Consider the following 56,576-nt stretch of genomic DNA (forward strand, 5'->3'; position numbering starts at 1 on the left):
TTCCAGCGCTTTCGCGCTTTCCCTTCCGGCGTTTCCGACTCTATCAGCGTTTTTCCCGGCTCCGGACCACCGGATTCCGCAAGGCATGCGGAAGCGGTCCGAATGTGGCTGACGCTCAAGAGTGGGTTGCCCGCCGACCTGTTGTTCACGTGGTGTTCACGTGCCCGGCCAGGCAGGACTTACGACAGTACAGGCCCCGTGGTGAGCGGGCAAATCGAAACAGGCGTATGGTCTAGTCCACTGGTCCACGGTGCTCGGCCGAGGTGGAAGACATCGGGCGGAACCGGGACTTTTCATGACTTACCCTTCACACGAGTACGCCCTCCCGGGACTTCGGGGAGTGGCGACACCTCGAAGCCCCACCCCCCTGGGAGGCCCTTCATGACCACCGTGACGTCCCCTCTTGCCGGGCGCGCCATCGGACTCGCGGCTGTGCCGGATCCGGTGTTCTCCGGCGCAATGGTGGGTCCCGGTACCGCCATCGACCCCGTGCGCGAGCCTTCCGCGGCGGTCGCTCCCGTCGACGGTGTGGTCGTCTCACTGCACCCGCACGCGTACGTCGTCGTGGACGGCGAGGGCCACGGGGTGCTGACGCACCTCGGGATCGACACCGTTCAGCTCAACGGCGAGGGCTTCGAGCTCCTCGTGAGCAAGGGCGACACCGTGGTGCGCGGTCAGGAGATGATCCGCTGGAACCCGCAGGCCGTGGAGGCCGCCGGGAAGTCCCCCATTTGCCCGGTCGTGGCGCTCGAAGCCACCGCGGAGGCGCTCTCCGGTCTCGTCGAGAGCGACGTGAAGGCCGGCGACGCGCTCTTCAGCTGGGCCTGACGGCCCTCGCCGCGGCGGGGCCGCGGCGGCAGATCCAACATCCACCGCGGCGCCGCGACCGCCGCACGACCGGAGACGGTGAAATGGAGACAACGCTGCGAGGCGTCGGCGTGAGCCACGGGGTGGCGATCGGCGAGGTACGGCACATGGGCACCGCGGTTCTGGAGCCGCCGGCCAAGCAGATCGCCGCCGACGAGGCGGAGCGCGAGCAGGGGCGCGCCCGTCAGGCCGTGAAGGCCGTGGCGGCCGACCTGATCGCGCGTGGCCAGCTGGCGGGTGGGGAGGCCCAGCACGTGCTGGAGGCCCAGGCGATGATCGCCGAGGACCCCGAGCTGATGGCGGACGTGGACCGGCGGATCGTCGTCGGAAGCACGGCCGAGCGCGGTGTGTACGACGCGTTCGCCGCCTACCGGGAGCTGCTGGCCGGGGCGGGTGAGTACATGGCCGGCCGGGTGGCCGACCTGGACGACGTACGGAACCGGATCGTGGCGCGGCTGCTGGGCGTGCCGATGCCGGGTGTGCCGGACAGTGACGAGCCGTACGTGCTGATCGCGCGGGACCTGGCGCCGGCGGACACGGCGCTGCTGGACCCGGCGCTGGTGCTGGGGTTCGTGACCGAGGAGGGCGGGCCGACCAGCCACAGCGCGATCCTGGCGCGGGCGCTGGGCGTGCCGGCCGTGGTGGCGCTGCCCGGTGCGGGCGAGCTGGCCGAGGGCACGGTCGTGGCCGTGGACGGCAGCACGGGTGAGATCTTCGTGGATCCGAGCGAGGAGAAGCGGGCGGAGCTGCAGGCCGCGGCGGCCGAACGGAAGGCGGCGTTGGCGGCGTCGTCAGGTCCGGGCGCCACCTCCGACGGTCACAAGGTGCCGTTGCTGGCGAACGTGGGCGGGCCCGCGGACGTGCCGGCGGCGGTCGAGGCGGGTGCGGAGGGCGTGGGTCTGTTCCGCACCGAGTTCCTGTTCCTGGACGACAGCCGGAAGGCGCCGTCCGAGGAGAAGCAGGTCGAGGCGTACCGGAAGGTGCTGGAGGCGTTCCCGGAGGGCCGGGTCGTGGTGCGGGTGCTGGACGCCGGTGCCGACAAGCCGCTGGACTTCCTGACGCCGGCGGACGAGCCCAACCCGGCGCTCGGTGTCCGTGGTCTGCGGTCGCTGCTGGACCACCCTGAGGTGCTGAGGACGCAGCTGACGGCGCTGGCGAAGGCGGCCGAGGGGCTTCCGGTGTACCTGGAGGTCATGGCGCCGATGGTGGCGGACCGTGCGGACGCGAAGGCGTTCGCCGACGCGTGCCGGGCGGCGGGGCTGGTGGCGAAGTTCGGCGCGATGGTGGAGATCCCGTCGGCGGCACTGCGGGCGCGGTCGATCCTGCAGGAGGTCGAGTTCCTGTCGCTGGGCACGAACGACCTGGCGCAGTACGCGTTCGCCGCGGACCGGCAGGTGGGTGCGGTGTCGCGGCTTCAGGACCCGTGGCAGCCGGCGCTGCTGGACCTGATCTCGATGGCGGCGGAGGCCGCCCGGGCCGAGGGCAAGAGCTGTGGGGTCTGCGGCGAGGCGGCTTCGGACCCGCTGCTGGCGTGTGTCCTGACGGGTCTGGGCGTGACCAGCCTGTCGATGGGCGCCGCTTCGATTCCGTACGTGCGCGCGACGCTGGCGAAGTACACGCTGGCGCAGTGTGAGCGGGCGGCTGCTGCGGCGCGGGCCGCGGACAGTGCCGAGGAGGCCCGGATCGCCGCGCAGGCTGTGCTGTCCGGGGAGTGACGTCGGGCCACCGGCCGGCTGTGGGGCCGGCCGGTGGTCCTGGTCCCGAGGGGCCCTTCGCCTGGGTGGCGGAGGGCCCCTCGGCCGTGTCCGGGCCGGGTCGGCCGGCCCGGATGCCGGGGGCTTCGGTCGTCAGTGATGCGGGTCCGGTTCGTCGACGGGGTAGCCGGGGCAGTACTCGACGCCTGGTTCCGGGGCGAGGAGGTCGCCGGTGTCGGCGTCGGTGCAGTAGGCGTTGAAGACCTCGGCAGCGGAGATGGGGAGCAGGGCGCCGTGGTCGAGGCGCCATCCGTGCAGACGGTCGGGGGCGCCTTCGGTGCTGCGGCGCAGCACCAGTCCCCCGGTGCGCTGGAGGCCGAGCCCGGCGGCGAGCACGGTGACGAACTCAGCGCGGGTCCGGGGCGGGGCGCCGCTGTGCAGGGCGGCGACGAGTTGGTCGGCGTCGGCGGGGACGCTGACGACGAGGTGGTGGTCGCCGGGTCCGGCGCCGTCGAGGAGCCGGTCGAGGATGCGGTCGGCGCGGGTGAAGGCGCTGTGGCCGATGTCGGTGCCGCAGTCGGCGCAGGGTCCGAGTCCGGCGAGGAGCAGGGTGGCGTACTCCCAGGTGGTCTGGCGGACCGACTCGTCGACGAGGAGCGGGACGAGGGTGTCGAGGGGCTGGCCTTCGAAGGGGACGGCGGTGCCGGTGGCGGCGAGGCCGGCGGTGAAGCGGGTGCGGGCTTCGGGTGTGTCGGGGTCGAGGGTGTGGTGGGTGCAGAAGTCGAGGTAGTCCTCCGGGTCGAAGAGGGCGACGTCGGTGTGCCGGCCGCGGGCGGTGCGGGCGTGCAGCAGGCCGTGGACTGCGTGCAGGTACGCGTCGTGGTCGGCGGGGTCGTGGAAGGGGAAGGTGTCGTAGGCCGTCATGGCGGCGAAGTCGGCGGGGTCGGTGAGGAGGCCGACGGTGCCGGGTACTTCGCGGTCGAGCGTGCGTCGCAGGCGGGCGGTGGTGTGGACGGGTCGTGCGGTGTGCGCCATGGTTCCCCCCGGTGGCGTGGTGTACGGCGTGCGATCAGTTGTTACGCACTGTAATCGGGGGGACCGACAGTGCGGGTCCGGGGAGTGCGGTGCGGACCAGGCGGTCCTGGCCGAGGCAGGTGAGGGCGAGGGCGGCGCCGAGGGCGGCCCAGGCGAGTGGGCCGGCGGCGACGGCGGCGGTGGCGGCGAGCGGGCCGAGGCTGCGCTGTCCGGCGGCGGCGAGGCCGTGGACGCCGAGGTAGGCGCCCTGGGCTTCGTCGGGGGCGAGGGCGAGGGAGAGTTCCCACGAGGCGACGGCGTGGACCATCTCGGCGAAGGTGAGGGCCGCGGCGGCGACGACGAGGGCGGCGGTGGCGGTCCAGGGGCCGCCGAGTGCGGCGGCCGCGAGGGCCGCGCAGCCGAGGCCGAAGGAGGCGGCGAGCGGGCGCAGCAGCCGGCGGGCGGCGTCGGTGCTGGTGCCGTAGCGGGCGAGGGGGACCTGGCAGAGGACGACCAGGACGTTGTTGAGGACCATCAGCAGCGGTGCGAGGCCGTGCGGGGCTTCGGTGGCGTGGATGATCCAGAGCGGGATGCCCACCTTGAAGATCGCGTCGTCGAAGAAGAGGGCGGTCTCGGTGAGGGTGTAGAGGAGGTAGGTGCGGTCGCGCCACGGGCTCGCGGGCCGGGCGGCGGGCGGTCCTGCGGGGTCGCCGGAGCCGGTGACGACCTTGCCGGGGGCGGCGGTTTCGGTGCATCGCAGGGTGAGCGCGGCCATGGCGAGGTAGGAGAGGGCGTCGCCGAGGAGCAGGGCGCGGTAGGCGCCGGTGGTGCCGAGGGCGAGGGCGCCGGCTGCGGCGAGGCCGCCGATGCCGAAGCCGATGTTCATGACGGTGCGGTTGAGGGCCTGGAAGCGGACCCGGTCGGGGCCGGCGATGCGGGCGGCGTAGAGCTTGGTGGTGACGTTGGCTCCGCGGTCCCCGAGGCTGCCGACGGCGGAGTAGGCGAGCAGGAGCCAGAAGTCGTGGGTGGTGAGGAGGGCCAGGGCGGCGGCGGCGCGGACGAGGTGCAGGCAGGCGCTCAGGCGGGTGACCGGGATGCTGTCGGCGGCGCGGCCGGCGAGTGGTGCGCCGGCGATGCCGATGCCTCCGGAGACGGCGATGAGGAGGCCGACCTGGGCGAGGCCGAGGCCGGCGACGGTGGAGAAGTAGAGGACGGCGGTGCCGGCCCAGAGGCCGGTGCCGATCTTGTCGACGAGCGAGATGACGAGGACGCGGCGGCCGTCGGGGCCGCCGGGTATCCGGGCGCGGAGTGCGGCGGCACGGGTGCTGGTGGTGCTCACGGTTTCCCCCGTTGACGTGAGTTTTGTATCGATACATAATCATGTACGTGACAACACAATATTCGTTCACCGGTACGACCGCCAGGGAGATCGCGGCGTCCGTCGAGCGCGGCGTGTCCGAGGGTTCGCTGGCGCCGGGCACCGCGCTGCCTCCGGTGCGCCGCCTCGCGGACGGGCTCGGGGTCAGCCCGGGCACCGTCGCGACGGCGTACAAGGAGCTGCGCTCGCGCGGGATCGTCGTGACGCGCGGGCGCGGCGGGACGGTCGTGGCTCATGCGCCGGCCGTGGGTTCGCGGCGGCCGCCGCGGGTGCCGGCGGGGGTGCGCGACCTCGCGGGCGGGCACCCCGATCCGGCGCTGCTGCCGGCGCTCGCGCCCCCGACGGAGGTCTCGCCCGTACACGGCTCGCACCGGGCCAGTCCGCGGCTGCCGCAGCTGGAGGAGGCGGCCCGGGCGTGGCTGGGCCGGGACGGGGTGCCGGCGGACGGAGTGACGTTCGCGCACGGTGCGCTCGACTGCATCGCGCGGCTGCTGTCCGCGGAGCTGAAGCCGGGTGATGCGGTGGCGGTGGAGGACCCGGGGTTCCACCACCTGCTCGACCTGGTGCCCGCGCTCGGGCTGCGGATGCTGCCGGTGGCGGTGGACGACGAGGGGGTGCGGCCGGCGGAGCTGGCCAGGGCGCTGCGGGGCGGGGCGCGGGCGCTGGTGTGCAGTCCGCGGGCGCAGTGTCCGACCGGGGGCCGGTTCACGGCGGGCCGGCGGGACGAACTGCTGGCGGTGCTGGCGGAGTTCCCGGAGGTGCTGGTGATCGAGGACGACCACAACGCGGACATCTCCGGGGTGCCGCTGAATTCGCTGACGGCCGGCGGGCTGCCGCGCTGGGCGCACGTCCGGACGGTGTCCAAGCACCTGGGGATCGACCTGCGGTGGGCGGTGCTGGCCGGAGATCCGACCACACTGGCACGGCACGACGGGCGGCTGCTGCTGACGTCGGGCTGGGTGAGCCACATCCTGCAGGCGACGGTGGCGCGGGCGATGGCCGATCCGGTGGCCCGGCTGCTCGTGGCGCGGGCGGAGGAGGCGTACACGGAGCGCCGGGAGGGGCTGATCAGGGCACTCGGGCGGCACGGGATCGCGGCGGCCGGGGTGAGCGGGCTGAACGTGTGGGTGCCGGTGCGCGACGAGTCGGCGGTGGTCAACGGGCTGCGGACGCACGGCTGGTGGGTGGCGGCGGGGCAGCGGTTCCGGATCGGGGCGCCGCCGGCGGTGCGGATCACGAGTGCCGGGCTGGAGGGGGCCGATGCGCTGCGGCTGGCCTCGGACTTCGCGGCCGTGCTGGGCGAGTCCGAGGCCACGTACGGGGGGTGAGGCCGGAGCGGTGCGGCTCCGGCCCCCGGCCCGTCCTCCGGGCTACTTGCGGGTGCGGGCCAGTTCCTCGTAGAAGCGGAGGAGTTCGGCGTTGTCCACCGAGCCCGGGTTGACGGCCTTCTCCAGGGCGGTGCCCTGGAGAAGGCGCTTGACGGGGACTTCGAGGCGCTTGCCGGTGAGGGTGTGCGGGATGGCGGGGACCTCGACGACCTCGTCCGGGACGTGCCGCGGGGAGAGCTCCTCCCGGATGGTCCGGCGGATCCGGTCGATCAGGTCCTCATCGAGGGCGGCGCCGGGGGCGAGGTGGACGAACAGCGGCATCCAGTAGCCTCCGTTCGGCTCCTCCAGGCCGATGACGAGGGATTCCTTGATCTCGGGGAGGCGTTCGACGGCCTCGTAGATGTCGGCGGAGCCCATCCGGACGCCCTGCCGGTTCAGGGTGGAGTCGGAGCGGCCGTGGATGACCACCGAGCCGTGGTCGGTGATCGTGATCCAGTCGCCGTGCCGCCAGGTGCCGGGGAACATCTCGAAGTAGCTGTCGCGGTAGCGGCTGCCGTCGGGGTCGTTCCAGAACCGGATCGGCATCGAGGGCATCGGGTTGGTGACGACGAGTTCGCCGACCTCCCCGGTGAGCGGCTTGCCGGCCGGGTCCCAGGACTGGAGGTCGGTGCCGAGGCAGGCGGCCTGGAGTTCGCCGATGTGCACGGGGAGGGTGGGGACGGCGCCGGCGAAGCAGCTGCACACGTCCGTGCCGCCGCTGACGGAGGCGATCCACAGGTCCTCGGCGACCTCGTCGTGCAGCCAGCGGAAGCCGTCGGGCGGCAGCGGGGAGCCGGTCGTCGCCACGCACTTGACGGCGGACAGGTCGAAGTCGCGGCCGGGGTGGACCTCGGCCTTGCGGCAGGCCATCACGTACGCGGCGGAGGTGCCGTACAGGGTGGCGCCGGTGCGCTCGGCGATCCGCCACTGGGCGCCGGTGTCCGGGAAGCCGGGGCTGCCGTCGTACAGGACCACGGTGGTGCCGGTGAGCAGGCCGGAGACGAGGAAGTTCCACATCATCCAGCCGGTGGAGGTGTACCAGAAGAACCGGTCCCCGGGGCCCAGGTCGCAGTGCAGGCCGAGCTGCTTGAGGTGTTCGAGGAGGATGCCGCCCTGGGACTGGACGATCGCCTTGGGCAGGCCGGTGGTGCCGGAGGAGTACAGGACCCACAGCGGGTGGTCGAAGGGGACGTCCTCGAAGACGGGCTCGGTGTCGGCGGAGGTGAGCGCGGACCAGTCGAGGGTGCCCTCGGGGGCGGCGGTGCCAAGCAGCGGGATGTGCACGACGGCGCGCAGGGTGGGCAGTTCGCGGCGGAGTTCGGCGACGGTGTCGGTGCGGTCGTGCTGCTTGCCGCCGTAGCGGTAGCCGTCGACCGTGAACAGGACGACGGGCTCGACCTGCTGGAAGCGGTCCAGCACGCTGCGGGCGCCGAAGTCGGGGGCGCAGGAGGTCCAGACGCCGCCGACGGCCGCGGTGGCGAGGAGGGCGACGACGGCCTCGGGGATGTTGGGCAGGTAGCCGCTGACCCGGTCGCCGGGGCGGACGCCGAGGGCGCGCAGTTCGGCGGCGAGCGAGCCGACCTGGCGGCGCAGGTCCGCCCAGGTCACCGGGACCGGCTCGTGGGTCTCGTCGACGCACAGCAGGGCGGGCTCGCCGGCCCGGGCCGGGTCCTCGGCGGCGCGCAGGGCGTGCTCGGCGTAGTTGAGGGTGGCGCCGGGGAACCAGTGGGCGCCGGGCATGCTGCGGTTGCCGAGCACTTCCTCGTACGGCGTGGTGAAGCGGACGTCGAACCAGGTGGCGACGGCCTGCCAGAAGGTGTCGAGTTCGTCGACGGACCAGCGGTGCAGGGCCGGGTAGCCGCCGTCGGCGGGGGCTCCGTACCGTTCGGCGGCCCATTCCTGGAAGCGGGTCACCTGGGCTGCGGCGATCCGCTCGGGGCCCGGCGACCACAAGGGCTGGGGCGTGGCTGAGGTCATGGGTCGGCTCCCGGGGTCTGCGGCTCTGCGCGTCGTGTGCGTACGGTGCCACCGCGCGGTGGGTGGCGCGTGGAGGCTCACAGGGACGATGCCATGTGATCGGGTTCCGCACCAGAGCCGTCAGCCACAGCCAGAACCCGGCCGGATGTGGGTGAACGCCAGTTGAACGGACCCTCCTGACCTGCGCCGGGATGGCAGGGTGAGCGCCATGGACGGTCGTGATCTCCTGCGTGCGGTGAAAGACCTCGGTTCGGTGCGCGGGCGGCGCGCGTGGGGGGCGGCCTGGCGCCATCGGCGCGCCGATGCGGGTGCGCTGCCGGCGCGGGGTGCGGAGCGGGCGCGGGTGCCGGGCCCGCTGGCGGGGGCGGATCCGCGGCCCGGTGGCGGGGTGCTGCATTTCGCGCGCTCGGAGCTGACCGTGCAGGTGGCGGTGGGCGGGGCGGTGTTCTGGGGCTGGGACGGGGCGGCGCCGCTGCCGTCGTACGGGCTGGCCGGGGAGGGGCCGGAGCCGGACGGGCGGGCGGTGCTGGAGCCGGACACCGACGGCGGCTGGCGCGTGGTCTCGGAGCGGGTGACGGTGGCGATCTCCCGGAACGGCGCGGTGGAGGTGCGCACGCCGGGCGGGGCGGTGCTGCGGCGGGAGCTGCCGCCGCGGTGGTGGGAGCCGGTGTCGGGAGACGGTCCGGCGCGCTGGGTGCAGCGGTCGGAGGTGGCGCCGGACGCGCGGTTCTTCGGGCTGGGCGGCCGGGCGGCGGGGCCGCGGCTGCGGGACGGCTCGTACCGGCTGTGGAACACGGATCCGAAGGGGGGTTTCGGGCCGGGTGACGATCCCCTGTACCTGACGATGCCGGTGCAGCTGGTGGTGGCGGACGCGGGGACGCACCTGGTGTTCCACGACAACACGTGGGACGGGCGGGTGACCCTGCGGGAGGGCGAGGAGGGGGCCGGGTCGGGCCAGGACCGGCCGGGCGGCTGCGAGCTGCGCATGGACGGCGGGCCGCTGCGGACGTGGGTGCTGGTGGGCACGCCGGCGCGGGTGCTGCAGGGGTGGGCGGGGCTGACCGGCGGGGCCGCGGTGCCGCCGGCGTGGGCGCTGGGTCACCAGCACGCCCGCTGGGGGTTCGGCAGCGCTGCGGAGGTGCGGCGGGTGGTGGCGGGCTACCGGGAGCACGGGCTGCCGCTGTCGGCGCTGCACCTGGACATCGACCACTACGACGGGCACCGGGTGTTCACGGTGGACGAGGAGCGGTTCCCGCGGCTGCCGGAGCTGGCGGCCGAGTTGCGGCGGGAGGGCGTGCGGCTGGTGTCGATCGTGGATCCGGCGGTGCCGGCGGAGCCGGGGAACGCGGTGTACGAGTCGGGGCGGGCGGCGGGGGCGTTCGTGCGGGACGCGTCGGGGCGGGAGGTGCGGGGGGTGGTGTGGCCCGGTGACTGCGTGTACCCGGACTTCACGCATCCGCCGGTGCGGGCGTGGTGGGGGGACCAGTACGGGGAGCGGCTGGCGCAGGGGTTCGCCGGGGTGTGGCACGACATGAACGAGCCGGTGTCGTTCGCGCCGTTCGGGGATGCGACGCTGCCGCGGTCGGCGCAGCACGCGCTGGACGGGAGTCCGGGCGACCACCGGGCGGGGCACAACGTGTACGGGCTGGCGATGGCGCGTGCCGGGTACGAGGGGCTGGTGCGGCTGCGGCCGGCGGAGCGGCCGTTCCTGTTCTCGCGGTCGGGGTGGGCGGGGCTGCAGCGGTACGGGGGGACCTGGTCGGGGGACGTGGAGAGCAGCTGGCCGGGGCTGCGGGCGTCGCTGGCGCTGGTGCTGGGGCTGGGTCTGTGCGGGATCCCGTACTCGGGTCCGGACGTGGGCGGGTTCGGCGGGTCGCCGTCGCCGGAGCTGTACCTGCGGTGGTTCCAGCTGGGGGCGTACCTGCCGTTGTTCCGTACGCATGCGGCGATCTGGGCGGGGCGGCGGGAGCCGTGGGAGTTCGGGCCGGAGGTGCTGGAGCACGCGCGGGCGGTGCTGGCGGAGCGGGAGCGGCTGCATCCGTACTTCGTGACGCTGTCGCACCTGGCGCGGCGGACCGGGGCGCCGTACGTACGGCCGGTGTGGTGGCGGACGCCGGCGGACCGGGCGCTGCGGGACTGCGAGGACGCGTTCCTGCTCGGGGACGCGCTGCTGGTGGCGCCGGTGCTGGAGTGCGGGGCGGACCGGCGGGCGGTGCGGCTGCCGCGCGGACGCTGGTACGACGTGGTGACGGGGGCGGCGCACGAGGGTCCGGGGCAGGTGCTGGTGGAGGCGCCGGCGGGGCGGATCCCGGTGCTGGCGCGGGCCGGTGCGGTGCTGCCGGTGCGGGCGCCGGACGGGGCGCTGGAGCTGGAGGTGTGGGCGCCGGCGCGGGGGCGGACGGGCAGCGGGCTGCTGGTGCGCGATCCCGGGGACGGCTGGCAGGTGCCGCCGGTCGAGCGGTACGTGACGCGGTGGCGGGACGGGCGGGTGGAGGTGGAGCGGGAGGACGGGCTGCCGGTCGCGGAGCGGGTGCGGGTGCGGGGGGTGTGAGCGCGCGGGCCGGCGGGTGGCGGCGGGGGTCAGGCCGGGCGGGGGCGGGTGCGGGCGGCGACGACGAAGGTGACGGAGATCAGCAGCGACCAGGCGCCGAACTTCGCGAGGGACACCGGCTGCCAGCCGTCGAGCTGGTCGGGGTAGCTCCAGGCGCCGGCGTACGTGGCGGCGTTCTCGGCGATCCAGAGGAAGAAGCCGATGAGGGCGAAGGCGAGGGCGAGCGGCATGCGGTGGTGGGTGTCGCCGACGGTGTAGCGGACCCAGGTGCCGGTGGTGGCGGCGAGGAGGAGGGCGGCGAGCACCCAGCGGGCGTCGGGGAGCCAGTGGTGGGTGAAGAAGTTGAGGTAGACGGCGGCAGCGAGGGCGGCCATGGTGCGGGGCCGGTAGCCGTCGAGTTCGAGCCGCAGCAGGTGCCAGGCCCGGCAGACGTAGCTGCCGACGGCGGCGTAGAGGAAGCCGCCGTACAGCGGCACGCCGGCGATCTTCGTGAGGGCTTCCTCGGGGTAGCTCCACGAGCCGAGGCGGACCTTGACGAGTTCGAAGAGCAGGCCGATGGCGTGGCAGCCGAGGAGGACCCGGGTGTCGCCGGGGCGGTCCCAGCCGAGCCGGCGGGCGAGGACGGCGAGGAGGAGCCCGTAGAGCAGGACGAGGTCGTAGCGGGCGACGGGGAGGGCGGGCAGGAGGCCGGAGACCGCGATGCCGGCGACCAGGGCGACGGCGAAGGCACAGCTGCGGGCTTGCAGGAGGCCGAAGTGGAGCAGCTGGTGGGCGGCGTGCCGGAGCCGGGCGGGGGTGCGGGGGGGGCGGGCGGGCTCGTGGTCGCGGTCACGCGTTGCAGGACGCGGGGCGGGGGGCCGGTGGTTCTGCGGGGGCGGGGCCGCCGGCGGGCGGGTCAGGGGGTGGCGGGGGCGGGGGCCGGGTAGTGGCCGGCGAACCAGCGGGCGGCGGCCTCGGTGTGGAGGGGGAAGGCGAGTTCGGCGGGGGCGTGGAGGACGTGCCAGCCGGTGGTCTCGTCGGTGGGGACGGACGGGGGCAGGGCGGCGGCCGGGCGGGCCGGGAGCAGGCCGAAGAGGAGGAGGTGCCCGGCCGGGGAGCTGAGGGCGTCGGCGAGGACGACCTCGGCGGCCGGGGCGTCGATGCCGGTCTCCTCGCGGAGTTCGCGGACGACCGCGTCCCGCCAGTCTTCGCCGTGGTCGATGAACCCGCCGGGCAGGGCGATGCCGCCGAGGGCCGGCTGGATGGTCCGGGTGATGACGGCGAGGCCGGTGCCGGCGTCGTCCTCGACGGGGAGGAGGGCGACGGCCACCGGGAGCGGGTTGCGGTAGGCGGTCGCGCCGCAGGCGGGGCAGGTGCGGGGCCATGCCGTCGTGGCGTACGCGGCGCCGCAGCCGGAGCAGTGCGAGTCCTTCAGGGGTGCTGACACCCCGCGATGGTAAGGGAAGGGGCATGAGAATTCCGGTGGTTGCCGTACTGGGGACGCTGCTGCTCGGCGCGCTGCCCGCGGGGTGGGCGGGTGCGGATGCGGGCGGGCGCCCGGGCGCGGGGCCGTTCGTGGCGCTCCGGGCGGTGGATCCGTCGGTGGTGCAGGACATGCGGTACGCGTCGCGGCGGAACTTCACGGGGCGGCCGGTGGACGGATACGAGGAGCCGGTGTGCCTGCTGGCCCGGCCGGCCGCGCTGGCGCTGCGGCGGGCGCAGCGGGGGCTGCTGCTGCGGGGCTACTCGCTGAAGGTGTACGACTGCTACCGGCCGCAGCGGGCGGTCGACCGGTTCGTGCGCTGGGCGGCGGAACCGGAGGACCCGGCGGTGCGGGCCGCGTTCCACCCGCGGGTGCCGAAGTCCCGGCTGTTCGAGGAGGGGTACATCGCGCGGCGGTCGGGGCACAGCAGGGGCAGCACGGTGGACGTGACGCTGGTACGGGTGCCGGGGTCCGGGGCGCCGGTCCCGGCCGGTTCGTGGGCGGGTGAGGGGCCGTGTGCGGCCGGGGCGGGGCGGCGGGATCCGGACGGGTCGGCGGACATGGGGACGGGGTTCGACTGCTTCGATCCGCTGGCGCACACGGGTGCTCCGGAGGTCGGGGCCGGGGTGCGGGAGCGGCGGGAGGTGCTGCGGCGGGCGCTGGAAGCGGAGGGGTTCGTGAACCTTCCCGAGGAGTGGTGGCACTTCACCCTCCGCCCGGAGGCGTATCCGGAGACGTATTTCGACCTCCCGGTACGGGTCCGTTCCGCCGCCCGGTGAGTACCGTGCGGCCATGACTGAGAGCCGTACTTTCGGATCGTACGAGGAATTCTGGCCCTACTACGTCGCGATGCACTCGCGGGCCGCGACCCGCTGGGTGCACCTCGCCGGCACCCTGACCGGTCTCGCCGTGACCGCGTACGGGCTGGCGCGCGGGCGGAAGCGGTACGCGCTGGCGCTGCCGCTGATCGGCTACGGGACGGCCTGGCCGGCGCATTTCCTGATCGAGGGCAACAACCCGGCGACCTTCGGGCATCCCGCCTGGTCGCTGCGCGGGGACGCGCAGATGATCCGGATGATGCTGGCGGGCCGGGACGCGGAGCTGGCGGAGACGGCCGCCAAGTGGCTCGCCGAGAACGAAGGCGCCATGGCAGACTTCTGACGATCCGTCAGCTCGACGGACCGTCAGCTGTCCGTCCGCTTCCGGACGGTTCTGCTCGGGAGGGGTCTTGGCGCGCACACGCACACCCGTGGTGGCCGGCTGGTTCACCGACGACGTACAGGCCGAAGACGGTTCCGGGGAGCGGGGGTTCCGCCTGCTGGGCACCCGGTGCACGGCGTGCGGTTCCGTGTTCTTCCCGCGCGAGGACGCGTACTGCCGCAATCCGCACTGCGCCGGGGACGAACTGGTGGAGGTCCCGCTGTCCCCGCGCGGCACGGTCTGGTCCTACACGGACGGGCGGTACCGGCCGCCCGCCCCCTACGTGTCCGACCCGGCCGTGCCCTGGGAGCCGTACACGCTGGTGGCGGTGGAGCTGGCGGCCGAGCGGATGGTCGTCCTGGGGCAGGCCGCGCCCGGGGTGACGGTCGCCGACCTCGCCGTGGGCATGACCGTCGAGGTGGTGCCGGGCGTGCTGGACGAGGACGCCGGCGGCGTCCGGACCACCTGGCACTTCCGGCCGGTGCCCGAGGCGTCCGGTCCGCAGGCGCGGACCGCGCGGGAGTCGTCGTGAGCACGGACGTGGCGGTCCTCGGGGCCGGGATGCACCCGTGGGGCAAGTGGGGGCGCAGCTTCGTCACGTACGGGACGGCCGCCGCGCGGGCGGCGCTCGCCGACGCCGGGCTGGAGTGGACGGAGGTCGGCGCGGTGGTCGGCGCGGACACCGTGCGCGGCGGCTACCCCGGCCACGTCGCGGGGGCCACCTTCGCGCGGGCACTGGGCTGGCAGGGCGCGCGGGTGACCAGCGTGTACGCGGCCTGCGCGAGCGGGGCGCAGGCGATCGCGGCGGCCCGGGCGCAGATCCTCGCGGGGCTCGCCGACGTGGTGCTGGTGGTGGGCGCGGACGCGGCGCCGAAGGGGTTCTTCGCGCCGGCCGGCGGCGACCGGCCGGACGACCCGGACTGGCTGCGCTTCCGGGTGCTGGGGGCCACCAACCCGGCGTACTTCGGCCTGTACGCGCGCCGCCGGATGGCGCTGCACGGGGACGGGCCGGAGGACTTCGCCCTGGTCAAGGTGAAGAACGCGGCGGCCGGGGCGCTGAACCCGAACGCCCGCTACCGGGTGCCGGTGTCCGCCGAGGAGGTGGCGGCCTCCCCCGTGGTCGCGGATCCGCTGCGGCTGCTCGACATCTGCGCGACCTCCGACGGGGCGGCGGCGCTGGTGCTGACGAGCCTGGACTTCGCCCGCGCGCGGGGGGTGGCCGACCCGGTGCGGATCCGGGCGGTCTCGACGGTCACGCCCGCCTACCCGCGGACCGAACTCGACCTGCCCGACATCGCCACGGACTCGGCGGCCGCGGTGGCACCGGCGCCCGGCAGCTTCCGGTCCGCGCTCGCGCGGGCGGCGTACGAGGAGGCCGGGCTGGGGCCGGAGGACCTGTCGCTGGCCGAGGTGTACGACCTGTCCACCGCGCTGGAACTGGAGTGGTACGAGGACATCGGGCTGTGCGGGGAGGGCGAGGGCGCGAAGCTGGTGCGGGAGGGTGCGACGGCGCTGGGCGGCCGCATCCCGGTCAATCCGAGCGGCGGCCTGGCCTCGTTCGGCGAGGCCGTTCCGGCCCAGGCGATCGCCCAGGTCTGCGAGCTGACCTGGCAGCTCCGCGGCACGGCGGGAGCCCGGCAGGTGGCCGGCGCGCGGGTGGGGATCTCCGCCAACCAGGGACTGTTCGGGCACGGGTCGGCGGTCGTGGCGGTGCGGTGAGGCGCCGGCCGGGCACCGGCACCGCAGTGCGCCCCCGGACCCGCCGCCGACCACGCCTCGGCAGCCGTCGGCGGCGGGGCGGGAAAATCCGTGCGTGCAGGGGTTCTTGACGGCCCCTCACGGCAGGTGAACACTGCCTCCACAGTCCGCGTACCCCCACCGGGCACGCGGAGCTGCGGTCCCCCACGAGAGCCGCGGCCCGTACCCCAGTCGGCGGGGGTACGGGCCGCCTCCGTGTCAGCGGGGTACGGGCCGCCTCGTGTCAGCGGCGGGCGGAGGGGCGGCGCACCAGCGCGTGCTCCACCACGCCGGCGAGGACCTCCTTCACGGAGTCCCGGGACCGCGCGTCGCACAGCACGAGCGGCACGTGCGGGTCGAGGTCGAGCGCCGCGCGCACGGTCGGGGCGGGGTGCCGCTGTGCGCCGTCGAAGCAGTTGACGGCGACCAGGAACGGGATGCCGCGCCGCTCGAAGTAGTCCACGGCGGCGAAGCAGTCCTCCAGACGGCGGGTGTCGGCGAGGACCACCGCGCCGAGGGCGCCCTGCGCCAGCTCGTCCCACAGGAACCAGAACCGGTCCTGGCCGGGCGTGCCGAACAGGTACAGGACGAGGTCCTCGCGCAGGGTGATCCGCCCGAAGTCCATGGCGACCGTGGTGGTGTGCTTGCCCGGGACGCCGGACGTGTCGTCCACCGGGGCGCCGGCCTCGGACAGCCGCTCCTCGGTGCGCAGCGGCCGGATCTCGCTGACCGCGCCGACCAGGGTGGTCTTGCCCACGCCGAAGCCGCCCGCGACCAGGATCTTCAGGGCCAGCGGTTCGACGGCGGCGATGGGGGTTCCGGTGCCGCCGACGGCCTGGAGCCGGCTAGAGCGCCCGTAGGCCATCGATCACCTCACGCAGAATGGATTCGTCGGGCAGTTCGGCCGGGGGCACCGGCCGGGTCACGTGGACCAGTTCGTCCTCGACGAGGTCGCCGACGAGCACCCGGACCACCCCGACGGGGAGGTCGAGGCCCGCGGCCAGCTCGGCTACGGACTGCGGCCGCTGGAGGCAGAGCCCGAGGATGTCCGCGTGCTCCGGTGAGAGGGTCTGGTCCCACACCGGGTCGTGCGCCGCGTCCTCGGCGACGACCAGGGCGATCAGGTCGAGGCGGTGGTGGCCGGCACCGGTGGTGCGGCCGCGGGTCATCGCGTACGGGCGGACCACGGGGCCGGCCTCGTCGTCGAACCAGTGGCCGTCGGCGGGGCCGGCGGGGTCGGTGGCGGGGCCCGTGGTCCCCGGGTGTCCGGGGCCGGCGTCGGGATGCCCGGGTTCGGAGCCGGTGCCGGTTCCGGTGCCGGTGCCCGCCGTCGGGCCGGTGGCGTCGGGGTCCGCGGCCGCCTGGGCCGCCGCGGAGCCGGTGTCGTCGACGGGGTCCCTGCGGACCCCGTCCTGACCTGCTGCACTCATGCGGTCCGACTCACCCGCCGGCGGGCAGTCCGGTGCGCGGCGCGGTCGCCAGGTGGTCGCCCACCCGCTTGACCATGAGGGTCATCTCGTACGCGACCTGGCCGACGTCGGAGTCCGCGTCCGCCAGGACGGCCAGGCAGCTGCCGTCGCCGGCGGCGGTCACGAAGAGGAACGCGTCCTCCAGTTCGACCACGGTCTGACGGACCTGGCCGGCGTCGAAGTGCCGGCCGACGCCCTTGGCCAGGCTGTGGAAGCCGGAGGCCACGGCGGCCAGGTGCTCGCCGTCCTCGCGGGTGAGCGCCTTGGAGCTGCCGGTGGCGAGGCCGTCCCCGGAGAGGACCACCGCCTTGCGGATGCTGCCGACCCGGTCGACCAGCTCGTCCAGGAGCCAGTTCAGGCGGCCGGCCTCGCGGGACGTGGCCTCGTGCGCTGCGGTCTTCGGTTCGGTCATCGACCGTCCCCCTCGGGTGTGTCTCGTCGTGCGGGGTGGCCGCCCTGCGGACGGCCATCGTGATGCGGGACGCCGGATTCCGGGTCCGCGGTTGCGCGACCTGCGGTTTTCCATCCGGCGGCCTGGTCGGTGCCGCCGTCCCGGCCTTCGTACGGGCCGCTGCTCGGGGCCCGGTACGGGTCCGCGTTCCGGCCGTCGTTCCGGTCGTGATTCCCGTCGTCGTTCGGGCCGTTGTTCGGGCCGTCGTTCCGGTCCTCGTTCTGGCGGCGGGCGGCGGTCCAGCCGCGCTGGAGGGCGGCCATGCGGCTGCGGACCTGGTCGGCGTCGCGGTCGTCGGCGAGGCCCGGGTCCACCCGACGGGCGGGGGCGTCCTTGAGCTGCGGGGCCAGGCTGGCCTGGCGGACGCGCCGGGGCAGGCCGCCGGCGGGCTCGGGGTCGCTGCCGCCCCGGTGGCCGCCCGCGCTGCCGTCGGGGTTGCCGTTGCCGTTCGAGCCGCCGTGGGCATTGGCGCTGCCGTTCGCGCTGCCGTTCTTGTTGCCGTGGCGGGCGGCGGACCCGGCGTCGTCGTCGGCCGGGCGCGGGACCACCGACACCGGCCGGGCGGCGACCCGGCGGCCGTGTTCGGCCACGAGGGTCGGCGGCCGGCGGCGGCGCGGGAGGGGCAGCGGGCCCCCGGGCGCGGTGTCCGGCTCGTCCGGTTCGGTGGCGCTCTCCAGGCGGACCGGGCCGGTGGGCCGGGCGCGTCCGGCGGTGCCGAGGAGGCCGCCGCGCGGGCTGCCGGTGCCCTCGAGCCCGGGCAGCGGGCCGAGGATGCCGGCCTCTTCGAGGCCGTCCAGGCCGAGCGGGCCCTCCAGTTCCACGGGGCCGTTCAGCGGGCGTCCGAGGACGGCCGGCGGGCCGGTCGGATCCTGGGCGGGTACGCCGGTGAGGCCGGGCCGCGGGGAGGCCGTACCGGCGGCGATGCCGCGGGCGCCGGACGTCCGCCCGGACGTGCCGATGCCCGGGGTGGCGCTGCGCGCGCTGCGGTCGGGCCCGTCGAGGCGGAACCCGACGCCGTTGGTGTCGGGGGCCTCGGTGAGCAGCTCGGCGGGCAGGAAGACGACCGCGGTGGTGCCTCCGTACGGGGAGGGCTGGAGGGAGACGCGGACGGACTGGCGGCGGGCGAGCCGGCTGACGACGAACAGGCCGAGCCGGTCGGTGTCGGAGAGTTCGAACTCGGGGGTCTCGGCGAGCCGCAGGTTCGCGTCGAGGAGCGCATCGGCGTTCATGCCGAGACCGCGGTCGTGGATCTCCAGCGTGAAGCCGTTGGCGACCCGCTCGCCGAGAACCTGGACGGCGGTGTGCGGGGGCGAGAACACCGTGGCGTTCTCCAGCAGTTCGGCCACGAGGTGGGTGACGTCGGCGACGGCCGGGCCGGTGATGCCGAGCCGGGGCAGCCGGCGGACCTCGATGCGCTCGTAGTCCTCGACCTCGGCCACGGCCGCCCGGACCACGTCCATCAGCTGGACGGGCTTGCGCCACTGCCGGGACGGAGCGGCGCCGGACAGGATGACCAGGCCTTCGGCGTGCCGGCGCATGCGGGTGGTCATGTGGTCGAGGCGGAAGAGGTCGGCGAGTTCCTCGGAGTCCTCGGTGCGCCGCTCCATCGCGTCGAGCAGGGTGAGCTGGCGGTGCAGGAGGACCTGGTTGCGGCGGGCGAGGTTGACGAACACCTCGGAGACGCCGCGGCGCATCGCGGCCTGCTTGACGGCGGCTTCGACGGCGGCACGCTGGAGGGTGTTCAGCGCCTGCCCGACCTGGCCGACCTCGTCCTTCTCGTACTCGAGGCGCGGTGCCTCGGTCTCCACGTCGACCTGCTCGCCGGCGGCGAGCCGGCGCATCACGGCAGGGAGGCGGACGCCGGAGACCTCGTGGGCCTCCTTGCGCAGCCGTGACAGGTCCCGGACGAGTTCGCGGCCGATCCGGACGGAGAGGAACACCGACAGGCCGAGCGCCAGGAAGCCGAGCACGCCCGCGACGGCGGCCTGGGCGAGGACCCCGAAGGCCACCGGCTCGACGCGCGCCTGGTAGCGGTCGCCGGCGGCGGTGCCCATCTCCGCCAGGTCGTGCAGGACCTTCTCGGAGGTGGTGTCCCAGGTGGTGTGGTCGACGGCGCGCGGGCGGCGGGTGGCGCCCTGCGCGAGGATCTTCTCCTCGGCGTCGCGCAGCGGCTGGGTGACCGGGCCGCGCCAGTACTCCTCGAACTCCTGCCGGTCCCGGGCCGGGAGGATGGCGAGGTTGGTCTCGTAGAGGAGCTTGCGGTTGGCGATGTAGTCGGAGAGCAGGCGGGCGTCCTGGCTGCTCACGCTGCGGGCCGCGAGGGCGGCGGCAACGACGGCGTCCTCGCGGGACAGGGTCTCGCGGGCGCGGGTGATGCCGACGAGGGCGCGGCCCTGCTTGTCCATCTCCACGTTCTCCAGGGCGTGGAGGTTCATGAGGAAGGCGTAGCAGGGGTCGACGAGCCGGTTGTAGAGCTCCAGCGCCTGGGCGGGCTCCAGTTCGGTGCGGTCGACGGCGCCGCGCAGGCCGTCGATGCCGTCGAGGGCCTCCATGATCGAGCGGAGGCGCTGGGCGGCGGCCGGGGAGAGCTCTTCGGTGACGTCGGGGTCGAGGGCGTCGACGCGGATGGCGTCGATCTCGCGGTCCGTGGCGGCGCGACGTTTCTGCAGCTCGTCGACGGCCGTGGAGGAGCGCGGGTCGCCCAGCACGACGAGGGTTTGCCGGCGTTCCTTCTGCAGGACGCGTACGACGTCCTCGATGGGGTAGCCCACCTTGCCTATGACGTACGCGACATCGAGGAGTTGGGCCGCTTCGCGGCCCGTGATGACGGTGGCGAAGCCCCAGAGGGCGGTGAGGGACACGAGCGGCACGACCAGCAGCGCCACGATCTTCCGGCGGATGGACTTCCCGCGAAAGCGCATGGCCTCCCCCAGCTCAACCCCCTTGTGCGGGGTCGGTGTTCCGTCAATAAACGGCGTGAGCCTACTACTGCGTCGGAGGCAACTCGAAGGCGTGTCCGGACGTTTTCAGCCGGGCACGCAGGCGAAGATCACCACTTGTCCGATACTTCCCGTCAGGAGCGGCCCGAAATGTGGCACATGACACCTCGTGGGGTGTCAGTTCACTCGATCAGGTGGATGGCTGGAAGTCTTCTCTCCGCGGGAATCCCGCGGAGCCGTCGTACGTCTTCTTCTACGGAGCACGAAACGCGGCATCGGGGAGCCGCAGGGTGGGGAGTGAGCGGACATGGGCAGGGAGCAGCAGCGCGGGGGCGGCGCCGGGAGCACGGCACGGGACGCGGAGGCGTACGGCTACCGCACCGGGGTGTCCTTCGGGTACGGGTTCCGGGACGCGGATCCGGCGGTGCGGCCGGCGGACGGGGCACGGCCGGTGCGGCCGGCGCAGTCGCTGTGGGTCGAGGAGCCGTTCGGGACGCGGCGGATGGCCGATCCGGTGCGGGAGGCGGCGGTGCGGGCGGTTCTGCTGGTGGCGGTGACGCTGATACAGGCGTCGGTGACCTTCCTCCTGACGGTGACCGGATCGTGGCTGGCCTTCCCGATGGTGCTCGGCTCGATCGCCGCGACGATGGTGGCCACGTGGGGGGTGCTCGACGTGTGGGTGACCCGCCAGACGTGGCACCAGCGCAACGGGGTGGTGTCGGTCCCGAGCAGCACGGCCCGCCGGCTGCGCCGTGAGCGCCGCCGGGCCCGCCGCGCAGCACGAATACGGCAACGCGGCGGGCAGCTGAGCGAGGCCTGACGGCGGCCCCGGTCAGGCCGGGGTGTCGGCCGGGTCCGCGGGCGCGGGCTGGTCGGGGATCGGGACCGCGGCGGCTGCCGGGGTCCGGTCCGGCGACGGGGCCTGCGGCGGGACCTGGGCCGGCACGGGGGTCTGCGCGGGGGTCTGGCTGCGGCGGAACATGCGGGTGGCGGTGATCTCGCCGTGGACCGTCTCGGCGGCCTCCGGGTCGGGCTGGGGCAGGCCGGGGCGCAGGTGCTCCTCCACGCTGATGTACTTCAGGCCGGCCCGCAGGTCCGCGTCGTTGCGCAGGCGGATGACGAGCGGGAACTCCGCGAGGGCCGTCGTGTCGAACAGGCCGGTCGTGTACAGCAGCTGGACGCCGAGCGCGTCCGAGACGGCCCGCTGGAGCTCCAGCAGGTACGTCGCGTTGGCCCGGCCGATCGGGTTGTCGAGGAACAGGGTGCCGGCGTGCCGGTGCCGTTCGCGGCCGCGGTCGTTGCTGCGCAGGGCGGCCATCGTGCAGTAGAGGGCGATGGCGGCGGTGAGCAGCTGGCCGCCGGAGAACACGTCGCCCATCTGGCCGACCGGCACCCGCTCGGCGCGCAGCACGGCGTCCGGCTTGAGGATCTCGACGGAGATGCCGCGCGGCTGGAGGGCGGCCTGGACACCGCGCAGGAGCAGGGACATGCCGTCGCGGCGGCCCTCGCCGAAGGAGGCGTTCTTCTTCACCGCGGAGCGGGTGGCCTCGTCGATGACCTCGCCGAGGCGTTCGGTGAGGGTGGCCTGGTCGGGCTCCTCGAAGCGGATGCGGAGGAACTCCTGGCCCGACCACTCCCCCAGACCTTCGGGGAGCTGGGAGAGCCGCTGCGCGGAGCGGAGGGTGGCCAGGGCGGACTCGACGAGGCCGCGCAGGCGGTCGACGATGCTGTCGCGGTTGCGTTCCAACTGCGCCAGCTCGTCTGTGAGGACGCGCAGCCGGGGGGCGAACGCGGCGGCCCAGGCCGCGGCGTGCTCCGGGATCGCGGAGGCGGGGAGTTCGCGGATCTGCTGGCGGGCCGGGGTGCGGACCTGCTCGTAGCGGGTGGCGTTGGCGTGCCGGACCAGGATGTCGCTCGCGTCGCGGACGGCGGACTCGGCGGCCGACAGGTCGGCGGAGCAGCCGCGCAGGGAGCGGCGGGTCTCGGCGGCGGACTGCCGGGCCTCTTCCAGGCTGCCCGGGTAGGGGCCGGCCTCCTGCTCCTCCTCGTCCTGCTGGTGGTTCTCGCGGAGCAGGTCGCGCAGGAGGGCGGCGGTCTCGTCGAAGCCGCCGGCGCCGTCCTCGGCGGTGCGGTGGGCGCGCAGCAGTTCGGCGTGGGCGGCCTTGGCGCTCTCCACGGCGCTGCTGTGGGCGGCGAGCTGGGCGGAGGCGGCCCGCAGCAGGGACTGCGCCTGCTCCACGTCCTCGGGGACGTGGTCCTCGGGCAGCTCGGTGTGGGCGTCGCCCTCGGACGGGGCCAGGCGTTCCGCTTCGCCGCGGAGCCGGCCGAGCTGCTCGCTGGCGGCGGTGGAGCGGGTCTCCAGCAGCTGGACCAGGGACTCGGCGCGGGCCGCGGCGGCCTGGCGGGACGGGCCGTCGGCGCCGTCGGTGCCTTCGAGGAGCTGGGCGGCGCGGGTGCGGACCTTGTTGGTGAGGCGGTCGAGTTCGGCGGTGGCGGCGCTCTCGTCGCTTTCGGCGCGGGCCTGTTCGGCGCGCAGGTCGGCGCCGACGCCGACCTTCTCGTACAGCTGGGAGGCGGCCCGGTAGGCCTCGCGGAGGGCCGGCAGGGCGGCCTTGGGCGCGGGGTCGGTGTCGTCGGGGAGCGGTTCGGGGGCTCCGGCGATCTCGGCGCGCTCGGCGCGCAGGGCGCGGGCGGTGCGGCGGGCGTCGTCGCCGGCGCGCTGGGCGGCGCGCCGGTCCTCGTCGGCGGCGCGGGCGCGCTCCAGGCAGGCTTCGGCGCGGGCTTCGGACTCGACGGCCTCGTCGGCGAGTTCCCTCAGGCGGGACTGCCAGCCGGCGCGTTCGCGCAGTCGGAAGGCGAGGCCGGCGAGGGCGTCGGCGGCGCGGCGGGCGCGCTGGGCGGCGTCCTGGCGTTCGTCGCGTACCCGGACGGTCTCGGCGGCGGCCTCGTCCGCCTCGGCGCGGGTGGTGCGGGCCTCGGCGAGTTCGGCCTCGGACTCCTGGGCGAAGGCGCGGGCGGCTTCGGCCGCGGTGGCGAGTTCGGTGAGGCGGCCGGCCGGGCAGCCGGTGCGCCAGGAGCCGAGCCGGGCGGCGAGGGCGCGGTCGCCGGCGAGGCGGGCGGCGAGGTCGCGGATCTCGGTGTCGCGGGCGGTTGCGCGGCTGCGCAGGGCCTGGCGTTCCTCGTCGGCGGCGTGCTCGTCGTGCATGGCCGGGTTGGGCGGGACGAGGAACACCGCGGTGTCGGAGGTGTCGGCGGCGGGGACCGGGGCCAGGAGGGCGGCCGCGGTGCCGACGGCGACGGCGGAGCGGGGCAGCAGGGCGGCGCTGCCGAGGACTTCGCGGGCCCGGCCGTGGGCGTCGGGGTCGGTGATGACCACGCCGTCGACGAGTTCGGGGCGGGCGGCGAGGACGGCCGCGTGGTCGGCGGGGGCCACGGCCTGGGCGAGGTAGCGCCAGCCGGGCAGGGCCGGGATGCCGTGCTCGCCGAGGTACTCGACGGTGGCGAGGACGTCGGGGCCGGGCGGCAGCAGGCCGCCGTCGCCGAGGGCGCCGAGGATGCGGGCGTCGTCGGCGGCCGCGGTGCGCAGGTCGAAGAGCTGGCGTTCGGCGGCGGTGACGCCGGTGTCGAGGAGGTCCTTGAGGTCGTCGGCGTTGCGGTCGAGGTCCTCGGCGGTGAGCGGTCCGGTGCCGTGGTCGGGGTCCGGGGTGGTGGGCAGGCCGAGGAGTTCGGCGAGCCGGGGGGCCTCGGCGAGGGAGCCGGCGGCGCGGTGCTCGGCCCGGTGGGCTGCTTCGGCGGCGTCCGCGGCGTCGGCGGCGCGGGCCGCGGTGAGCTCGGCGCGGGACTCGGCTGCGGCGGCTTCCCGGGCGGTCTCGGTGGTGCGGCGGGCGGCCTCGCGGGCTTCGTCCCAGGCGGCGACGGCGGTCTTCTCGGCGTCGCTGGCGGCGAGCGCGGCGCGGGCCGGGTCGGCGTCGGGCGCCGAGTCGTCGAGCCAGCCGGCCCGGACGGCTTCGGCGGTCTCCTGCTCGACCTCGGCGAGGCGCTGGCGCAGGTGGTCGGCTTCGCTGCGGGCGCGCTGGGCGCCGGTCGCGGCGGCGGTGGCGTCGCGGTGGGCGGCCTCGGCGGCCTCCTGGAGGGCGGCGGAGCGCTCCTCCTCCTCGTTGGCGAGGCGTTCGCCGTCCTCGGCCGCGGTGTGCAGGGCGCGTACCAGGTCGGCGGCGGCGGTGGCGCGGGCGGCCAGGGCGGGGGCGGCGTCCCGCTCGGCCTCGCGGATCGCGGCGGCGACCCGGGCCGAGCGGTCGGCGGCGGCGCGGTGGCGCAGCACTGCTTCGGCGGCCTGCCAGGCGGCGTAGAGGGTGCGGGCGTCGGCGAGTTCGCGCTTCTGGGCGGCGGCGGCCTTCTCGGCGACGCCGAGGGCCAGCGAGGCGTGCCGGTAGGCGAGTTCGGCGGCGATCAGGGAGCTGCGGCCGCGGGCGCTCTCGGCTTCGGTGACCTGGTGGGCGGCCGTGGTGACCTGCTGGGCGAGTTCGGTGGCGCGGCCGCGTTCCGCGGCGGCGCGGGCGGACAGCCGGCGGGCCAGGCTGCGGGTGCGGCGTTCGGCGCCCGCGTGCACGTCGCGGGTGCGGGCGCGGGTCTGTGCCGCGTCGGCGATGCGGTGGAGCAGGTCGACGGAGCCGGCGGTGAAGTCGCGTTCGGCCATCAGCTCGGCGCGGCGGCCGAGCTTGTTGCCGAAGCCGTGGACGAGGTCGGCGAGACCGTCGGTGTCACGGGTGTCGGTGACGGCGCGCAGCAGCAGGTCGGTGAAGTCGGAGTCCTTCTTCACCGCGAAGAGGCCGGCGGCCTCGCCTTCGTCGGCGTTCATCTCGCGCTGGTAGCGGAAGAGTTCGGGGTCGAGTCCGAGGTCGCCGAGGTGTTCGTTCCAGCGGTCGTGGATCTCTTCCCAGTACACGTCGAGGTGCGGGTAGACCTTGGCCGCTTCGGTGACGGCGTCGCGGAAGCCCTTCATGGTGCGGCGCCGGCCCTGGGCGCCGGAGGTGCCTTCGGCGGCGGGGCGTACGGAGGTGGCCTCGGCGACGGGCAGGGAGTCGAGGCTGAGTCCGGGGCCGGGGCGGAAGGAGTACCAGGCCTCGGCGAACTTGCGCGGGTCGTTGGAGACCTGGCGGCCGCGCCATTCGCTGACCTTGCCGACGACGACGCACTCGCCGGTCCGGGTGTGCTGCCATTCCAGGGCGACGTGGCCGCAGTCGTCGGCGAGGAGGAACTTGCGGAGCACGCCGGAGCTGGCGCCGCCGAGGGTGTTGCGGTGGCCGGGGAGCATGACCGAGAAGATCAGCTTGAGGAGGACGGACTTGCCGCCGCCGTTCTCCAGGAAGAGCACGCCCGCGGGGGCCGGCCGGCGCGGCGGGCCGGTGGGCTCGTCCTCGAAGAACTCCGCCTGGGTGGGCGCCGGGTGGGGCACCGGCTCGCCGACGCCGCGCAGGTCGAGCACGGTGTCGGCGTAGCGGGCTCCGGCGGGACCGATGGAGTAGAGGCGGATCCGGGACAGCTCGTACATGGCGGCGGACTCTCGTGGTGTTTCGGGAACGGCGTGGGGGCGGGGCGGGGCCCGGGGGTCAGGCGTGGAACGGGAGGCCGGCGTCGGCGGCCAGTTCCAGGTCGTCTCCCTCGGGCGGCGGCAGCAGGCTTGCCGTGCCGTCGGTCACGGGGACCACGCCGAGTTCGAGGAGTTCGGCCATCGCCGCGCTGCCGGCCATGTCGCGGACCTGGAGCTGGTAGCGGGCGGTGGTGCGGTAGGTGCCGCCGGCGTCGTCGCCGGTGCGCTGGAGGAAGCCGGAGTCGGTGAGGAAGGCGACGGCCTTGCCGACGATGCCGGTGGTGGAGCCGGCGAGGCGGCGGGCGTCCTTGGTGGCGCCGGTGGCGCTGCGGCGGGCGTAGACCCGCCAGGCGGCCTCCAGGCCGGGGGCGTCGGAGGCCGGGTCGGTGTTCTCGCCCTGCTCGGCGGCGCGTTCTTCGAGCCGGCGGCAGGTCTGGCGGACGAACGCGTCGACGCCGTTGACGGTGATGCGGCCGATGTAGCCGTCGTCGGCGAGGTCCTCGGGGCGGGGGAAGGCGAGGGCGGCGACGGCGAGGTGGGCCAGGCCGTGCAGGAAGCGGTCGCCGGAGTCGGCGGCGGTGCGGCGGGCGTAGTCGCCCATGCGGACGGCGAAGACGGAGTCCTCGCCGGCGGCGACGGCCATGCCGGCGCGGGTGGAGACCTCCAGGACCACGAGGCCGAGGCCGGTGGCGACGGCGTCGGTGAGGCGGCCGAAGGCGGGCTCCTCGCGGTAGCGGCGGAGGAGTTCGGCGTACTCGGCGTCGCGGGCGGGCAGCAGCTTGGGCTGGAGTCCGAACGCGACGAGCCGGGCCGCGTCGGCGGCGTCGGCGGGTGTCAGGGCCGCGGCCGGGTGGGCGGGGCCGGCCGGTGCGGGCCCGGCGGGCGCCGTCTCGGGCTCGCTCCACGCGGGGTGCTCGGCGTGGTGGTCGCTCACGGCTGGGACTCCTTGGCTGTACGGGCGGTGCCGGTGGTACGGGCGGTACGGGTGCGGGGTGCGGCGGGGGTGCGGGCGGCGGCGTGGGCGGCGGGCGGGCGGCCGGGCCGGGTGGTCATGCCGCCTCCGTGCGGTCCGCGGCCATGCCGGCCGCATCGAGGAGGGCCGTGCCGACGATGAGGTCGGCGCCGCCGAACTCCGGGTCGTCGAGCACGGTGCCGTCGTCCACGGCGAACAGGAGGCGTTCCTCGCCCTGGCGGTAGGCGGTGCCGACGGCGGGGCTGGCCGCGTGGACGGCGAGCAGGGCCACGAGGTACGGCAGGTCGGGGTCGCGGCGGCGGGCGTCGGCGAGCAGGCCGGACAGCCGGCGGGGCGCGTCGTGCGGCAGGTCGAGGAGTTCCATGGCGGCGGCGAGCTGCCCTTCGCTGAACCGGCTGTCGTCGGGGGTGGCGACGAGGTCCGGCTCGGGCATCTCGGCGCCGAGGTGCTCGCGCTCCAGCGGCGGGGTGAGGAGTATCTCGACGAGGTCGGCGACGCGCACCGAGACGGGGGTGCGCAGGCCGGTGCCGGCGGCGAAGAAGGCGTCGGTGACGCGGGTGGCGTGCTCCAGTGGCAGCGGCAGGACGGGCGCGACGAGCTGCCCGTACAGGTCGATGCCGGAGCGGGCGGCGGGGGTGGCGAAGGCCTGCCGGTCCTGTTCGGCGCGGAACAGCGGGCCGGCCTCCAGGAGCCGGGACTGGAGCTGGGTGTGGCGGCGGATGCAGTCCTTGACGATGTCGACGAGCTCGGCGGCGCGCCGCTTGTGCTCGGGGTCCTCGGCCTCGTCGCGGGCCTTGCGGATGTTGGTGAGGATCGCGTTCTCGTGGCGGTAGCGGTCGGCCACGTGGTCGAGGGCCTCGGCGATCATGTCGGGTACGGCCTGCAGCCAGTCCACGGCGCGGACGTTGCGCCGGGTGGCGTCGAGGGTCTTGCGGAGGGTTTCGGCGTACTGCACGGTCCGGTAGCGGGCCTGTTCGGCGGCGAGCTGGGCGTCGGCGAGCCGGCCCCGGCTGATCAGGACCTCGAGTTTCACCTCGGCGGCGATCTGGGCGCTGGTGACGTCGGTGTCGAGGGCGCCGACGAGGACGTTGACGGCTTCGTCGGTGGTGCGCAGGTAGACGGTGCCGCCGTGGCCGGGGACCTCTTCGACGAGTTTGAAGTCGTAGTCGCGGCGGACGTAGACGCCGTCGGGGCCGAAGGTGCCGTAGATCGCGCGGAAGCCGCGGTCGACGCTGCCGACGTTGATCAGGTTCTCCATGACCCAGCGGGCGACGCGCTCGTGCTCGGCGGCGGGGCGCTGCGGGGCCTGGGCGGCGACGCGGGGCAGCAGCCGGGTCACGACGTGCTCGTGGTCGGCGCCGGTGTCGAAGTCCATGTTGAGCGTGACCAGGTCGATCGCGGCGAGCGCGACCTCGGCCATGGCGTACACGCCGTATTCGCCGGCGAGGTTGGCCTTGCGCACGTCGAGGTCGTGCAGGGGGGCGGTGCAGGCGAGGGCGCGCAGCCGCCGGGCCAGGCCCTCGTCGGCGGCCGGGCCCGGCGCCGGGGAGGGTGCGGTCTTGGCCGGGGCAGGAATGGTCACGACGGAAAGATTAGGCGGTCGCACGGACAACGACCCAAACGCGATGGTTCGTCCCGGGCGGGCGCGGGGCCCGGCCGGGGCCGGGATGCGGCTGCTGTCCTACGCTCACGCCATGGCACCTGTGATCGATCTCAATGCCGACCTGGGCGAGGGCTTCGGCCGCTGGACGCTCACCGACGACGAGGCGTTGCTGTCCGTGGTCACCAGCGCCAACGTGGCGTGCGGTTTCCATGCCGGTGACCCGTCGACGATGCGGCGGGTGTGCGGGCTGGCGGCGGAGCGCGGGGTGCGGATCGGGGCGCAGGTGTCGTACCGGGACCTGGCGGGCTTCGGGCGGCGCGCGATGGACGTGCCGGCGCGGGAGCTGGCGGACGAGGTGGCGTACCAGATCGGGGCGCTGGAGGTGTTCGCCCGGGCGGCCGGGGCGCGGGTGTCGTACGTGAAGCCGCACGGGGCGCTGTACAACCGGACGGTGCGGGACGCGGAGCAGGCGGCGGCGGTGGTCGCGGGGGTGCGGCTGGCGGGCGGGGAGCTGCCGGTGCTGGGGCTGCCGGGGTCCGAGCTGCTGGCGGCGGCCGGGGCGGCGGGGCTGGTGGCGGTGCCGGAGGCGTTCGCGGACCGGGCGTACACGGCGGCGGGCACGCTCGTGCCGCGGGGCGAGCCGGGGGCGGTGCTGGTGGACGCGGAGGCGGTGCTGGCGCAGGCGCTGTCGCTGGCGCGGACGGGGACCGCGGCGGCCGCGGGCGGCGGCACGGTGAGCGTGCCGGGCCGGTCGCTGTGCCTGCACGGGGACACGCCGGGGGCGGCGGTGCTGGCGGCGCGGGTGCGCCGGGGGCTGGCGGCGGCCGGGGTGACCGTGGCGGCGTTCACGTGAGCGTGCGGGTGCTGCGGGTGGGGGCGTCGGCGCTGCTGCTGGAGCTGGGGTCGGGGGCGGAGGCCGGGGCCTGGCACGCGGAGCTGCTGCGGCGGCGGGACGCGGGCGAGCTGGGGGCCGTGCGGGAGGTGGTGCCGGCGGCGCGGACGGTGCTGCTGGACGGGGTGGCCGACCCGGCGGGGCTGGCGGCCCGGCTGGAGCGGTGGGAGGTGCCGGCGCTCGCGGCGGCCGCGGGGCCGCTGGTGACGGTGCCGGTGCGGTGGGACGGGCCCGACCTGGCGGAGGTCGCCGGACTCTGGGGGGTGTCGTCGGCGGAAGTGGGGCGGATCGTGGCGGGTACGGAGTTCCGGGTGGCTTTCTGCGGCTTCGCGCCGGGCTTCGGGTATCTGACGGGGCTGCCGGAGCGGCTGCAGGTGCCGCGGCGGGCCACGCCGCGGACGGCGGTGCCGGCCGGGTCGGTGGCGCTGGCGGGCCCGTACGCGGGCGTCTATCCGCGGTCCTCGCCCGGTGGCTGGCGGCTGATCGGGTCGACGGACGCGGTGCTGTGGGATCCGGAGCGGGAGCCGGCGGCGCTGTTGGCGCCGGGGGCCCGGGTGCGGTTCGAGGAGGCGCGGTGACGGTGCTGGAGGTGGTGCGGCCGGGGGCGCTGACCACGGTGCAGGACCTGGGGCGGCCGGGCTGGGCGCATCTGGGGGTGCCGCATTCGGGGGCCCTCGACCTGCCGGCGCACCGGCTCGCGAACCGGCTGGCGGGCAATCCCGCCGGGGCGGCGACGCTGGAGACGACGGTGGACGGGGTGGCGCTGCGGGCCGTGGGCGGGGCGGTGACGGCCGTGGTGACGGGGGCGCCGTGCCCGGTGCGGGTGGCGGGGCGGCCGGCGGCCTGGGGAGCGCCGGTACGGGTGCCTGCGGGGGCGGTGCTGGACGTGGGGCGGGCCTCGGCCGGGCTGCGCAGCTATGTGGCGGTGCGCGGGGGTGTGGACGTGCCGGCGGTGCTGGGGAGCCGGTCTTGCGACCTGCTGTCGGGGCTGGGGCCGGGGCCGGTGGCGGCGGGCGCGGTGCTGCCGGTGGGGGCGGCCGGGGCGGGGGCCGGGGCCGGGGCGGACGTGGTGCCGGTGGGCGGACCGCCGGCGGAGCTGCTGCTGCCGCTGCTTCCGGGGCCGCGGGCGGACTGGTTCGCGGCGGATGCGCCGCGCCTGCTGGGGCGGGCGGTGTACCGGGTGTCTCCGGCGAGCAATCGGATCGGGTTGCGGGTGGAGGGGCCGGGGGTGGAGCGGGTGCGTACGGATGAGCTGCCGAGTGAGGGCATGGTCCTGGGGGCCGTCCAGGTCCCGCCGGACGGGCTGCCGGTGGTGTTCCTGGCCGATCATCCGGTCACGGGCGGGTACCCCGTCATCGGCGTGGTCCCGCCCGCCGCCCTGGCTGCCGCGGCCCAGGCCGTTCCCGGCACGCCGGTCCGTTTCCTGCCGGCGCGCTGAGCCCCGCCCGACGGGGCTCCGCCCCGGACCCCGGTCCTCACACGCCGGACGAGCTGGATGGGCCTGGCCGGGCGTGTCCGGTCGGCCCGGCGAGCGTGTCCGGCCCGGCAGGGGCTCCGCCCGGGCCGGATGCGGCGTCTCGGGCCTCGGCGGCGTTCGAAGCAGGGGGTCAGGGGCGGAGCCCACGGGTTTTCGGGCTCGGCGGCGTTACATCGGGTGGGGGTCGGGGGTGATGCGGCTGCGGACGGCGGACTGGACGTCCTCCTCCTCCGCCGGATCGGCGGCGAGGCGGCGGAGCCGGTCGACCACGCGCACGTCACCGGTCGCGGCATGCCGCGCGGCGACCTCGCGGGTCGTCTCCTCGCAGTCCCACAGGCACTCGACCGCGAACCCCGCCGCGAAGGACGGGTCAGTGGCCGCGAGCGCCCGTGCGGTGCGGCCGCGCAGGTGGGACGAGGAGGTCTCGCGGTAGACGTGCCGCAGCACGGGCGCCGCGCAGCCCACGGAGAGCCGGCAGGCGCCGTCCACGAGCGCGTACAGCCCGGCCGCGTCGGGCCCTTCGGCCCGTACGGACTCCCGCAGCGCGCCCAGCACCAGCGGCGCGTCCTCGGCCCCGCCCCGGGTGGCGAGGGTCCGCCCGGCGGCGGCGCCGAGCGCGTCGGGGCGGTGGATCCAGGCCCGGGCCCGGTCGAGCGCGGCCTCGCCGCACATCCGCTCGTAGGCGGCGACGACCGCGTCGTCGTCGGCCGCGGCTTCGATGAGGTCGAGGACCGCCGGGTTCTCCGGCTCGGCCACGACCAGGTGGTGCAGGGCGGTGGCGCGGGCGGCCGGTCCGGCCGCTCCGGCGGCCGCGGCGAGGATCTCGCCCCGGTCCTCGGGTCCGGCCACCGCGGCCAGACAGCGGGCGGCGGGCACGTGCAGCGGGGTGCCCCGCCGCAGTCCGTCCTCGGCCCACTCGAACACGGCCTGGACGCCCCAGCCGGGCCGCGGGCCGGACGGGGTCAGCTGGCGCTGCCAGCGGTCGAAGGAGCCTTGCTCCCGGGCGGTCCGGAGGCGCTCGCCGTGGGCGGCGGTCTCCTCCCACAGGCGCCACGGCCGGGGTTCGTAGGCGTCCCGTACGGCGGCGGCCAGCCGCGCCTCGCCCTCGGGGGTGGCGGGGAAGCGGGCCAGGACCGGTCCGGCGAGACCGCGCAGCCCGGCGTCGTCGTCGCGCAGGGCGAGCTCGTCGAGGGCCCAGGCCCAGTTGGCCCCGGACGCGGCGTAGCGGCGCAGCAGCCGCAGGGCGTCCTCGCGGCCGTAGGCGGCCAGGTGGCCGAGGACGGACAGGGCGAGCCCGGTCCGCGCGTCGGAGTCGTCGAGCAGGTCGTCCGCGCAGAACAGGTGCTCCTCGATGCCGGCGAGGTCGCCGGCGAGGTCGAGGTAGAGGCGGGCGTAGTACAGGGAGCGGTTCTCGACCTGCCAATCGCGGCGGGGGTCGCGCACCACGCACTGGTTCACGGCGTCGAGCGCTTCCGCGCGCGGCGCTGCGAGGGCGTGCAGCGTGCCGTCGCCGCGGCCTCTCTGCAGGAGGCCGAGCAGGGTACCGCTCGGCGCTATGACTGGTTCGAACATGGGAATGGCCTCAAATCAAGCTGGGGACGCAACCGGGAATCGGAATTCACGTGGCCGCGTAACAGCATGTCGGGGCGCCCGCCGTCGTCTTCCGCTCGATGTAGACCATTGTCTTCTCTCTCTCGTCGGTGACCGGAGCTCCCCCGTACCCCGTACTTCGGGGTGCTCTCCGGATCCGTCGCCATGATGGACCAGCCGGTTTGTGCACCGCGACCAGATTTATGGCCCGGCCTGCGGCGCAGCGTCCTGCAGGGGGCTCACTCGGCCCCGAACAGCTCCAGCAGATCGGCCTTCCCGAACATCCGGGCCGTGTCCACGGCGGAGGGCGTGCCCGCCTTCGGGTCGGCGCCGCCGTCGAGGAGGGCGCGGATGACGTCCTGCTGCCCCTTGAAGACGGCTCCGGCCAGCGGCGTCTGGCCCCGGTCGTTGGCGCGGTCGGCCTCGGCGCCGCGGGCCAGCAGGGCGGTGACGGCCGCAGCGTGGCCGTGGTAGGCGGCGAGCATGACGAGGGTGTCGCCGCGGTCGTTGGTGAGGTTGGCCGGGACGCCCGCGTCGACGTACGCCGCGAGGGCCTCGGCGTCACCCTGCCGGGCGAGGTCGAAGATCTTGGTGGCCAGCTCCACCACGTCCGCGTCGGGGCCCTCGGAGCCCGGGGTCTGCGGTGCGTGCTGCTCACTCATGGGACGTGCCGCCTTTCGCCTCTGTCGCGCCTGTGTGTCGGAGTCTCCCCAGGCCGGGCGGGCATGGGGCAGTACGGCACTGCGTCCGTACGGGTGAATCGACAGGGTACTGCCCGTCCCGGGACATGCCAGGCCTGGCCGGAGGTAAAGATCAGGCCGGATCACCCGCCCGCCCACCGCGCCAGTCGTACTGCGCCGGTCAAGTGAAAACAGTCTGGATTCACCCGTATGCACCTTTTATCGCATTGATACTTGCTGTGAGCCTGGAAGGACTCATGGTGACTGTCCCCACCAACCAGGAGAACTTCCGATGGTCCTCAACATCTCGGGCGTGGTGCTGCTCGGCATCATCTGCTTCCTCTTCTTCCGCAAGGACGGAATGAAGCTGTCGCACGCCTTCGTCTGCGCCCTGTTCGGCTTCTTCCTCGCGGGCTCCGCGATCGCGCCGAGCATCACGGCCAGTACCGCGAGCATCGCCTCGCTCCTCGGTGGCATCAAGCTCTGATCCCGCCCGCTCGACCCGACAACTCCAGGAGACGCCCGTGGCCCGGCGACCACTCCCCCGCATCCTCACCAGCGGTACCGTTTCGCTGGCCCGGGGCCGCGAGTTCGCTCGTACGGCCGCCGACAGTGCCACGGACGTCATCCATCCGCTCCTGACCATCGGGCGCGGCCTGCGTCTGCTGGCCGCGGCCGGCCGGCGCGCCTGGTCCGCGACCCCGAAGGACCGGCGCGGCCCCACCCTGTTCCTCGCGGCGGCGGCCGTGCTGGCCGTCGCCCTCGTCCCGTACGGCCCCGCCCTGGCCCTCGCCGCGCTGACGGCGGCGGCCGCCTGGCGGGGCCGCGACCGCACACCCGTACGGACCGGCCCGGGCGAGGCGGAGACCGAGCGGCTGACCGCGCTGTACGAGGCGCTGGTGCCGTACTTCTCGCTGCCCGAGGACCCCAACCCGCTCTACGCGCACGGCGGCGAATGGCAGAAAGCGCTGGCGGACCACGCCTTCGACGAGGCGGGCCGGATCAGCCGGCTGCGGATCCGCTACCCCGCGTACTTCACCGACGGCGAACCCGCGTCCCGGGCCCGGATCGAGCAGCTGCTGCACGCCAAGGCGGGCCGCGGCCGCGAGTACCTGTTCGTCTGGCACGAGGAGGAGAACCACCTCGACCTGAGCGTGCTGCCGGCCCTGCCGACGGGCATCACCGCCCAGCGCTTCGTCACCGGGCCCGGCGAGACCGTGCTCGGCTTCACCGATCCCACGACCGTGCAGCGGACCCTGCCCGTGCTGGTCGGCGAGGAGGCCCGGGACGTGCCGGCGGTGCTGTGGCGCACCGGCGCCCGGTCCGCCGAACCGCACCTGCTCGCCGTGGGCCAGCCCGGCAGCGGCACCTCTTCGCTGCTGCGTTCCCTGGCCCTGCAGGCGCTGCGACAGGGGGACGTGCTGGTGGTGGAGGGCGGCGGGCACGGCGAGTACGCGTTCCTGACCGGCCGGCCCGGGGTGCTGGCGGTCGAGTGCGGGCTGACGGGGGCGCTGGCGACGCTGGAGTGGGCGGCGAACGAGACCGAGCGGCGGCTGGTCGCCGCGAACCGGGCCCGGCAGGCGGGCCTTCCGGCGCCTGAGGACACCCGGCGGCCGCTGTGGATCCTGCTGGACCGGCCGGGCGTGCTGGGACACCTGGCGGCGGCCGACGGCCGGCCCGGGCCGCTCCCCCTGCTGCAGGTTGCGCTGCGGCACGGGCGGGACGTGAACGTCACGGTGGTGGTGGCGGAGCAGTTCGACCACCTGGAGCTGCTCGGCGACGCCGTGTTCGCGCACACGCGGGCCCGGGTGGTGCTCGGTCCCGCGTCGTTCGCGCAGATCGCGGCCGTGCTGGGCGAGCCGCCGCGCACCACGCCGGCGGGCGAGGTGCCGGCGGGGCGCGGGTACGCGCGGCTCGGCACCGGGCCGGTGCACCGGCTGCAGGTGCCGGCCACGCCGGATCCGTACGACGAGACGGTGGGCGGGGGGCAGCGGGAGGCGGTGCTGGCGTTGGTGCCGGAACGTCCGCCGGTGCCGGACGTTCCTGCCGCGTCGGCGGAGCTTCCCGGGCCCGCCGTCACCAAGCTCCCCCGCTGACGCCGCGCGTCCCGTCGCCAGGACCCCCGCCACGCCGTTTCGGGGCTCCGCCCCGGACCCGGTCCTCAATCACCGGACGGGCCGGCTTCGCCCCGCCGGGTCCGCCCGCCCGGCAGGGGCTCCGCCCCCACACCCCCGGTCCTCAAACGCCGGACGGGCTCGATTCCCCCGGGGCTCCGGCCTGCGGGAATCCAGCGTCAGGCGACGAACGTGCGTGGGGGTTCGGCGCCCGTGCCGGAGCCGGTGGCGACCAGGCGGGCCGCCGTGGCCAGCCGGACCGCCGCCTCGTCGGCCACGGGCCCGCCGACGGTGAAGGGGAGGCGGACGTAGCCTTCGAAGGCGCCGTCGACGCCGAAGCGCGGCCCGGAGGGGACCCGGACGCCCACCCGCTCGCCCACCTCCGCCAGCCGCGACCCGGACAGCCCGCCCGCCCGCGCCCACAGCGTCAGCCCGCCCCGCGGCACCTCGAACTCCCAGTCCGGCAGCTCCCGGCGGACCGCCGCCACCAGTGCGTCCCGGTTCTCCCGGGCCTGCGTGCGCCGCACCTCCGCGGCCTGCTCCCAGCCACCGGTGCTCATCAGCCAGTTCACGGCGAGCTGCTCCACGACCGGCGTCCCCAGGTCCGCGTACGCGCGGGCCGCGACCAGGCTGCGGATGACGTCGGGCGCAGCCCGGACCCAGCCGATCCGCATGCCCGCCCAGAAGGCCTTGCTGGCCGAGCCGACCGTGATCACGGTGCTGCCGGCCGGGTCGAACGAGCACACCGGCCGCGGCATCTCCAGCCCGGGCTCCAGCCACAGCTCGGTCATCGTCTCGTCGACGACGAGGACGGTGCCCGCCGAGCGGGCCGCCTCGACCAGGGCCCGCCGCTGGTCCTCGTCGGCGAGCGCACCGGTCGGGTTGTGGAAGTCGGCGACGACGTACGCCAGGCGCGGGGCGGCGTCCCGCAGCACCTGCCGCCACACCGGCAGGTCCCAGCCGCCGAGCGCGTCGGCCATGGCGACCGGCACCAGCCGGGCCCCGGCGGCCCGCATCAGCTGGAGGATGTTCGCGTACGAGGGGGACTCGACGGCGATCCGCTCGCCCCGCCCGGCGAACAGGTGGCAGATGGCGTCGATCGCACCCATCGCCCCGGTGGTCACCATGATCTGCTCGGGCATCGTCGGGATGCCCTGCGCGGTGTACCGGTCGGCGAGCATCCGGCGCAGCACCTGGAGGCCGGCCGGGTAGTCGCCGTGGGTGTGCGCGTACGGCGGCAGCTCCTCCAGCGCGCCCTGCACGGCGCGGGTGAGCCACGGCTCGGGGGCGGGCAGCGCCGCGCAGCCGAGGTCGATCATGGAGCCAAGGGCCTCGGGCGGCAGCGGCTCCAGTCCGCGGGCGGGCAGCGGGTTGCCGGCGGGCACCGAGGTCCAGCTGCCGGCGCCGCGGCGGGACTCCAGGAAGCCCTCCGTGCGCAGCGCCTCGTAGGCGGCGGCGACCGTGGTGCGGCTGATCTCCAGGGCGACGGCGAGTTCCCGCTCGGCGGGCAGCCGGGCGGCGACCGGCACCCGGCCTTCGAGGACCAGCAGGCGGATCCCGTCGGCCAGCGAGCGGTACGCGGGCGGCCGGCGGGCGCCGGGCACTGCGGGCCGGGGCTGCTGTGACGTGATCAGCCGGGCGAGCTGGGCCGCACCGACGGCCGAGGTCCACTGCGCCATGATGACGGTCCACCTTCGCAAGATTGGCCTGAGTCCGACCGCCATTGGATCGCGGTGGACCCCTTCAGGGTGTCACGGGCCGGTCCACCCCCACCAGAGGGGCCCGGAGCCGCCCCGCCTCGGGCGTCCGCGCCCTGCCCCCACCCGGAGTACGCCCCGCCCGGCGCCGGGTGCATACTGCCGCCGTGACGCACGTACGCCCCCGCCACCCGTACCTCGACCACCCCGCTCCGCTCGCCTTCGCGCATCGCGGCGGGGCGGCGGACGGGCTGGAGAACACCCTGACGGCCTTCCGCCGGGCCGCCGACGCCGGCTACCGGTACTTCGAGACCGATGTGCACACCACGGTCGACGGCAAGCTGGTCGCCTTCCACGACTCCACCCTGGACCGGGTCACCGACGCCTCCGGGCGGATCGCCGAGCTGCCGTGGAGCCGGGTGCGCGAGGCCCGGGTGGCCGGCAAGGAGCCGCTGCCGCTCTTCGAGGAGCTGCTGGAGGAGTTCCCGGAGGCCCGCTGGAACGTCGACGTGAAGGCGGAGGCGGCGGTGCACCCGCTGCTCGGCCTGATCGCGCGGACCGGGGCCTGGGACCGGGTCTGCGTGGGGTCGTTCTCGGAGAGCCGGGTGGCCCGCGCCCAGCGGCTGGCCGGCCCGCGGCTGGCCACCTCGTACGGGATGCGCGGCGTGGTCGGCCTGCGGCTGCGGTCCCTGTCGATCCCGGCGGCGCTGCGGGCGGGCGCGGTCGCGGCCCAGGTGCCCGAGACGCAGGCGGGGATCCGGGTGGTGGACCGCCGGTTCGTCCGCGCGGCGCACGAGCGGGGCCTCCAGGTCCACGTGTGGACCGTGAACGAACCGCAACGTATGGAGGCTCTTCTCGACCTGGGTGTCGATGGCATCATGACCGACCGGATCGACATCTTGCGCACGGTGCTGGACCAGCGCGGAGCCTGGGCCTGACGTGCCCGGACCCGGTACGCGCCGCCCCGTGCGCGTACCTGCACGGGGCGAGGGGACACACCGGTGAGTGCGGAGAACACGGAGCCGACGGGCGCGGCAGCGGCCCCGGAGGGTGCCGCGGAAGGTCCGGCCGAGGGCTCGGCGGCCGTCGCCGAGCGGCGCCGGGAGCAGACCGGCTGGTACTTCTACGACTTCGCCTGCTCGGTCTATTCGACCAGTGTGCTGACGGTGTTCCTGGGCCCGTACCTGACGGCGATCGCCAAGCACGCCGCGGACGCCGAGGGGTTCGTCCACCCGCTGGGCGTTCCGGTGCGGGCCGGTTCCTTCTTCGCGTACACGGTGTCGGCCTCGGTGATCCTCGCGGTGCTGGTGATGCCGCTGGTGGGCGCCGTGGCGGACCGGACCGGGCGGAAGAAGCCGCTGCTGGCGGCGGCCGCGTACACGGGTGCGGCGGCGACCCTGGGCATGTTCTTCCTGGAGGGCGACCGCTACCTGCTGGGCGGCCTGCTGCTGATCGTGGCCAACGCCTCGCTGGCCGTCTCGATGGTGCTCTACAACTCGTACCTGCCGCAGATCGCGGAGCCGGACGAGCGGGACACGGTGTCCTCCCGGGGCTGGGCCTTCGGCTACGCCTCGGGCGCGTTCGTGCTGGTGCTGAACCTGGTGCTGTTCCAGGGGCACGAGGAGTTCGGGCTGTCGGAGGGCGCGGCGGTGCGGATCTGCCTGGCCTCGGCGGGCCTGTGGTGGGGCGCGTTCGCGCTCGTGCCGCTGCGGCGGCTGCGGGACCGGGCGGTGGTGCGCAGCGGGGCCGAGGCGCCGGTGGGCACCGGCTGGAAGCAGCTGGTGGCGACCCTGAAAGACATGCGGAAGCACCCGCTCACGCTGGCGTTCCTGCTCGCCTACCTCGTCTACAACGACGGCGTGCAGACGGTGATCTCGCAGGCCTCGGTGTACGGCTCGGAGGAGCTGGGGCTGGAGCAGTCGACGCTGATCACGGCGGTGCTGCTGGTGCAGGTGCTCGCGGTGGTGGGCGCGCTGGGGATGGGGCGGCTGGCGCGGACGTACGGCGCCAAGCGGACGATCCTGGGCTCGCTGGCCGCGTGGACGGTGACGCTGGGCGCGGGATACTTCCTGCCGGCCGGGGCGCCGGTGGCGTTCTTCCTGCTGGCCGCCATGATCGGGCTGGTGCTGGGCGGCAGCCAGGCGCTGTCCCGCTCGCTGTTCTCGCACCTGGTCCCGCGCGGCAAGGAGGCCGAGTACTTCTCGGCGTACGAGATCAGCGACCGCGGGGTCAGCTGGGTGGGGCCGCTTGTGTTCGGTCTCACATACCAGCTGACGGGGAGCTACCGGGACGCCATCATCTCCCTGGTCGCCTTCTTCGCACTGGGATTCGTGCTGCTCGCACGGGTGCCCGTACGGCAGGCGATCGCGGCGGCCGGAAACCCCGTTCCCGACCGGATTTAGACGTCGAACTAAAAGGCCGGTAGTGTACGCCTTTGGCCTGCCAGGCGGACCGTTACTGCGTGCTGATGAAGTGAAAACGCCGGGTGACATCTGCTGCCAGATGTGACAAACCGGGCATTGGTGGGTACAACAAGGGGCGGCACGACGGGCGACGCACGACTGGGAGCGGGAATCTATACCGCCGACCGGACGTTGACCGGATGACGACGACAGCGACACCTGTCCTGTGGGCGACAAGCCCGGGAGGCACGATTCATGAGTGAGCGAGCTCTCCGCGGTACGCGCCTCGTGGTTACCAGCTACGAGACGGACCGCGGCATCGATCTGGCCCCGCGCCAGGCGGTGGAGTACGCATGCCAGAACGGACATCGATTCGAGATGCCGTTCTCGGTTGAGGCGGAGATTCCGCCGGAGTGGGAGTGCAAGGCGTGTGGCGCCCAGGCACTCCTCGTGGACGGCGACGGCCCTGAGGAGAAGAAGGGCAAGCCCGCGCGAACGCACTGGGACATGCTCATGGAGCGGCGTACCCGCGAAGAGCTGGAAGAGGTGCTGGCCGAACGGCTGGCGGTCCTTCGTTCCGGCGCCATGAACATTGCCGTGCATCCGCGGGACAGCCGCAAGTCCGCCTGACCAGCGGGGGCGCACAGCGCAGAGAGAAGAGCCGTGGGGCTCCGCCACCTCGTGTGGCGGAGCCCCACGGCTCTTCGGCGTGCCCGAGGAAACGTGCCTGCGGGGCAGACGCGCCTGCGGGGGCCGGCCCGCTCCGGGCCGGCCCCCGCAGGCGGGGAGCCTCGGTGACGGCTCAGGGAGTCAGCGGCGGCCGGGCCGGGTCCTGGCTCCGGCTCTGGCCGGGGCTCTGGCTGGGGCCGGCGGGCCGGTCCTCGCGGATGACCTCGCCCTGGACGACCTTGCCGTCCGGGAAGTGGATGCGGGCCTGCTGGTAGGCCTGGCCGAAGCCGCCCGGGGCCGCGGCGACCACCTGGCGCTCCAGCAGCCGGCCGGCCCGCCGGGTCACCAGGGAACGGACCGGCGGCACCAGGAGCAGCAGGCCGAGGGCGTCCGAGAGCAGGCCCGGCATGATCAGCAGCAGGCCCGCCAGCATCGTCAGGCCGTTGCCCGAGCCGCCTCCCGCCGCCGGGGCGGCCGGCGGCACGCCCCCGGACTGGGCCTGCGCCTGCGCCTGCTGAAAGGTTTCGGTCAGATTCCTGAAGGCCCGGCGCCCGGCCCGCTTGATGACCACGACGCCCAGCGCGGCGGCACCGGCCAGCAGGGCGAACACGCCCAGCCCGCCGATCTGCCCGCCGACGACCGTCAGCAGCCAGATCTCCAGCACCAGCCACGCGGCGACCGCGAGCGGAAGGAAGGTACGGGCGCGCGAGCGCCGGGGGGCCGTCGGAGTGGATGCGCCGGTCGTCATGCATCCAGTGTGCCCCGACTGCCGTAAAAGCCGCCTCAGGGCCGTACGGGTTCCCGCGGCCCCCGGGAGCCCGACCGGGGGCCGCGGGCTCCGGGGGCGCCACGGAGCCGGTCAGGGGCGCCGGGCGGCCGCGCCCTTCGCCTTGTCCACGAGCTGCGAGGCCCGGGTGCCCAGGCCCCAGCCGGTGACCCGCCACAGTGCCTCGACCACGATGTCCCGGCTCATCTTGCTGTCGCCGAACTCGCGCTCGACGAAGGTGATGGGCACCTCGACCACGTGGAACCCGGCCTCCACGGACCGCCGGGCCAGGTCGACCTGGAAGCAGTAGCCCTGCGAGGCGACCGCGTCCAGGCCCAGCCCTTCCAGCGTCTCCTTGCGGAACGCGCGGAACCCGCCCGTGATGTCACGGATCGGCACGTCCAGCATCAGCCTCGAGTACGTGCTGCCGCCGCGGGAGAGGAACCGGCGGTGCCAGGGCCAGTTGACCACCCGGCCGCCGGGCACCCAGCGGGAGCCGAGCACCAGGTCGGCGCCGGCCAGCGCGGTGAGCAGCCGGGGCAGCTCCTCCGGCTGGTGCGAGCCGTCCGCGTCCATCTCGACGAGCACGCCGTAGCCGTGCTCGATGCCCCATCGGAAGCCCGCCAGGTAGGCGGCGCCCAGGCCCTCCTTGCCCTTGCGGTGCAGCACCTGGACCTGGTCGTCCTCGGCCGCGATGTCGTCGGCGATCTTGCCGGTGCCGTCCGGGCTGTTGTCGTCGGCCACGAGGATGTGGGCCTCGGGCACCGCGGCACGCACCCGGGAGACGATCGGTCCGATGTTCTCCGCCTCGTTGTAGGTCGGAATGATCACCAGGGCCGTCCCGAGCGGTCCGTACCGCCGCTCCCCGCCGTCGCTCACTGAATCCCCTTTGCACGTCCGTTCACAGAAACCCCACCTTAGCGAGCGCCGCACGGCGGGCGGCGGATCGGGGCCCGGCCTCCTTCGGGCCGGTCGGGGCCGCCCGCCGGCTGCGGACGGCCCCGACCGTTGTCTACTGGAGGCCCGGGCCCCACCCGGGTCGCACCGTCCGGCCTCCGATGGCGAAACCTTCCCCCGCCCCCGAGGCGCGGGCGCGCAGAGGTACCGGTCCGCCGGTGCCGGACGTCCTGTGGTGGACGCGGCAGAACCTACCGGCCTCCCGCGCCCCACTGTCAACACCCGCCTGACCTGCGACGTTGCCCGAAAGTTCCAGGTCAGTACGGAATCCGCCGGGAACCGCCGGGCAGCCCGTGCACGTCGATCGGCGCAACGTCGCCGGCCCCGCTCACCCCTGTGGGCGTACGTACACCTCGCGGCCCCCGACGTACGTGCCGAGGCACACGGGCAGCTCGCGGCCGGGGGTCAGGTCCGGCAGCCCGGGGGTGCCGGAGCGCGGGTCGGTGGACCAGCGGGCCACCCGGTCGTCGGGAGCCTGCACCACCAGCTCGTCCGTGCGCCAGAGCGCATAGTCGGCCGGGGCCCCGGGGACCAGCACACCGGCGTCGTCGCGGCCCAGGGCCCGCCAGCCGCCGCGGGTGTGGGCGGTGAAGGCGGCGCGCACCGAGATCCGGTGCCCGGGGGTGCGGTGGAAGGCGGCGGCCCGCACGGTCCCCCACGGGTCCAGCGGGGTCACGGGTGCGTCGGAGCCGAAGGCCAGGGGCACGCCGGCGCGCAGCATGGCCGCGTACGGGTTGAGGGTGCGGGCCCGTTCGGCGCCCAGGCGTTCGGCGTACATGCCGTCCTCGCCGCCCCAGGCCGCGTCGAAGGCGGGCTGGACGGAGGCGGTCAGGCCCAGCTCGGCGAAGGCGGCGATGCCGGCCGCGTCGAGCATCTCGGCGTGCTCGACGCGGTGCCGGGCGGCCCGGATGCGGGCGATGCCGACCTTCTCCGCGGCGGCCCGGACCCCTTCGACGACGGCGGTCAGGGCGGCGTCGCCGATGGCGTGGAAGCCGGCCTGGACCCCGGCCTCGGTGCAGGCTGCGACGTGGTCGGCGATGGCGGCGGCATCGAGGTAGGCGGTGCCGGTGTGGGCGGCGTCCCGGTAGGGGGCGTGCAGGCAGGCGGTGTGCGATCCGAGGGCGCCGTCGGCGAACAGGTCGCCGCCGGCGCCGACCGCGCCGAGCGCGACGGCCCGGGCCACGTCCTGCTCGGCCCAGTAGCCGAAGACGCGGGGGCCGGGCTCGCGGCCGGCCAGCTCCAGCAGGCCGGTGAAGTCCTCGGCGGAGGAGATGTCGGGGCCGCCGCACTCGTGCAGGGTCCCGATGCCGAGGGAGGCCGCGTGCCGCAGGGCCGCCCGCTGGGCCTCGTCGCGCTGGGCCGGGCCGACGGCACCGAGTGCGGCCCCCCGGACGGCGTGGTGGGCGTCGCGGGTGAGCGGTTCGCCGTCGCGGAAGCCGGGCAGCTCGCGGACCCCGCCGACGAGGTCGAGGAGGGCGGTGGTCACGACGGCGGAGTGCACGTCGATGCGGCTGAGGTAGAGCGGCCGGCCGGCGGCGGCCTCGTCCAGCTCGGCGCGGTGCGGGGCGCGGCGCTCGGGCCAGCGGGCGGCGTCCCAGCCGTGGCCGAGCAGCACCCGGTCGTCGGGCCGGGCGGCGGCGTACGTACGGACCAGGCCGAGGGCCTCGGGCAGGGAGCGGGCGCCGGTCAGGTCGAGGCCGGTGAGGGCCAGGCCGGTGGCGGTGGTGTGCACGTGGGCGTCGGTGAAGGCGGGGGTGACCAGGGCGCCGTCCAGGTCGACGACCTCGTCGACGCCGTCCGCGAAGGCGTCCGCGGCGCCTTCGGAGCCGACCCAGGCGACGTGTCCGCGCTCGACGACCATCGCGGTGGCGAAGGGGTCGGCGGGGCTGTGGACCTCGCCCCGGCGGAGCAGGACGGTGCGGTGGGGTGCGGCGGGGGCTCCGGCGCCTTCGGCGGAGCCCGTGGGGATCTCGGTCATGGGGACCAGTCTCGCGCCTCGCGGCGGTGCTCCCGGCACGGGGTGGCGGGAAACGCCCGGCGGCCGGATCCGGTGCTTGCGGGCGACGGCCGCGGGGCGGGGCCCGGCGGGGAGGTGGGAACGCCGGGCCGCGGCGGCGGGCGGCGGAGTGCGGGGGGCGGCCGGGACGGGGGGCGGCCGCGGGCGGGTCAGATGCGGGGCGGGCGGGCCTCGTAGGGGGTGGAGAGGACCACGGTGGTGCGGGTGGACACGCCGGCGAGGGCGCGCAGCCGGCCGAGCAGGTCCTCCAGTTCCAGCGGGGTGGCCACCCGCACCTTGAGGATGTAGTTCTCGTCGCCGGCCACGCTGTGGCAGGCCTCGATCTCGGGGACTCCGGCGAGCCGCTCGGCGATGTCGTCGGGCGCGCTCAGGTCGAAGGGCTTCACCGAGATGAACGCCGTCAGCGGCAGTCCCACGGCCTCCGGATCGACGACGGCCGCGTACCCGCGGATCACTCCGCGCTGCTCCAGCCGGCGTACTCGTTGATGGACCGCCGACGTGGACAGGCCCGTGGCCTTGCCCAGGTCCGTGTAGCTCATGCGTCCGTCCCGGACGAGGAGATCCACGATCTGCCGGTCCAGTTCCTCCATTGCGCTCATAGCCGCTCAACCTATTGCCCCGGGGGCGCTCCGGCACAGTGGCGGCGGGCCCGAATCGGCACCTGCGGCGGGCATGTGACGAAGGCCACAACCGCAAGTAGGTCCAGGCCGGAGTGTTGTGGTTACTCGTGCCGCACGGCGGGAAGTGGTTGCTGTGGCCGAGGCAGATCCTGCCGCCCGGCCCAGCCAAGGGGGAGTACATCCATGCCGAACAACAAGCGCACCGGTCGCCCGGAGCCGGAGCCCCTCGATCTCGCCGATCCCGTCGAGGAGGAGGAACCGGAGGACCTCTGGACCGCGGAGTCCTTCGAGGTCCACCACGCGACCTGCCCCGACTGCTCCCAGTCGATCGCCCTCGTCGCGGACGAGGAGTTCCTTCCCGAGCACGCGCTCTGCCTGACGCCGTGGAACCCGTTCGGGCTGACGGTCTGCCCGGGCACCGGCCGGCCGGCGTCGCCGGCACCCGGAGCGGACTCCCCCGCGGAGCGCGAGCTGGAGCCGGTGGTGCTCCTGACGCTCCCCCAGGGCCTGGACTGGCGTACGCAGCCGTTCTCGCACGTCGGCGGCCCGGGCTCGCGGCCGCGCCGTCCGGAGCGGCCCGCGCCGGTGCAGAGCCGGCACGCGCAGGCGGCCTGACCGCCCGGTCTTCCCTACCAGTAGGTGCCCTGCACCATGGCGGCGAGGCTGGCATGGTGCAGGATCAGGCCGTCCGGGTCCGCCGGTACGGCCACCTCGCCGAAGTGCGCCTGGCGGTAGGCGATCCGGAGCATCACGATCGCGTGCCGCAGGGCCGCGTAGAGGGTGTGGAACTCCATGTCGCGCGGGGTGTGCCCGGTGAGTTCGGCGTAGCGGCGTTCGACGGCGTCGCGGCGCAGGAAGTCGGGCAGTCCGGGCTGGCCGAATCCGACCGTCAGGTCCTGGAAGAAGCGATGCAGGTAGACCGTCCAGCCGAGGTCCACTTCGCGCGGGGCCAGGGCGGCCATCTCCCAGTCGAGGACGGCCACCGGTTCGAAGCCGTCGTAGACGACGTTCCCGATGCGGGCGTCGCCCCAGTTGAGGACGGCGGGTCCCTCGTCGGCGGGCCACAGCTCCTCCAGCCGTCCGAAGGCCCGCTCGATCAGCGGTGACCGGGACAGACCGGCCACCACCCAGTCGTAGTAGGCGCGTTGGGCTTCGACGTGCCGGCGCAGCGGGCTGCCGGTGCCCTCGGGGAGCAGGAACTCCGCCTCCTTGGCGGGGAACTGGTCGTGCAGCCGGGCCAGCAGACCGATGCTCTCCTCCTCCAGACCGGCCCGTTCGGCGTCGGTCGCCGCGTGCAGCCAGTTGCCCTCGTACGTGTAGGGCATGACGTCGGGCGGCACCCGGCCCTCGGCGCGGGCCATCACGAAGAACGGCGCCCCAAGCGGTTCGGGATCGATTTCCAGCCATTGCACCCGCGGGACCGGCAGGTCGGTGTACTCGGCGACCAGGCTCATCACGCGGTGCTGGCGGGGCATGTCGTACGTGGGGAACACGGTGTACGCGGCGGGGTCGGCGGCGAGCCGGAGGGCGCAGGCGCGCAGCGGGGTGCGGGGGTGCTCGATGTCGAAGAGCAGGGTCTCGCTGGACATGCCGTTGGAGGCGGGGGTGGTGATCCCGGTGACGCGGGCGCCGGGGAGCCGCCGGCCGAGCCAGGCGGTGAGGCGGCGGCCGATCTCCTCGGGCTCGCGGGTGGAGGTGCGGGGACGTGGCGCGGTTGCCATGCGGTGCTCCTGTCCGCTGCGGGCGGGGGTGGGGTGCGCGGGCCGCGGCCGGGTGGCGTTCCTGCGGCCGGCCGACGGTCCTGCGAGGGGGGCGGTCCTGCGGCGGCCCTGCGGAGGGCCTCGGATGCCGGTCCGGAGGGGCGGCCCGGGCGCCCCGGTTCAGGGTGCGACGGACCCGTAGTCGGTGAACCCGCTCGGGTCGTGGCGGCCGAAGCTGCCGTGCTCGAAGATGCCGTGGCCGATGCGGCCGTCGAGGGTGAAGCGGGCCGAGTGGTCGGTGACTCCGAAGGCGGCCATCGGGTGTGCGGCCGGGTCGGAGAGGTCGTAGGTGCGGCGGTCGGTCCAGCCGCGCCCCTGCCAGCTGCCGTGCTGCCAGTCGGTGGCGGGCGGGTAGCCGGCGCCGACGGCCAGCGGGGAGGAGGCCAGGATCTCCACGCCGAGTTCGAGGGGTTTGCGGGCCGGGTCGGTGAGGTGGATGACGGCGCTCTCGGGGTGGCGGGTGCCGGGGCGGTAGCGGATGTCGGTGTGCGGCCAGCCGAGCTGGACGTCGGGGCGGCCGCTGTCCGCCGGGAAGACCTGGAGGGCCTCGTTCAGGGTGCGGTGGCCGTCGGCGTCCTCCTGGACGACGACCATGAGGAAGCGGTCGTCGAAGCGGACGGGCACCCAGAGCCAGTGGAAGCCCTCGGGGCGCAGTTCGGCTGCGGCCCGGCCGCCGTCCTCGCCGGGGATCGGGCGCACCCCCCAGCTGCGGTCGCGGGTGCCGGTCCACTCCCCCTCGGTGAGGGTGGTCCGTTCGCCTCCGGCGGTGAGGGTGCCGGTGACGGTGCCCGCCTGGACGAACCGGCGGCCCTCCAGCATCAGGCGGTCGCCGCGCCGCTGCACGTGGTGGGGCTCCCAGACGGCGGGGAAGGCCGCGGTCCAGGTGATGTCGCAGGAGAGTCCGTCGGGGTCGGCGGGGTCCGGGTCGCAGTGCAGGTGCAGGCGGCGCAGGGGGGTGTCGACGGTGATGCGCAGCGGGCCGACGGCGAGGTTCATGCGGTCGTCGCCAAGGGCGTCGGAGGCGCGTACGGCGAGAAGTTCGCCACCGCGGCGCAGGGTGGCGTAGGCGTCGATGACGCCGGCGTTGGGGTAGACGCCGAGGCCGAGGATGAGCACGGCGCGTCCGGCGTGGTCGAACACGTGGAAGATGCACCGGTCGTAGGCGTTGCGGTCGCCGGTGGCCACGTGCTTCATCGACAACGGGGCCTGGTGGATGGGGTATTCGTCGAGGGCGATGGGGCGGTCCGCGGGCACGGCGAGCCTCCTGGGCGCAGCTGGGGCGGTTCCGGGCGGAGATGACGCTACGTCAGGAACCGCGCACACGACCAGACTTCTGTCACCCGCTGACAGAAAAGGGTGCCGGGGACCCGTCGAACGGATCCCCGACACCCTGCGGGGGTTACCTGGTCGTACGGCCCTGCGTTGGCCGTGCGTGACCATGCTGCAGACGTCAACCGGACGACGACGCCGCCCGATGCCTCCGGGCTCCGAAGAATCGGTTCAGCAGGTGCCTGCCGACCCACCGATCTACCGGGCCCTGCTGGCCCGCTGGAGTAGTGACGGCCGGACCCTGCCGGGGCGGCGGGACCCCGAGTGGACCCGCCTCACCACCTCGCCCGTGTGGCCCTCGGGCGGCCTGTATCCGCGCGATCCGACCAGGCCCGGTTCCGGCTGAGCGGTCAGCGGGACTCGGGGCCCAGCAGGTGGCGGCCGATCACCATGCGCTGGATCTGGTTGGTGCCCTCGACGATCTGCAGCACCTTGGCCTCGCGCATCAGGCGCTCGGCCGGGAAGTCCGCGGTGTAGCCGTAGCCGCCGAGGACCTGGACGGCGTCCGTGGTGACGGACATCGCGGCGTCGGTGCAGAACAGCTTCGCCATGGCCGCCTGCTTGGAGAACGGCTTGCCGGCGTCCCGCAGCCGCGCCGCCGCCAGGTACAGGGAGCGGCCCGCTTCGATCCGGGTCGCCATGTCGGCGAGCATGAAGCGCAGGCCCTGGAAGTCGCCGATGGGGCGGCCGAACTGCTTGCGCCCGGCCGCGTAGGCCAGCGCCTCGTCGAGGGCCGCCTGCGCCACACCGACGGCACAGGCCGCGATGCCGAGGCGGCCGGAGTCCAGCGCGGAGAGCGCCAGCGTGAAGCCCTGCCCCTCATCGCCGAGCCGGCGGCGGTCGGAGACCCGTACGCCGTCGAAGTGGACCTGGGCGGTGGGCGAGCCCTTCATGCCCATCTTCTTCTCCGGCAGGGCCGCGCTCAGGCCGGGCGCGTCGCCGGGCACCAGGAAGGCGGTGATCCCGCGCGGGCCCTCGGCGCCGCTGCGGGCCAGGACGGTGTAGAAGTCGGCCACGCCGCCGTGGGTGATCCACGCCTTGGTGCCGGTGAGCACCCAGTCGTCGCCGTCCCGGACGGCCTTCGTGGTCAGGGAGGCCGCGTCGGAACCGGAGGCCGGCTCGGAGAGGCAGTACGCACCCAGCAGGCCGCCGCCGAGCATGGCCGGGAGGAACTCCTCCTGCTGCTCCTTGGTGCCGAAGCCGGCCAGCCCGTGGCAGGCCAGGGAGTGCACGCTGACGCCGAGGCCGACCGTCAGCCGCGCCGCCGCCAGCTCCTCCAGCACCTGGAGGTAGACCTCGTACGGCTGGTCGCCGCCGCCGGACTCGGAGCCGTACGGCAGGCCCAGCAGCCCCGACTCGGACAGCAGGGCGAACAGCTCGCGCGGGAACCGTCCGGCCTCCTCCTGCTCCGCGGCGTGCGGCCGGATCTCCCGGTCGGCGATGTCGCGTACCAGCGCGAGGAGGTCACGGGACTCCTCGGTGGGCAGCTGTCGGTCCACCGGCTGCGGGGCGCGGTCGGTCATGGCGGCGCTCTCCTCCCTCGTTGGGCAGTGCGAAGACGCGCGCCGGGTGAGCACGCGTCTCCGTCGTCGATGCTCTCGCAACCGAATGCCGCCCTCCCGGATCACGGGAGCGGCGCGTGTTGTCGGCTGCGGCGCGCCCGAGTATGCCCGATGACGGCAGTTCCGTCACGGGTCCGATATCAGGAACCTGCCGGTCAGGGGCGTCGCAGGCGCTTTCCGGCAGCCTGCGGGGCCGGGCATTCCGGTACGAATTCCACCCCGGTCGGGCCGTGCCCCGCGGCCGGGCGGAGGGTCACATCAGGCCGGTCTGCGTGACGAACATCGCGAGCACGACGACGAGGGTCCAGCCGAGTACGTGCTCCAGCCAACGGGGGCCGTCCTCGGGGCCGCCGGTACGGGTGGCGGCTTCGTCGGCGGGCCCGGCGGACGGGTCCTTGCCGAGCCGGGAGAGGGCTGCACTGTTCGCGGTCATGGTGTCTCGCATCGGTTCGTCTGGCGGTCGGACGTCCCCCCGGTGTGCCGTCCAATGTGCCAGCGGACCGGCCCGCCCCGGTAGGGGCGGCGGGGCACGGTGACCCTCCTCACAGGGCACCGGGCAGCCGCGCGGGCACGGCGCCGGGCCCCGGCGCGACGGCCGGGGCCCGGCGGTTCGGGCACGGACGGGGTTCAGGTCTTCCTGCGGTCGGCCAGGGTCATCGCCAGGCCGAGCAGCAACGCGACCGCGCCGGTGATGACGTTGCTGACCACGCTGCGGGTGGTGTCGACGTTCCCGGTGATGACCCACGGGGACACGATGGTCCAGGCGCCGATGGCGATGCCGGCCCAGGCGAGCGAGTGCGTGCGCTCGTAGGCGGAGCCGAGACCGCCCATGAACAGGCAGTACGCGGCACCGGTGATCAGGTTGCAGACCGCCAGCGGGGTGAGGTTGCTGAACCCGGCGATCCACGGCGAGGCCGCGAGGTACAGGCCGGTGACGACGGCCAGGGTCTCGACGGCCTGGGCGCTCGGGGTCGCGGTCGCCCGCTCGAACCGGGTGCGCATCTCGGCGAGGTCGGGGTGGTGCTCGATGGTGGGGTGTAGGGACATGTCGGGCCGCCTCCTGTGAAGCATTTATCTGCCCTTTATCCCTTATGTAACGCTTCTCCGTGCCGCAGGTCAACGGCCCGCCGGAAGCGGTCCGGCGGACTGCCGGGAGCCGCTCGTCCGGCAGGCCGCCGGTGCCGGCGCTCAGATCACCCCGACCGCCGCCAGGGCCGCGATCTGGGTGGCCGAGGGGCGGGCCGGAACGTACAGGTAGCAGATGCCGCCGGAGCCGCCCACCACCTTGCCGGCCGTGTTGTGGCGCCGGGTGCGCAGCCAGACGTTCTCGAACTCGCGGCGCCGGTAGATCCGCCGTACGGCCGTGTTGGTGGGCGCGTGCGGGTCGTTGGCGACCACGTCGCCGGCGCCGGTGAAGCCGACCACGGTCATCAGGTGGCCGGCCGTGCCGTACCCGGCACCGGTCAGCTCCTCGGCCCGGAAGGACTGCGAGGTGATCACCGGGATCCCGGCCCTGATCAGGCGCTCGGCGTCGGACAGCGAGCACAGCCGGGTGACGACGGCGGCCAGGTCCGGGTAGGTGGCCGCGTAGGCCGCGTTGAAGGGCCAGTTGCCGCAGCCGCGGTACTGGTGGTCGTACGTCTGCCGGGCCGCGTGGCAGATCTGCGGGTCGCTATACGAGCGGTCCACCCAGGCCAGCGCGGCCGGGTCGGGCCGGCGGCCCCAGTACTCGATCGTCATCTGCGAGGAGCTGGGGCTGCACCAGGCCTCGCCGCCATTGTCGTACTGGGGGTACCGGCCGGTGTGGACCTCCTGCGAGTACCGCGGCACGGCCAGCTCTCGGCCCGGGCCGGGCACCGACGCGGGGACGGAGAAGCGGTCCGGCACGTCGGAGGCCATCGCCCCGGCCAGGAACACGGACGGGGTGACCGCCGCGCCCGGGGTCCGGTACAGCGTGAGCCGCAGCTGCCAGTGGGTCAGCCGCAGCCCGCTCGCCGGGGCGTCCACGGACAGGGTGTCGGTGCCGACGCTGCTGCGCCCGTCACCCTGGCCGTCGACCGAGGCGCGCCGGATGTCGGCGTCCCCGGCGGCCCAGCGCGCCATCACGTACCAGGGGCTCCGGGTGCCGTCCGGGTAGGTGGCGCGCAGTTCCACACCGAGCCAGGTGCCGCGCGGGGTGTGCGCGTTCCAGGAGGCGATCACCTCGGTGGCGGGCACCGTGGAGCGGTGCACCGGGGAGACCCAGCGGGCGTACTCCCAGGCGGCCGTCCGGCCGGTGTGCGGGTCCGTGTGGTCGGTGCGGCCGGCGGGCGCCGCGATGCGCAGCGCGGGGCGCACCCCGCCGGCGGCGGCCGTGCCCTCGTGGCTGCCGGCCCGCCAGTGGCCGTGGGAGAACCAGAAGCGGTTGTCGACGGTACGGGCCGGGGCCGCGGCGCGGGGCCCGGCGGCGGCTGCGCCGGGGCCGGGTGCGGCGGTCGCGGCGGCGACGGCGAGGGCGGCGGCCAGGACGGCCCGGCGCGGCGTGGAAGCGGTCATCGGCGGGGAACCCCCAGTCGGATCCGGACGGGTCGGGCCGGCTCGTCCGGACCCTGCGGTGCAGGGACGGTCCGGACGGGACGACCGGGGGTCCGTCCGGCCCTGATCCGCCGGGCGGACCCCCGGCCACCTTCGCAGTCCGCGGGCGCTCGCAGCCAGGCCCGCGGGTCGTGTCCCGGCTCAGTAGGCTGGCCGGGTGACACCTCTGGAGACCCTGGCCCGCGAGCTGCGCGCGCTGCCGCCGTCCTGCGGGCCGGTCCGGCTGATCGCGGTCGACGGGCACGCGGGCTCGGGCAAGAGCACGTTCGCCGGGCGGCTGGCCGGGGCGCTGGGCGGGGTGCCGGTGCTGCACCTGGACGACGTGGCCTCGCACGCGGAGCCGTTCGCCTGGACCGGCCGGTTCCGCGAGCAGCTGCTGGCGCCGCTGGCCGGCGGGCGGGCCGCGCGCTGGGAGCCGTACGACTGGACCGCGCGGCGGTTCGGGTCGGCCCGGGTGCTGGAGCCGGTGCCGCTGCTGCTGGTCGAGGGGGTGGGCAGCGGACGGCGGGCGCTGCGGCCGCACCTGGCGCGGCTGCTGTGGATGGAGACGCCCCGCGAGGAGTCCTGGGCGCGGGGGCGCCGGCGGGACGGGGGCGCGCTGGCCGGCTTCTGGGACGGATGGGAGCGCGCGGAGGCCGCGCACTTCGCGGACGATCCTTCGCGCCCCTTCGCCGATCTCCTGGTACGGCAGTGCGGTACGGGATACGAGTGGACTTCGGGGGCGGGTGCGACGGCGGAGGCGGCCAGTTCGGTGACCGAGGGTGACGGCCTGCCCCCGGTTTGAGCAACGTTCAAGCGGACCGGCCCGAGGGGGCACCGGGGCGCTTGACCGGAGCCCCGGGACGGCCTTACGTTCAGAAGGTGCGGCCCCCACCGGCCGACACGGACGCGAAGCCCCCGATTGTTCCCCCGTGATCGGGGGCTTCGTTCTATCCCGGCGCGGCCGCGTCCGGCCCGCCCTCCCCCGCCTCCCGTTCACCCTGCGTCACCTCAGCGGGCCCGGCCGGCGCTTGCCCGAGTGCTCGCCGCACCCTGCGGCGCAGCCGTAACCGCAGGTACGATGCGAGTCTGATCCGGCGGAGCGGCCTGCGTAACTCCCGTCCATGACGCGGAGGTTGGGGGATGCGATGGATTTCGGCACGCAGGGCGGCAGCCATCACGCCCCGGCCGAACTCGCCTGGCTGCGCGGGGTGGACGCCTACACGATGGGCGCCTACCCGCAGGCCGAAGAGGAGTTCAGGACCGCGGTCCGGCTCGACCCCTCGATGGCCGACGCCTGGCTGGGCCTGCACGCCCTGCGCGTGGACACCACGACCGCCCTCCTGCGCATGTACGCGCACCGCGACCGGTTCGGCGAGCAGCGCGCCCGGCAGCGCCGCACCCTGAACTCCTGGTACTGGCTGGGCTGGTGGGTGCAGCCGGTGCTGGAGAGCCGGCGGGACCTGCTGCTGGCGCACGCCTCGCACTGGCTGGACGGGCGGCACGTTCCGGAGCTGGACCAGGCCCTGGCGGGGCTGCCGCCGGTGGACGCCGACCCGCAGGTCCGCTTCCTGCACGCCTGCCGCGCGTACCTCGTCAAGGACTGGGACCAGCTGGTCCGGCACACCGAGCCGCTGGTGGACGACGCGCTGCTCGGCATCGAGTCGGGCCTGTTCGGCGGGATGGCGCGGGTCCGGCTGGAGATGTACGGGCAGGCCGAGCCGATCCTGTCGGCGGCCCTGATGCGCTGCCGCAGCGAGCAGCCGCAGCGCAAGGAGCTGCGCTACTGGCTGGCCCGGGCCCACGAGGGCACCGGCCGCAGTGCGGCCGCCCTGCCGCTGTACCGCGCGGTGCACCGGGTGGACCCGGCGTTCATGGACACCGCCGCCCGGCTGACCGCGATCGCGGAGGCCGACGGGCTCGACGGGCCGGACGGCGCCGGCTGGGACTCCGGCGGGGACTACGCGGCCGTGGCGCTGGCCGGTGGTGCCGGGCAGGACACCGCGGAGGGCTTCGCCGAGCCGGAGCCGGTGCCGCCGGCCCCCGAGCCGCCGGAGGGCCGGTTCGGGCCGCCGCCGGGCACGGCACCGCCGGGCGGGCCGGCCGGCGGCCCGGCGCCCGGGGCGGTCCGGCGCAAGGTGCCCGCGCAGACCGGGCCGACGAAGCTGCCGACCGGCCCGGCGGACCCGGCCCTGCTCGCCGACGCACTGGCCGAGCTGGAGCGGATGGTGGGGCTGGAGCCGGTCAAACGCCAGGTCAAGGCACTGTCCGCGCAGCTGCACATGGCCCGGCTGCGGGCCGTTCAGGGATTGCCGGTGCAGCCGCCGAAGCGGCACTTCGTCTTCTCCGGCCCCTCGGGCACCGGGAAGACCACCGTGGCACGGATCCTGGGCCGGGTCTTCTACGCCCTCGGGCTGCTCGGCGGCGACCACCTGGTGGAGGCCCAACGCCCCGATCTCGTCGGCGAGTTCCTCGGTCAGACCGCGGTGAAGGCGAACGAGCTGATCGACTCGGCCATCGGCGGGGTGCTGTTCGTGGACGAGGCGTACAGCCTGTCCAACTCGGGCTACAGCAAGGGCGATGCGTACGGCGACGAAGCCCTCCAGGTGCTGCTGAAGAGGGCCGAGGACAACCGGGACCAGCTGGTGGTGATCCTGGCCGGCTACCCGGCGGGCATGGACCGTCTGCTGGCCACCAACCCCGGCCTGTCGTCCCGGTTCACCACCCGGGTGGACTTCCCCAGCTACCGGCCGCTCGAACTGACCGCGATCGGCGGGGTGCTGGCCGACGCGAACGGCGACCGCTGGGACGAGGAGGCCCTCGACGAGCTGCGCAGCATCAGCGGGCACGTGGTCGACCAGGGCTGGATCGACGAACTCGGCAACGGCCGGTTCCTGCGCACCCTGTACGAGAAGAGCTGCGCCTACCGCGACCTGCGGCTGGCCGGCTACCCGGGGGTCCTCAGCCGCGACGACCTGGCGACGCTCCGGCTGGCGGACCTGATGCAGGCGTACGGGGAGGTGCTGTCCGGCCGCGGCCCGCAGGACCGCGGCCGGCCGGAGCCGCCGCCGCTGTGAGCGGCGGCGGCCCGGACCTCAGCCGGCCAGTGCGGCCGGTGCGGGCAGCGGCGGCCGGCGCCGGTGCGCGGGGTCGCGGACCTCGCCCACCAGCATCTCCAGTACGTCCTCCAGCGCGACGAGTCCGAGGACCCGGCCCGACGGGTCCGCGACCTGCGCCAGATGGGTGGCGTCGCGGCGCATCACGCTGAGCGCGTCGTCGAGCGGCAGGGTCGCGCAGAGGGTGGTCATGCGCCGCCAGACCTGCTGGGGCACCGCCCGCTCCCGGTCGTCCAGGTCCAGTACGTCCTTCACGTGCACGTATCCCATGAACGCACCCCCGTCCGAACGGACCGGGAAGCGCGAGTACCCGGTGCGGACGGTCAGCGCCTCGATCTCCCGGGGCGTGGCCGACGGGCCGACCGTGACCAGCTGGGCGCGGTCGAGCAGGACGTCGGTCACCGGGCGGCTGCCCAGTTCCAGGGCGTCCTCCAGCCGCTCCTGCTCGCCGGGCTCCAGGAGGCCGGCCTGCCGGGAGTCCTCGACCAGGCGGCCGAGCTGGGCGCTGGTGTAGACGGCCTCGACCTCGTCCTTGGGTTCGACTCCGAACATCCTGAGGACCAGGCCGGCGCAGGCGCCGAGGGCGGTGGTGACCGGCCCGCACAGCCGGGCGAAGCCGACCAGGCCCGGGCTCAGCCACAGCGCGGTCCGCTCGGGGGCCGCCATGGCGAGGTTCTTCGGCACCATCTCGCCGATGACCAGGTGCAGGAAGACCACCGCGGCCAGCGCGAACGCGTACCCGAGGGGATGGATCAGGCCCTGCGGGACGTGGACCGCGTGGAACAGCGGCTCCAGCAGCCGGGCGACGGTGGGTTCGGCCACCGCGCCGAGGGTCAGTGAGCAGATGGTGATGCCGAACTGGGCGGCGGCCATCATCCGCGGCAGGTTCTCCAGCCCGTGGAGGGTCTGGCGGGCCCGCTTGGAGGTGGCGGCCAGCGGTTCGATCTGGCTGCGGCGCACCGACACCAGGGCGAACTCGGCACCGACGAAGAACCCGTTGGCGAGGACCAGCAGCAGGGCGAAGACGAGTTGCAGCGCGTTCACCGGCCCACCGCCTGCAGCGCGGGCTCCGCGGCGGCGGGGACGGTGCGCACCAGGCGCACTCGCTCCGCGCGGTAGCGGCCGACCTGGCGGACGGACAGCTTCCAGCCGGGGAGTTCGGCACGGTCCCCGGGGGCCGGGATCCGGCCGAGCAGGTCGGCAACGAGCCCGGCGACCGTCTCGTACGGGCCTTCCGGCACGTCGAGGCCTATCCGGCGCAGGGTGTGCACCCGGCAGGAGCCGTCGGCGTCCCAGGCGGGGCTGCCGTCCTCGGCCGGCACGGTGGCCAGTTCGGGGGTCTCCTCCTCGGCCAGGTCGTGCTCGTCGCGGACCTCGCCGACGAGTTCCTCGACGATGTCCTCCAGGGTGACCACTCCCGCGGTGCCGCCGTACTCGTCGACGACCACGGCCATCGGCTGCTCCTTGCGCAGCCGCTCCAGGAGCAGCCGGCCGGGCAGGGTCTCGGGGACGAGCAGCGGGGGCACGGCGATCCGGCCGACCGTGACGGAGGTCCGCTGGGCCTCCTGCACGGCGAGGGCGTCCTTCAGGTGGACGACTCCGACGATCTCGTCGATGCGCTCGCGGTAGACCGGGAAGCGGGACAGGCCGGTGGCCCGGGTCAGGTTGAGCACGTCGGCGGCGGTCGCGGTCGACTGCAGGGCGCTGACCCGCACCCGGGGGGTCATGACGTGCTGGGCGGTGAGCCCGCCCAGCGAGAGGGTGCGGACGAACAGGTCCGCGGTGTCCTGTTCGAGGGCGCCGGCCTGGGCCGAGTGGCGGACCAGGGAGACGAGTTCACCGGGGGTGCGGGCGGAGGCCAGCTCCTCGGTGGGCTCGACGCCGAGCGCGCGGACCAGGCGGTTGGCGACCGCGTTGAGGCCGGAGATGACCGGCCGGAAGACGCGGGAGAAGGCGTTCTGCGGGCCGGCCACGAAGCGGGCGACCTGGAGCGGCCGGGAGACCGCCCAGTTCTTCGGCACGAGCTCGCCGACGACCATCTGGACGGCGGAGGCGAGCAGCATGCCGATGACGACGGAGACTCCGGACACGGCGCCCCGGGGC

At 75.0% G+C, this 56,576-nt stretch carries 49 protein-coding genes (1 of these 49 running past the window's edge); 21 read left to right on the forward strand and 28 right to left on the reverse strand.

The window, feature by feature from the left end; all coding sequences use genetic code 11:
* Positions 1 to 381: 381 nt before the first annotated feature.
* Positions 382 to 828, forward strand: coding sequence for a PTS sugar transporter subunit IIA (locus LG634_RS10290; RefSeq protein WP_226733394.1), 447 nt, complete (start codon positions 382 to 384; stop codon positions 826 to 828).
* 83 nt (positions 829 to 911) lie between these two features.
* Positions 912 to 2,582: a phosphoenolpyruvate--protein phosphotransferase gene (gene ptsP, locus LG634_RS10295; RefSeq protein ID WP_226733395.1), complete on the forward strand. Its 1,671-nt coding sequence runs from the start codon at positions 912 to 914 to the stop codon at positions 2,580 to 2,582.
* A 132-nt stretch (positions 2,583 to 2,714) separates the two neighbouring features.
* On the opposite strand, the gene LG634_RS10300 is transcribed toward ptsP, so the two are convergent.
* A complete protein-coding gene (locus LG634_RS10300; RefSeq protein WP_226733396.1) occupies positions 2,715 to 3,596 on the reverse strand; it encodes a DUF8829 domain-containing protein in 882 nt (293 codons plus the stop codon).
* Between the two features lie 34 nt (positions 3,597 to 3,630).
* Positions 3,631 to 4,914 carry an MFS transporter gene (locus tag LG634_RS10305; protein WP_226733397.1) on the reverse strand — a complete coding sequence of 428 codons (1,284 nt, stop codon included), beginning with the start codon at positions 4,912 to 4,914 and terminating at the stop codon, positions 3,631 to 3,633.
* A gap of 47 nt (positions 4,915 to 4,961) precedes the next feature.
* On the opposite strand from LG634_RS10305, the gene LG634_RS10310 reads away from it, so the two are divergent.
* A complete protein-coding gene (locus LG634_RS10310; protein WP_372482402.1) occupies positions 4,962 to 6,281 on the forward strand; it encodes an aminotransferase class I/II-fold pyridoxal phosphate-dependent enzyme in 1,320 nt (439 codons plus the stop codon).
* Positions 6,282 to 6,323: 42 nt separating this feature from the next.
* On the opposite strand, the gene LG634_RS10315 is transcribed toward LG634_RS10310, so the two are convergent.
* Complete coding sequence (locus LG634_RS10315; RefSeq protein ID WP_226733399.1) at positions 6,324 to 8,297, reverse strand: acetoacetate--CoA ligase; 1,974 nt, start codon at positions 8,295 to 8,297, stop codon at positions 6,324 to 6,326.
* A gap of 208 nt (positions 8,298 to 8,505) precedes the next feature.
* Here LG634_RS10315 and LG634_RS10320 point away from each other — a divergent pair, with 208 nt between their 5' ends.
* Positions 8,506 to 10,848, forward strand: a complete 2,343-nt coding sequence (locus LG634_RS10320; RefSeq protein WP_226733400.1) for a glycoside hydrolase family 31 protein — start codon at positions 8,506 to 8,508, stop codon at positions 10,846 to 10,848.
* Positions 10,849 to 10,877: 29 nt separating this feature from the next.
* On the opposite strand, the gene LG634_RS10325 is transcribed toward LG634_RS10320, so the two are convergent.
* Together LG634_RS10325 and LG634_RS10330 are read right to left on the reverse strand one after the other, a co-directional pair.
* A complete protein-coding gene (locus LG634_RS10325; protein WP_372482406.1) occupies positions 10,878 to 11,852 on the reverse strand; it encodes a DUF817 domain-containing protein in 975 nt (324 codons plus the stop codon).
* Positions 11,744 to 12,274: an NUDIX domain-containing protein gene (locus LG634_RS10330; RefSeq protein WP_372482403.1), complete on the reverse strand. Its 531-nt coding sequence runs from the start codon at positions 12,272 to 12,274 to the stop codon at positions 11,744 to 11,746. Before LG634_RS10330 ends, LG634_RS10325 begins: the two co-directional genes overlap by 109 nt.
* A gap of 23 nt (positions 12,275 to 12,297) precedes the next feature.
* Here LG634_RS10330 and LG634_RS10335 point away from each other — a divergent pair, with 23 nt between their 5' ends.
* From LG634_RS10335 to LG634_RS10350, 4 genes are all read left to right on the forward strand, one after another.
* Positions 12,298 to 13,089: a M15 family metallopeptidase gene (locus LG634_RS10335; protein ID WP_226733401.1), complete on the forward strand. Its 792-nt coding sequence runs from the start codon at positions 12,298 to 12,300 to the stop codon at positions 13,087 to 13,089.
* Between the two features lie 13 nt (positions 13,090 to 13,102).
* Positions 13,103 to 13,471 (forward strand): Mpo1-like protein, encoded by a 369-nt coding sequence (locus LG634_RS10340; RefSeq protein ID WP_226733402.1) that lies wholly within the window; start codon positions 13,103 to 13,105, stop codon positions 13,469 to 13,471.
* Between the two features lie 67 nt (positions 13,472 to 13,538).
* A complete protein-coding gene (locus LG634_RS10345) occupies positions 13,539 to 14,042 on the forward strand; it encodes a Zn-ribbon domain-containing OB-fold protein (RefSeq protein ID WP_226733403.1) in 504 nt (167 codons plus the stop codon).
* The gene (locus LG634_RS10350) at positions 14,039 to 15,229 is read left to right on the forward strand and encodes a lipid-transfer protein (RefSeq protein WP_372482404.1); all 1,191 of its coding nucleotides are present in this window, start codon (positions 14,039 to 14,041) and stop codon (positions 15,227 to 15,229) included. The genes LG634_RS10345 and LG634_RS10350 overlap by 4 nt, the downstream gene beginning before the upstream one ends.
* A gap of 262 nt (positions 15,230 to 15,491) precedes the next feature.
* Here LG634_RS10350 and LG634_RS10355 read toward each other — a convergent pair whose 3' ends face one another.
* The 4 genes from LG634_RS10355 to LG634_RS10375 form a co-directional block, all read right to left on the reverse strand.
* Entirely contained in the window at positions 15,492 to 16,112 is a 621-nt protein-coding gene (locus LG634_RS10355) for a GTP-binding protein (RefSeq protein ID WP_226733404.1), read from the reverse strand.
* Positions 16,093 to 16,434 (reverse strand): DUF742 domain-containing protein, encoded by a 342-nt coding sequence (locus tag LG634_RS10360; RefSeq protein ID WP_226733405.1) that lies wholly within the window; start codon positions 16,432 to 16,434, stop codon positions 16,093 to 16,095. The genes LG634_RS10355 and LG634_RS10360 overlap by 20 nt, the downstream gene beginning before the upstream one ends.
* Positions 16,435 to 16,687: 253 nt before the next feature.
* Positions 16,688 to 17,128 (reverse strand): roadblock/LC7 domain-containing protein, encoded by a 441-nt coding sequence (locus LG634_RS10370; protein WP_226733406.1) that lies wholly within the window; start codon positions 17,126 to 17,128, stop codon positions 16,688 to 16,690.
* On the reverse strand, positions 17,125 to 20,088 hold the full coding sequence (locus LG634_RS10375; RefSeq protein ID WP_226733407.1) for a sensor histidine kinase: 2,964 nt from the start codon (positions 20,086 to 20,088) through the stop codon (positions 17,125 to 17,127). The genes LG634_RS10370 and LG634_RS10375 overlap by 4 nt, the downstream gene beginning before the upstream one ends.
* A 325-nt stretch (positions 20,089 to 20,413) precedes the next feature.
* Between LG634_RS10375 and LG634_RS10380 the strand changes: the two genes are divergently transcribed.
* Positions 20,414 to 20,926, forward strand: coding sequence for a hypothetical protein (locus LG634_RS10380; RefSeq protein WP_226733408.1), 513 nt, complete (start codon positions 20,414 to 20,416; stop codon positions 20,924 to 20,926).
* 12 nt (positions 20,927 to 20,938) lie between these two features.
* Here the strand turns inward: LG634_RS10380 and LG634_RS10385 are convergent, their stop codons facing one another.
* From LG634_RS10385 to LG634_RS10395, 4 genes are read right to left on the reverse strand one after another with little or no spacing between them, the layout of a single operon-like run.
* A complete protein-coding gene (locus LG634_RS10385) occupies positions 20,939 to 25,657 on the reverse strand; it encodes a hypothetical protein (RefSeq protein ID WP_226733409.1) in 4,719 nt (1,572 codons plus the stop codon).
* 58 nt (positions 25,658 to 25,715) lie between these two features.
* Positions 25,716 to 26,630 (reverse strand): hypothetical protein, encoded by a 915-nt coding sequence (locus LG634_RS10390; protein ID WP_226733410.1) that lies wholly within the window; start codon positions 26,628 to 26,630, stop codon positions 25,716 to 25,718.
* Positions 26,627 to 26,749 (reverse strand): hypothetical protein, encoded by a 123-nt coding sequence (locus tag LG634_RS37810; RefSeq protein ID WP_264202958.1) that lies wholly within the window; start codon positions 26,747 to 26,749, stop codon positions 26,627 to 26,629. Before LG634_RS37810 ends, LG634_RS10390 begins: the two co-directional genes overlap by 4 nt.
* Positions 26,746 to 28,251, reverse strand: a complete 1,506-nt coding sequence (locus LG634_RS10395; protein WP_226733411.1) for a hypothetical protein — start codon at positions 28,249 to 28,251, stop codon at positions 26,746 to 26,748. Before LG634_RS10395 ends, LG634_RS37810 begins: the two co-directional genes overlap by 4 nt.
* Positions 28,252 to 28,372: 121 nt before the next feature.
* Between LG634_RS10395 and LG634_RS10400 the strand changes: the two genes are divergently transcribed.
* The 3 genes from LG634_RS10400 to LG634_RS10410 are packed head-to-tail and all read left to right on the forward strand — an operon-like array spanning position 28,373 to position 30,602.
* Entirely contained in the window at positions 28,373 to 29,125 is a 753-nt protein-coding gene (locus LG634_RS10400) for a LamB/YcsF family protein (protein WP_226733529.1), read from the forward strand.
* A gap of 2 nt (positions 29,126 to 29,127) precedes the next feature.
* Positions 29,128 to 29,742 carry a 5-oxoprolinase subunit B family protein gene (locus LG634_RS10405; protein ID WP_226733530.1) on the forward strand — a complete coding sequence of 205 codons (615 nt, stop codon included), beginning with the start codon at positions 29,128 to 29,130 and terminating at the stop codon, positions 29,740 to 29,742.
* Positions 29,739 to 30,602 carry a 5-oxoprolinase subunit C family protein gene (locus LG634_RS10410; protein ID WP_226733412.1) on the forward strand — a complete coding sequence of 288 codons (864 nt, stop codon included), beginning with the start codon at positions 29,739 to 29,741 and terminating at the stop codon, positions 30,600 to 30,602. Before LG634_RS10405 ends, LG634_RS10410 begins: the two co-directional genes overlap by 4 nt.
* 207 nt (positions 30,603 to 30,809) lie before the next feature.
* Here LG634_RS10410 and LG634_RS10415 read toward each other — a convergent pair whose 3' ends face one another.
* Together LG634_RS10415 and LG634_RS10420 are read right to left on the reverse strand one after the other, a co-directional pair.
* Entirely contained in the window at positions 30,810 to 32,213 is a 1,404-nt protein-coding gene (locus LG634_RS10415) for a HEAT repeat domain-containing protein (RefSeq protein ID WP_226733413.1), read from the reverse strand.
* Positions 32,214 to 32,470: 257 nt separating this feature from the next.
* Positions 32,471 to 32,893: an ankyrin repeat domain-containing protein gene (locus LG634_RS10420; RefSeq protein WP_226733414.1), complete on the reverse strand. Its 423-nt coding sequence runs from the start codon at positions 32,891 to 32,893 to the stop codon at positions 32,471 to 32,473.
* Between the two features lie 310 nt (positions 32,894 to 33,203).
* On the opposite strand from LG634_RS10420, the gene LG634_RS10425 reads away from it, so the two are divergent.
* Together LG634_RS10425 and LG634_RS10430 are read left to right on the forward strand one after the other, a co-directional pair.
* The gene (locus LG634_RS10425; RefSeq protein ID WP_226733415.1) at positions 33,204 to 33,398 is read left to right on the forward strand and encodes a hypothetical protein; all 195 of its coding nucleotides are present in this window, start codon (positions 33,204 to 33,206) and stop codon (positions 33,396 to 33,398) included.
* Between the two features lie 37 nt (positions 33,399 to 33,435).
* Positions 33,436 to 35,007, forward strand: a complete 1,572-nt coding sequence (locus LG634_RS10430; RefSeq protein WP_226733416.1) for a hypothetical protein — start codon at positions 33,436 to 33,438, stop codon at positions 35,005 to 35,007.
* Between the two features lie 197 nt (positions 35,008 to 35,204).
* On the opposite strand, the gene LG634_RS10435 is transcribed toward LG634_RS10430, so the two are convergent.
* Positions 35,205 to 36,704 (reverse strand): SCO1417 family PLP biosynthesis transcription factor, encoded by a 1,500-nt coding sequence (locus LG634_RS10435; RefSeq protein WP_226733417.1) that lies wholly within the window; start codon positions 36,702 to 36,704, stop codon positions 35,205 to 35,207.
* A gap of 185 nt (positions 36,705 to 36,889) precedes the next feature.
* On the opposite strand from LG634_RS10435, the gene LG634_RS10440 reads away from it, so the two are divergent.
* The 3 genes from LG634_RS10440 (at position 36,890) to LG634_RS10450 (ending at position 39,754) form a co-directional block, all read left to right on the forward strand.
* Positions 36,890 to 37,660, forward strand: a complete 771-nt coding sequence (locus LG634_RS10440; RefSeq protein WP_226733418.1) for a glycerophosphodiester phosphodiesterase family protein — start codon at positions 36,890 to 36,892, stop codon at positions 37,658 to 37,660.
* A gap of 63 nt (positions 37,661 to 37,723) precedes the next feature.
* A complete protein-coding gene (locus LG634_RS10445) occupies positions 37,724 to 39,124 on the forward strand; it encodes an MFS transporter (protein ID WP_226733419.1) in 1,401 nt (466 codons plus the stop codon).
* A gap of 255 nt (positions 39,125 to 39,379) precedes the next feature.
* On the forward strand, positions 39,380 to 39,754 hold the full coding sequence (locus LG634_RS10450) for an RNA polymerase-binding protein RbpA (protein ID WP_003959706.1): 375 nt from the start codon (positions 39,380 to 39,382) through the stop codon (positions 39,752 to 39,754).
* A 172-nt stretch (positions 39,755 to 39,926) separates the two neighbouring features.
* Here LG634_RS10450 and fxsA read toward each other — a convergent pair whose 3' ends face one another.
* From fxsA to LG634_RS10470, 4 genes are all read right to left on the reverse strand, one after another.
* Complete coding sequence (gene fxsA, locus LG634_RS10455; protein WP_226733420.1) at positions 39,927 to 40,541, reverse strand: FxsA family membrane protein; 615 nt, start codon at positions 40,539 to 40,541, stop codon at positions 39,927 to 39,929.
* Positions 40,542 to 40,652: 111 nt separating this feature from the next.
* Positions 40,653 to 41,438 carry a polyprenol monophosphomannose synthase gene (locus LG634_RS10460; protein WP_226733421.1) on the reverse strand — a complete coding sequence of 262 codons (786 nt, stop codon included), beginning with the start codon at positions 41,436 to 41,438 and terminating at the stop codon, positions 40,653 to 40,655.
* 406 nt (positions 41,439 to 41,844) lie between these two features.
* Positions 41,845 to 43,494 carry an amidohydrolase gene (locus tag LG634_RS10465; protein WP_226733422.1) on the reverse strand — a complete coding sequence of 550 codons (1,650 nt, stop codon included), beginning with the start codon at positions 43,492 to 43,494 and terminating at the stop codon, positions 41,845 to 41,847.
* Between the two features lie 188 nt (positions 43,495 to 43,682).
* Positions 43,683 to 44,123, reverse strand: coding sequence for an Lrp/AsnC family transcriptional regulator (locus LG634_RS10470; protein WP_226733531.1), 441 nt, complete (start codon positions 44,121 to 44,123; stop codon positions 43,683 to 43,685).
* A gap of 213 nt (positions 44,124 to 44,336) precedes the next feature.
* Between LG634_RS10470 and LG634_RS10475 the strand changes: the two genes are divergently transcribed.
* Complete coding sequence (locus LG634_RS10475; RefSeq protein WP_226733423.1) at positions 44,337 to 44,768, forward strand: hypothetical protein; 432 nt, start codon at positions 44,337 to 44,339, stop codon at positions 44,766 to 44,768.
* A gap of 14 nt (positions 44,769 to 44,782) precedes the next feature.
* Here the strand turns inward: LG634_RS10475 and LG634_RS10480 are convergent, their stop codons facing one another.
* Together LG634_RS10480 and LG634_RS10485 are read right to left on the reverse strand one after the other, a co-directional pair.
* On the reverse strand, positions 44,783 to 45,874 hold the full coding sequence (locus LG634_RS10480; protein WP_226733424.1) for a phosphotransferase family protein: 1,092 nt from the start codon (positions 45,872 to 45,874) through the stop codon (positions 44,783 to 44,785).
* Positions 45,875 to 46,033: 159 nt separating this feature from the next.
* Complete coding sequence (locus LG634_RS10485) at positions 46,034 to 47,167, reverse strand: Rv3169 family protein (RefSeq protein ID WP_226733425.1); 1,134 nt, start codon at positions 47,165 to 47,167, stop codon at positions 46,034 to 46,036.
* Between the two features lie 253 nt (positions 47,168 to 47,420).
* On the opposite strand from LG634_RS10485, the gene LG634_RS10490 reads away from it, so the two are divergent.
* Positions 47,421 to 47,588 carry a hypothetical protein gene (locus LG634_RS10490; protein WP_226733426.1) on the forward strand — a complete coding sequence of 56 codons (168 nt, stop codon included), beginning with the start codon at positions 47,421 to 47,423 and terminating at the stop codon, positions 47,586 to 47,588.
* A 4-nt stretch (positions 47,589 to 47,592) separates the two neighbouring features.
* Here LG634_RS10490 and LG634_RS10495 read toward each other — a convergent pair whose 3' ends face one another.
* From LG634_RS10495 to LG634_RS10510, 4 genes are all read right to left on the reverse strand, one after another.
* Complete coding sequence (locus LG634_RS10495; RefSeq protein ID WP_226733427.1) at positions 47,593 to 48,765, reverse strand: acyl-CoA dehydrogenase family protein; 1,173 nt, start codon at positions 48,763 to 48,765, stop codon at positions 47,593 to 47,595.
* Between the two features lie 292 nt (positions 48,766 to 49,057).
* Complete coding sequence (locus LG634_RS10500) at positions 49,058 to 49,237, reverse strand: SCO1431 family membrane protein (protein ID WP_226733428.1); 180 nt, start codon at positions 49,235 to 49,237, stop codon at positions 49,058 to 49,060.
* A 194-nt stretch (positions 49,238 to 49,431) separates the two neighbouring features.
* Positions 49,432 to 49,851, reverse strand: coding sequence for an SPW repeat protein (locus tag LG634_RS10505; RefSeq protein ID WP_226733429.1), 420 nt, complete (start codon positions 49,849 to 49,851; stop codon positions 49,432 to 49,434).
* 141 nt (positions 49,852 to 49,992) lie between these two features.
* Positions 49,993 to 51,339 (reverse strand): C39 family peptidase, encoded by a 1,347-nt coding sequence (locus LG634_RS10510; RefSeq protein WP_226733430.1) that lies wholly within the window; start codon positions 51,337 to 51,339, stop codon positions 49,993 to 49,995.
* A 205-nt stretch (positions 51,340 to 51,544) separates the two neighbouring features.
* On the opposite strand from LG634_RS10510, the gene LG634_RS10515 reads away from it, so the two are divergent.
* The gene (locus tag LG634_RS10515; protein WP_226733532.1) at positions 51,545 to 52,162 is read left to right on the forward strand and encodes a uridine kinase family protein; all 618 of its coding nucleotides are present in this window, start codon (positions 51,545 to 51,547) and stop codon (positions 52,160 to 52,162) included.
* 343 nt (positions 52,163 to 52,505) lie between these two features.
* Positions 52,506 to 54,434: an AAA family ATPase gene (locus LG634_RS10520; RefSeq protein WP_226733431.1), complete on the forward strand. Its 1,929-nt coding sequence runs from the start codon at positions 52,506 to 52,508 to the stop codon at positions 54,432 to 54,434.
* Between the two features lie 18 nt (positions 54,435 to 54,452).
* On the opposite strand, the gene LG634_RS10525 is transcribed toward LG634_RS10520, so the two are convergent.
* Both LG634_RS10525 and LG634_RS10530 read right to left on the reverse strand, forming a co-directional pair.
* Positions 54,453 to 55,517: a hemolysin family protein gene (locus LG634_RS10525; protein WP_226733432.1), complete on the reverse strand. Its 1,065-nt coding sequence runs from the start codon at positions 55,515 to 55,517 to the stop codon at positions 54,453 to 54,455.
* Positions 55,514 to 56,576, reverse strand: the 3' portion of a protein-coding gene (locus LG634_RS10530; protein ID WP_226733433.1) for a hemolysin family protein. 287 nt of this gene lie beyond the right edge of the window; 1,063 of the gene's 1,350 nt are visible here — the last part of the coding sequence; the start codon falls outside the window, past its right edge; it ends in the stop codon at positions 55,514 to 55,516. Before LG634_RS10530 ends, LG634_RS10525 begins: the two co-directional genes overlap by 4 nt.

The organism is Streptomyces bambusae (genome assembly GCF_020532645.1).
Taxonomy (GTDB): Bacteria; Actinomycetota; Actinomycetes; order Streptomycetales; family Streptomycetaceae; genus Streptomyces; species Streptomyces bambusae.

Coding starts and splice junctions, on each gene's coding strand:
- LG634_RS10290 (WP_226733394.1), top strand. CDS start 382: ATGACCACCGTGACGTCCCCTCTTGCCGGGCGCGCCATCGGACTCGCG.
- ptsP (WP_226733395.1), top strand. CDS start 912: ATGGAGACAACGCTGCGAGGCGTCGGCGTGAGCCACGGGGTGGCGATC.
- LG634_RS10300 (WP_226733396.1), bottom strand. CDS start 3,596: ATGGCGCACACCGCACGACCCGTCCACACCACCGCCCGCCTGCGACGC.
- LG634_RS10315 (WP_226733399.1), bottom strand. CDS start 8,297: ATGACCTCAGCCACGCCCCAGCCCTTGTGGTCGCCGGGCCCCGAGCGG.
- LG634_RS10320 (WP_226733400.1), top strand. CDS start 8,506: ATGGACGGTCGTGATCTCCTGCGTGCGGTGAAAGACCTCGGTTCGGTG.
- LG634_RS10335 (WP_226733401.1), top strand. CDS start 12,298: ATGAGAATTCCGGTGGTTGCCGTACTGGGGACGCTGCTGCTCGGCGCG.
- LG634_RS10340 (WP_226733402.1), top strand. CDS start 13,103: ATGACTGAGAGCCGTACTTTCGGATCGTACGAGGAATTCTGGCCCTAC.
- LG634_RS10355 (WP_226733404.1), bottom strand. CDS start 16,112: ATGGCCTACGGGCGCTCTAGCCGGCTCCAGGCCGTCGGCGGCACCGGA.
- LG634_RS10370 (WP_226733406.1), bottom strand. CDS start 17,128: ATGACCGAACCGAAGACCGCAGCGCACGAGGCCACGTCCCGCGAGGCC.
- LG634_RS10375 (WP_226733407.1), bottom strand. CDS start 20,088: ATGCGCTTTCGCGGGAAGTCCATCCGCCGGAAGATCGTGGCGCTGCTG.
- LG634_RS10380 (WP_226733408.1), top strand. CDS start 20,414: ATGGGCAGGGAGCAGCAGCGCGGGGGCGGCGCCGGGAGCACGGCACGG.
- LG634_RS10385 (WP_226733409.1), bottom strand. CDS start 25,657: ATGTACGAGCTGTCCCGGATCCGCCTCTACTCCATCGGTCCCGCCGGA.
- LG634_RS37810 (WP_264202958.1), bottom strand. CDS start 26,749: ATGACCACCCGGCCCGGCCGCCCGCCCGCCGCCCACGCCGCCGCCCGC.
- LG634_RS10415 (WP_226733413.1), bottom strand. CDS start 32,213: ATGTTCGAACCAGTCATAGCGCCGAGCGGTACCCTGCTCGGCCTCCTG.
- LG634_RS10420 (WP_226733414.1), bottom strand. CDS start 32,893: ATGAGTGAGCAGCACGCACCGCAGACCCCGGGCTCCGAGGGCCCCGAC.
- LG634_RS10425 (WP_226733415.1), top strand. CDS start 33,204: ATGGTCCTCAACATCTCGGGCGTGGTGCTGCTCGGCATCATCTGCTTC.
- LG634_RS10435 (WP_226733417.1), bottom strand. CDS start 36,704: ATGGCGCAGTGGACCTCGGCCGTCGGTGCGGCCCAGCTCGCCCGGCTG.
- LG634_RS10450 (WP_003959706.1), top strand. CDS start 39,380: ATGAGTGAGCGAGCTCTCCGCGGTACGCGCCTCGTGGTTACCAGCTAC.
- fxsA (WP_226733420.1), bottom strand. CDS start 40,541: ATGACGACCGGCGCATCCACTCCGACGGCCCCCCGGCGCTCGCGCGCC.
- LG634_RS10465 (WP_226733422.1), bottom strand. CDS start 43,494: ATGACCGAGATCCCCACGGGCTCCGCCGAAGGCGCCGGAGCCCCCGCC.
- LG634_RS10470 (WP_226733531.1), bottom strand. CDS start 44,123: ATGGAGGAACTGGACCGGCAGATCGTGGATCTCCTCGTCCGGGACGGA.
- LG634_RS10475 (WP_226733423.1), top strand. CDS start 44,337: ATGCCGAACAACAAGCGCACCGGTCGCCCGGAGCCGGAGCCCCTCGAT.
- LG634_RS10480 (WP_226733424.1), bottom strand. CDS start 45,874: ATGGCAACCGCGCCACGTCCCCGCACCTCCACCCGCGAGCCCGAGGAG.
- LG634_RS10495 (WP_226733427.1), bottom strand. CDS start 48,765: ATGACCGACCGCGCCCCGCAGCCGGTGGACCGACAGCTGCCCACCGAG.
- LG634_RS10500 (WP_226733428.1), bottom strand. CDS start 49,237: ATGACCGCGAACAGTGCAGCCCTCTCCCGGCTCGGCAAGGACCCGTCC.
- LG634_RS10505 (WP_226733429.1), bottom strand. CDS start 49,851: ATGTCCCTACACCCCACCATCGAGCACCACCCCGACCTCGCCGAGATG.
- LG634_RS10510 (WP_226733430.1), bottom strand. CDS start 51,339: ATGACCGCTTCCACGCCGCGCCGGGCCGTCCTGGCCGCCGCCCTCGCC.
- LG634_RS10520 (WP_226733431.1), top strand. CDS start 52,506: ATGGATTTCGGCACGCAGGGCGGCAGCCATCACGCCCCGGCCGAACTC.